Annotated in this window: 40 protein-coding genes and 4 pseudogenes; 18 read left to right on the top strand and 26 right to left on the bottom strand. The window is 29.6% G+C overall.

Annotated elements, in window-relative coordinates:
* Positions 1 to 258 (top strand): annotated as a pseudogene (locus ELQ12_RS08315) (autotransporter outer membrane beta-barrel domain-containing protein); the annotation flags it as partial.
* Between the two features lie 620 nt (positions 259 to 878).
* Here the strand turns inward: ELQ12_RS08315 and ELQ12_RS08310 are convergent.
* The 6 genes from ELQ12_RS08310 to nspC all read right to left on the bottom strand — a co-directional run bounded on the left by ELQ12_RS08310 (position 879) and on the right by nspC (position 7,581).
* Positions 879 to 1,811 (bottom strand): formate dehydrogenase subunit gamma, encoded by a 933-nt coding sequence (locus ELQ12_RS08310; protein ID WP_002862161.1) that lies wholly within the window; start codon positions 1,809 to 1,811, stop codon positions 879 to 881.
* Positions 1,808 to 2,449 carry a formate dehydrogenase FDH3 subunit beta gene (gene fdh3B / locus ELQ12_RS08305; protein WP_002851264.1) on the bottom strand — a complete coding sequence of 214 codons (642 nt, stop codon included), beginning with the start codon at positions 2,447 to 2,449 and terminating at the stop codon, positions 1,808 to 1,810. The genes ELQ12_RS08310 and fdh3B overlap by 4 nt, the downstream gene beginning before the upstream one ends.
* A complete protein-coding gene (locus ELQ12_RS08300) occupies positions 2,446 to 5,250 on the bottom strand; it encodes a formate dehydrogenase subunit alpha (RefSeq protein ID WP_079264263.1) in 2,805 nt (934 codons plus the stop codon). Before ELQ12_RS08300 ends, fdh3B begins: the two co-directional genes overlap by 4 nt.
* Positions 5,250 to 5,441: a twin-arginine translocation signal domain-containing protein gene (locus ELQ12_RS08290; protein ID WP_002851537.1), complete on the bottom strand. Its 192-nt coding sequence runs from the start codon at positions 5,439 to 5,441 to the stop codon at positions 5,250 to 5,252. The genes ELQ12_RS08300 and ELQ12_RS08290 overlap by 1 nt, the downstream gene beginning before the upstream one ends.
* Entirely contained in the window at positions 5,416 to 6,129 is a 714-nt protein-coding gene (locus ELQ12_RS08285; protein ID WP_072223684.1) for a molecular chaperone TorD family protein, read from the bottom strand. The genes ELQ12_RS08290 and ELQ12_RS08285 overlap by 26 nt, the downstream gene beginning before the upstream one ends.
* Before the next feature lie 303 nt (positions 6,130 to 6,432).
* Positions 6,433 to 7,581 carry a carboxynorspermidine decarboxylase gene (gene nspC / locus ELQ12_RS08280; protein ID WP_134264699.1) on the bottom strand — a complete coding sequence of 383 codons (1,149 nt, stop codon included), beginning with the start codon at positions 7,579 to 7,581 and terminating at the stop codon, positions 6,433 to 6,435.
* A 123-nt stretch (positions 7,582 to 7,704) separates the two neighbouring features.
* On the opposite strand from nspC, the gene cueO reads away from it, so the two are divergent.
* Genes cueO through ELQ12_RS08260 form a run of 4 tightly spaced genes read left to right on the top strand, consistent with a single transcriptional unit; the run spans position 7,705 to position 11,110 of the window.
* Positions 7,705 to 9,246 carry a multicopper oxidase CueO gene (cueO, locus tag ELQ12_RS08275; protein ID WP_134264698.1) on the top strand — a complete coding sequence of 514 codons (1,542 nt, stop codon included), beginning with the start codon at positions 7,705 to 7,707 and terminating at the stop codon, positions 9,244 to 9,246.
* A gap of 1 nt (position 9,247) precedes the next feature.
* Entirely contained in the window at positions 9,248 to 9,469 is a 222-nt protein-coding gene (locus ELQ12_RS08270) for a MoaD/ThiS family protein (RefSeq protein WP_002932392.1), read from the top strand.
* A complete protein-coding gene (locus tag ELQ12_RS08265; protein WP_070252610.1) occupies positions 9,470 to 9,916 on the top strand; it encodes a molybdenum cofactor biosynthesis protein MoaE in 447 nt (148 codons plus the stop codon).
* A gap of 3 nt (positions 9,917 to 9,919) precedes the next feature.
* The gene (locus ELQ12_RS08260; RefSeq protein ID WP_126251922.1) at positions 9,920 to 11,110 is read left to right on the top strand and encodes a molybdopterin molybdotransferase MoeA; all 1,191 of its coding nucleotides are present in this window, start codon (positions 9,920 to 9,922) and stop codon (positions 11,108 to 11,110) included.
* Positions 11,111 to 11,404: 294 nt separating this feature from the next.
* On the opposite strand, the gene ELQ12_RS08255 is transcribed toward ELQ12_RS08260, so the two are convergent.
* The 3 genes and pseudogenes from ELQ12_RS08255 to cas9 all read right to left on the bottom strand — a co-directional run bounded on the left by ELQ12_RS08255 (position 11,405) and on the right by cas9 (position 14,713).
* The gene (locus tag ELQ12_RS08255; RefSeq protein ID WP_002871119.1) at positions 11,405 to 11,581 is read right to left on the bottom strand and encodes a hypothetical protein; all 177 of its coding nucleotides are present in this window, start codon (positions 11,579 to 11,581) and stop codon (positions 11,405 to 11,407) included.
* A 7-nt stretch (positions 11,582 to 11,588) separates the two neighbouring features.
* Positions 11,589 to 11,863: pseudogene (locus ELQ12_RS08250) on the bottom strand (type II CRISPR-associated endonuclease Cas1); the annotation flags it as partial.
* A pseudogene (gene cas9, locus ELQ12_RS08245) lies at positions 11,860 to 14,713 on the bottom strand (type II CRISPR RNA-guided endonuclease Cas9). The pseudogenes cas9 and ELQ12_RS08250, both read right to left, overlap by 4 nt.
* 206 nt (positions 14,714 to 14,919) lie before the next feature.
* On the opposite strand from cas9, the gene dcuC reads away from it, so the two are divergent.
* Complete coding sequence (dcuC, locus tag ELQ12_RS08240; protein WP_052950183.1) at positions 14,920 to 16,401, top strand: C4-dicarboxylate transporter DcuC; 1,482 nt, start codon at positions 14,920 to 14,922, stop codon at positions 16,399 to 16,401.
* Positions 16,402 to 17,099: 698 nt separating this feature from the next.
* Here dcuC and ELQ12_RS08235 read toward each other — a convergent pair.
* Both ELQ12_RS08235 and purM read right to left on the bottom strand, forming a co-directional pair.
* Complete coding sequence (locus ELQ12_RS08235) at positions 17,100 to 18,317, bottom strand: hypothetical protein (RefSeq protein ID WP_070261117.1); 1,218 nt, start codon at positions 18,315 to 18,317, stop codon at positions 17,100 to 17,102.
* Between the two features lie 211 nt (positions 18,318 to 18,528).
* Positions 18,529 to 19,518: a phosphoribosylformylglycinamidine cyclo-ligase gene (gene purM, locus ELQ12_RS08225; protein ID WP_002871123.1), complete on the bottom strand. Its 990-nt coding sequence runs from the start codon at positions 19,516 to 19,518 to the stop codon at positions 18,529 to 18,531.
* A gap of 60 nt (positions 19,519 to 19,578) precedes the next feature.
* On the opposite strand from purM, the gene coaE reads away from it, so the two are divergent.
* From coaE to ELQ12_RS08210, 3 genes are read left to right on the top strand one after another with little or no spacing between them, the layout of a single operon-like run.
* Positions 19,579 to 20,184, top strand: coding sequence for a dephospho-CoA kinase (gene coaE, locus ELQ12_RS08220; protein ID WP_070243201.1), 606 nt, complete (start codon positions 19,579 to 19,581; stop codon positions 20,182 to 20,184).
* Positions 20,181 to 20,930, top strand: coding sequence for a diaminopimelate epimerase (gene dapF / locus ELQ12_RS08215; RefSeq protein ID WP_052950181.1), 750 nt, complete (start codon positions 20,181 to 20,183; stop codon positions 20,928 to 20,930). The genes coaE and dapF overlap by 4 nt, the downstream gene beginning before the upstream one ends.
* Positions 20,905 to 21,639, top strand: coding sequence for a glucosaminidase domain-containing protein (locus ELQ12_RS08210; protein ID WP_070243202.1), 735 nt, complete (start codon positions 20,905 to 20,907; stop codon positions 21,637 to 21,639). The genes dapF and ELQ12_RS08210 overlap by 26 nt, the downstream gene beginning before the upstream one ends.
* On the opposite strand, the gene ELQ12_RS08205 is transcribed toward ELQ12_RS08210, so the two are convergent.
* The 7 genes from ELQ12_RS08205 to tupB form a co-directional block, all read right to left on the bottom strand.
* Positions 21,636 to 22,673 carry an ATP-binding protein gene (locus tag ELQ12_RS08205; protein ID WP_070261118.1) on the bottom strand — a complete coding sequence of 346 codons (1,038 nt, stop codon included), beginning with the start codon at positions 22,671 to 22,673 and terminating at the stop codon, positions 21,636 to 21,638. The genes ELQ12_RS08210 and ELQ12_RS08205 overlap by 4 nt on opposite strands.
* Before the next feature lie 65 nt (positions 22,674 to 22,738).
* Positions 22,739 to 23,188 carry a Dps family protein gene (locus ELQ12_RS08200; RefSeq protein WP_002871127.1) on the bottom strand — a complete coding sequence of 150 codons (450 nt, stop codon included), beginning with the start codon at positions 23,186 to 23,188 and terminating at the stop codon, positions 22,739 to 22,741.
* A 127-nt stretch (positions 23,189 to 23,315) separates the two neighbouring features.
* Positions 23,316 to 24,536, bottom strand: a complete 1,221-nt coding sequence (locus ELQ12_RS08195; protein ID WP_070210373.1) for a glucose-6-phosphate isomerase — start codon at positions 24,534 to 24,536, stop codon at positions 23,316 to 23,318.
* On the bottom strand, positions 24,530 to 25,354 hold the full coding sequence (galU, locus tag ELQ12_RS08190) for a UTP--glucose-1-phosphate uridylyltransferase GalU (RefSeq protein ID WP_002871129.1): 825 nt from the start codon (positions 25,352 to 25,354) through the stop codon (positions 24,530 to 24,532). Before galU ends, ELQ12_RS08195 begins: the two co-directional genes overlap by 7 nt.
* A gap of 87 nt (positions 25,355 to 25,441) precedes the next feature.
* Positions 25,442 to 27,415, bottom strand: coding sequence for an acetate--CoA ligase (gene acs / locus ELQ12_RS08185; RefSeq protein ID WP_134264697.1), 1,974 nt, complete (start codon positions 27,413 to 27,415; stop codon positions 25,442 to 25,444).
* Between the two features lie 137 nt (positions 27,416 to 27,552).
* Positions 27,553 to 28,548, bottom strand: a complete 996-nt coding sequence (tupC, locus tag ELQ12_RS08180; RefSeq protein ID WP_002871131.1) for a tungstate ABC transporter ATP-binding protein TupC — start codon at positions 28,546 to 28,548, stop codon at positions 27,553 to 27,555.
* A 1-nt stretch (position 28,549) separates the two neighbouring features.
* Complete coding sequence (gene tupB, locus ELQ12_RS08175; protein ID WP_002871132.1) at positions 28,550 to 29,236, bottom strand: tungstate ABC transporter permease TupB; 687 nt, start codon at positions 29,234 to 29,236, stop codon at positions 28,550 to 28,552.
* Between the two features lie 78 nt (positions 29,237 to 29,314).
* Here tupB and tupA point away from each other — a divergent pair, with 78 nt between their 5' ends.
* From tupA to ELQ12_RS08150, 5 genes and pseudogenes are all read left to right on the top strand, one after another.
* On the top strand, positions 29,315 to 30,124 hold the full coding sequence (gene tupA, locus ELQ12_RS08170) for a tungstate ABC transporter substrate-binding protein TupA (protein ID WP_044778915.1): 810 nt from the start codon (positions 29,315 to 29,317) through the stop codon (positions 30,122 to 30,124).
* Positions 30,125 to 30,263: 139 nt separating this feature from the next.
* Positions 30,264 to 31,031 (top strand): LamB/YcsF family protein, encoded by a 768-nt coding sequence (locus ELQ12_RS08165; RefSeq protein WP_134264696.1) that lies wholly within the window; start codon positions 30,264 to 30,266, stop codon positions 31,029 to 31,031.
* A gap of 9 nt (positions 31,032 to 31,040) precedes the next feature.
* Positions 31,041 to 31,211, top strand: a pseudogene (locus ELQ12_RS08160) (allophanate hydrolase); the annotation flags it as partial.
* 31 nt (positions 31,212 to 31,242) lie between these two features.
* Positions 31,243 to 31,983: a 5-oxoprolinase subunit PxpB gene (gene pxpB / locus ELQ12_RS08155; protein ID WP_126229038.1), complete on the top strand. Its 741-nt coding sequence runs from the start codon at positions 31,243 to 31,245 to the stop codon at positions 31,981 to 31,983.
* A complete protein-coding gene (locus tag ELQ12_RS08150) occupies positions 31,964 to 32,929 on the top strand; it encodes a biotin-dependent carboxyltransferase family protein (RefSeq protein WP_134264695.1) in 966 nt (321 codons plus the stop codon). Before pxpB ends, ELQ12_RS08150 begins: the two co-directional genes overlap by 20 nt.
* On the opposite strand, the gene ELQ12_RS08145 is transcribed toward ELQ12_RS08150, so the two are convergent.
* The gene (locus ELQ12_RS08145; protein ID WP_134264694.1) at positions 32,926 to 33,822 is read right to left on the bottom strand and encodes a DMT family transporter; all 897 of its coding nucleotides are present in this window, start codon (positions 33,820 to 33,822) and stop codon (positions 32,926 to 32,928) included. The genes ELQ12_RS08150 and ELQ12_RS08145 overlap by 4 nt on opposite strands.
* Positions 33,823 to 33,854: 32 nt before the next feature.
* A complete protein-coding gene (locus ELQ12_RS08140) occupies positions 33,855 to 34,433 on the bottom strand; it encodes an NAD(P)H-dependent oxidoreductase (RefSeq protein ID WP_070261122.1) in 579 nt (192 codons plus the stop codon).
* 99 nt (positions 34,434 to 34,532) lie between these two features.
* Between ELQ12_RS08140 and ELQ12_RS08135 the strand changes: the two genes are divergently transcribed.
* Positions 34,533 to 34,874, top strand: a complete 342-nt coding sequence (locus ELQ12_RS08135) for a helix-turn-helix domain-containing protein (protein WP_002867086.1) — start codon at positions 34,533 to 34,535, stop codon at positions 34,872 to 34,874.
* Positions 34,867 to 35,316 carry a lipocalin family protein gene (locus tag ELQ12_RS08130; RefSeq protein WP_002871139.1) on the top strand — a complete coding sequence of 150 codons (450 nt, stop codon included), beginning with the start codon at positions 34,867 to 34,869 and terminating at the stop codon, positions 35,314 to 35,316. The genes ELQ12_RS08135 and ELQ12_RS08130 overlap by 8 nt, the downstream gene beginning before the upstream one ends.
* Position 35,317: 1 nt before the next feature.
* Here ELQ12_RS08130 and ELQ12_RS08125 read toward each other — a convergent pair whose 3' ends face one another.
* Entirely contained in the window at positions 35,318 to 36,394 is a 1,077-nt protein-coding gene (locus ELQ12_RS08125) for an NAD(P)-dependent alcohol dehydrogenase (RefSeq protein WP_002871140.1), read from the bottom strand.
* A gap of 442 nt (positions 36,395 to 36,836) precedes the next feature.
* Between ELQ12_RS08125 and ELQ12_RS08120 the strand changes: the two genes are divergently transcribed.
* Positions 36,837 to 37,715: an aminoglycoside 6-adenylyltransferase gene (locus ELQ12_RS08120; RefSeq protein ID WP_070261124.1), complete on the top strand. Its 879-nt coding sequence runs from the start codon at positions 36,837 to 36,839 to the stop codon at positions 37,713 to 37,715.
* A gap of 533 nt (positions 37,716 to 38,248) precedes the next feature.
* On the opposite strand, the gene ELQ12_RS08115 is transcribed toward ELQ12_RS08120, so the two are convergent.
* From ELQ12_RS08115 to ELQ12_RS08095, 5 genes are all read right to left on the bottom strand, one after another.
* A complete protein-coding gene (locus ELQ12_RS08115) occupies positions 38,249 to 40,945 on the bottom strand; it encodes an AAA family ATPase (protein WP_070261125.1) in 2,697 nt (898 codons plus the stop codon).
* Positions 40,946 to 41,149: 204 nt separating this feature from the next.
* Complete coding sequence (locus ELQ12_RS08110) at positions 41,150 to 41,905, bottom strand: carboxymuconolactone decarboxylase family protein (protein ID WP_070261126.1); 756 nt, start codon at positions 41,903 to 41,905, stop codon at positions 41,150 to 41,152.
* 108 nt (positions 41,906 to 42,013) lie between these two features.
* Positions 42,014 to 42,433: a cupin domain-containing protein gene (locus ELQ12_RS08105; RefSeq protein ID WP_070247970.1), complete on the bottom strand. Its 420-nt coding sequence runs from the start codon at positions 42,431 to 42,433 to the stop codon at positions 42,014 to 42,016.
* 58 nt (positions 42,434 to 42,491) lie between these two features.
* The gene (locus ELQ12_RS08100; protein ID WP_070286120.1) at positions 42,492 to 43,469 is read right to left on the bottom strand and encodes an aldo/keto reductase; all 978 of its coding nucleotides are present in this window, start codon (positions 43,467 to 43,469) and stop codon (positions 42,492 to 42,494) included.
* Between the two features lie 126 nt (positions 43,470 to 43,595).
* On the bottom strand, positions 43,596 to 44,021 hold the full coding sequence (locus tag ELQ12_RS08095) for a MerR family transcriptional regulator (RefSeq protein ID WP_002862207.1): 426 nt from the start codon (positions 44,019 to 44,021) through the stop codon (positions 43,596 to 43,598).
* A 223-nt stretch (positions 44,022 to 44,244) separates the two neighbouring features.
* On the opposite strand from ELQ12_RS08095, the gene ELQ12_RS08090 reads away from it, so the two are divergent.
* A partial coding sequence (locus ELQ12_RS08090) for a cache domain-containing protein (RefSeq protein WP_208379390.1) occupies positions 44,245 to 45,209 on the top strand: 965 nt, incomplete at its 3' end.

Below are 45,209 nucleotides of genomic sequence, written 5' to 3'. Positions count from 1 at the left end.
AAAATAGAACAATTTGTTATCAATAGGGGTGATGATTACACAGCTAATTTAGCTATAAATAATGCTTTCTTTACTAGCGTAGAAGCCAACAACAAGAAAAAAACATATGGACAAATTATCGTAGGGGGTAATGTAGATTTTACAAATCAACTCAGTATGAATCTTGGCTTTGGTGCTAAACAAATACTAGCAGGTAAAGTAGATAATAAAAATGAAACTTACTTAAGTGGTCAAGTAGGACTTAAGTATAAATTTTAATCTTAAACTTTTTGAGAATTCTTTACAACGAAATTCTTGTTAAAACACAAGAATTTCAAAGTTTTAACCTATATAGTACGGCAATCTCTGCCGTGCATAGGATTAAAAGAGATATAACAAACACGCTTTTTTACTACGCAGTGTAGATTAAAATGTAAATGTTTTTAAGAAATTAAATTAGAAATAAATTTATTTTAAAATATTTTTAATCACTTTTACTTTGACTAAATTTAAAAACATCTTAAAAATTAATAATATTCCTTAATAAAAAAAGATAAAAAATGCTAAAGTTTAAAAAACCTAGTGTTTATGGAGATTAGAATGATTAAAGAACAATATTTATAATTGCTTTAATTGTTCTTATTCTTATAGCTAATTTAATCAAACAATAAAATATGTTAAAACCTTACTTAGTCAATCTTTAAACACAAATTCTTACTAGGCTTTGGAGAGAGTTTAGCCTAGATCAAATCTCACCCCAAAATAAAAATCTAATTTAATTAAACTTATTTTATTAATGAAAAAAAGCTCTTAATATAAAATATCGAATTTAAGTATAAGAATTTTATAAATATTTAAATTTAAAAATCTCTCTTAAACTAAGAGAGATTAATAAAAAATTAAATTTTTACATTAGGATCATAAGAAAAACTAGGTTCAATTTGTTTTTTATTGCTTAATTCTTTATACCAATAAGAATGTAAAATATAAACCTCTTCTTCCTCTTTATAACCACTAATCATAGAATGGATACTGCCTTTGATTGCAAATACTGCCATATAAATATGCACACCAAAAAATACTGCACACACTATACCCAAGAAATTATGCACTATAGCTGAAATTCTTAAAAGTTCAATTTGAGTTAAACCAAAAAGACCTTGAATTGCCGTGGAATTAAAATCAAGAAAATACATAAATCCGCCTGTAATTATCATCAAAAATCCACCAAAAACAGCAATATAATACCAAGATTTTTGACCAAAATTAAACTTACCTGCAGGTACAGGACGTTTTACTTTGCTTAAATAACCACCTACTATCATCATCCATCTGATATCATAACTTGCAGGAAGCATTCTTTTAATCCACCATAAAAACATAGGGATTATAGAGATGATAAATAAAACCGTTGCAAAAGCATGTAAATTTTTACAAACCCTTACAAAAAGTCCGCCTCCAAAAGTCGCCCCAAACATCATCACAAAACCAGTTGGCACTAAAATCACCCAAGAAATTGCCGCGATAAAATGAAAAAGTCTTTCAAATAATGTAAAAGCATAAATTTTCTTTCCATCGTGTGAAAATTGCTTAGGTCCTATAACCATATAATGCAAAGCAAATGCAGATAATACCGCAATAACAGCGATTAAAGCTATAGTAGCTATATATTCACCTTGCAAAGTTGTCCAAAGTTTGCCAAAAGTATCATAATTTGGGATATTTGTAATACGATGAAAATCCCAAATTTGAGTATCTTGTCCCATTCTCTCGCTACCATAAGCAAATAAATTCACTACGCTTAATAAAAGCGTTACAAATACTTTTCTCATAAGCGTTCCTTTCCTGTGTAAGCAATCTTCCATTCCAAACTTTCCGAAGGATTTGGAATGCCATAATTTCTATTCATCAATCTATTGTGATAAATCTCTTCTATTTTAGAACTTTCACCTACTAAAAGTGCTTTTGTCGAACACATCGCAGCACATACAGGAACTTTTCCTTCTGCGATACGATTTTGACCATAGAGTTCTCTTTCTTTTTCTGAATTCGTTGCTTCAGGGCCACCTGCACACATAGTACATTTATCCATAATGCCTTTATTTCCAAAAACACTATCTTTTGGAAATTGTGGTGCACCAAAAGGACAAGCATAAAGACAATATCCACAACCTATGCAAATTTCTTTATCATGCAAAACGATACCATCAGCACGGATGTAAAAACAATCCACAGGACAAACGATAGAACAAGGAGCATCATCACAATGCATACAAGAAATAGAAGTTGAAACTTCTTTTCCTTGAATTCCTTCATTTAAAGTAATCACACGGCGGCGGCGAATATGAATAGGAAGCTCATGTGCTTCATCACAAGCTACCGCACAACCATTACAATCAATACAACGCTCATTATCACAAAAGAATTTCAAGCGTTCTTTTTCTAAATTTGCAAAATTTACCTTACTCATTTTCCATCCTTACTGATTCTACAAAGCCCACCTTTAGTCTCTGGAATCTGACACATAATATCATAACCATAATTTGTTACCGTATTAGCACTTTCTCCGCTTGCATAAGGCTTAGTTCCTTCTGGGAAATTGTGCGTTAAATCCACGCCTTGCATAACTCCTGTAAAATGGAAAGGCAAGAAAATCATATCTTTTGCTACACCTGGATTAACCTTCACTCTTACATGAATTTTAGTGCCTTCTGGAGAATGCACCCAAATCATATCTCCTGCTTTAATGTCTTGCTCTTTTGCTAATTCAGGATTGATCTCACAAAACATTTCAGGTGTTAAACGCGTTAGATACATAGATGCTCTATTTTCCATACCTGCACCATTTAAATTCACAAGTCTTGCGGTAACAAGATTAAGCGGGAATTCTTTAGAATAATCCTTAGCTTGTTGCACAGACACAAATTTAGTATCCACGCGGTAAAGCGCTTTTTGATCTTCAAAACTTGGATATTTTTGCACCAAATCATTTCTTGGAGAATGTAAAGGCTCACGGTGGAGTGGAATTTTATCTTTAAAAGTCCAAACTACAGCTCTAGCTTTAGCATTTCCATAAGGAACTATGCCTTTTTCTATACATTTAGTTGCTATGATATTGCTATCATCATAAGACCAAGTTGATCCCATTTTTTCTTTTTCTTGGGCACTTAAAGTAATGCCTAAAACTTTTTCTATATTATCTTTAGTAATTTGTGGATAACCTGTATCAATAGGTGAATTTAAAGGTGCATTTTTAGCAAGTAAACTCTCTCCTTCATACTCGAGTCCAAAATTATTTCTAAAGCCCATACCACCTTTTGCTACTTCAATGTCGGTATTATAAAGTACAGGAGAACCTGGGTGCTTATCACTCCAACAAGGCCAAGGAAGCCCGTAATACTCGCCAGCAACTTCGTCTTTTCCTTCTAAAGTTACCTCATCAAATTTATCCCAGTATAAAGTATGCTTTTTAAGCCTTTCAGGACTCCAACCATTAAGTCCTATACTTCTAACTGCTTTTGCAATTTCTCTTGTTGCATTTTCAGGCCAAACAATCTCACCTTTTTCATCGCGTAAAGTCTTAGTAAAGTCTTCATAAAAGCCTAATTTTTTAGCAAGCTCAAATAAAATTTCTTGATCTTCCATGCTTTCATAAAGTGGATCTACAACTTTAAATCTCCATTGTCCGCTACGATTTGTAGCTGTTACACTTCCGCTTGTTTCAAACTGTGTTGCTGCAGGTAAAAGATAAATTCCATCTTTTCTTTCTGCGATAATCCCTGCTTCATTTACAAAAGGATCGGCTAAAACTAAAAGCTCTAAAGCTTCCAAACCTTCTTTAACCTTAGCTTGTTGTGCAGTCGAAGTGATACCATTTCCCATAACTACTAAAGCTTTTAAAGGCGTTCCTGCGTTATCGATAGCATCATTTCCATCTTTTCCATTTAAAGCCGCTGCCCACCATCTAGCAAGTGAAAGTCCAGTTTTATGCATCCAATCTTTACTTACAAAATTTCCTAAAAGCCACTCATAATCCACACCCCAAATTTTGGCATAGTATCTCCAAGTCGCTTCATTTAAAGGATAATAACCTGGTAAATTTTCGCTCAAACAAGCCATATCTGAAGCACCTTGAACATTATCGTGTCCGCGTAAGATATTAACTCCACCACCAAATTTACCTATATTTCCAAGTACCATTTGCACAATAGGTGCTAAACGTGTATTTGAAGTTCCTACAGTGTGTTGAGTTAAACCCATAGCCCAAATAAGCGTAGTTGGTTTGTTTTTAGCTACTTCGTGAGTGATTTGCACCAAAAGTTCTTTAGAGATCCCTGTAACATTTTCCACCTCTTCAGCTGTCCATTTTGCTGCTTCTTCACGAATTTTATCAATTCCAAAAACTCTTTCATCAAGATATTTTGTATCTTCTAAGCCTTCATCAAAGATGATTTTTAACATTCCATACATGAAAGCAATGTCAGTTCCTGGACGAATTCTTGCGTAAATATCCGCTTTTGCCGCACTTTTTGTAAATCTAGGATCTACAACGATAAGCTTTGCACCTTTTTCTTTTGCTTTTAAGAAATGTCTAAAACCCACAGGATGATTTACCGCTGGATTTGCCCCAATGATAATGATACATTTACTTCTTTGAATGTCTCCAAGATGGTTTGTCATAGCGCCATAACCAAATGTATTCGCCACACCGGCGACTGTTGCGCTGTGTCAAATTCTAGCTTGATGATCTACATTGTTCGTTCCAAAAAACGCTGCAAATTTTCTTATATAATAAGCTTGTTCATTATTAAGTTTTGCAGAACCTAAAAACATAACACTTTCAGGATTTTCTTTACGATAAGCAGCTAGTTTTTCTCCGATCTCACTTAAAGCTTGCTCATAACTTATGCGTTTCCATTCTCCATTTTCTTTTTTCATAGGATATTTTAAACGCACATGTGAACGCACCATATCGATCATATCAGATCCCTTGCAGCAATGTCCACCTGAACTCACAGGATGATCTTGAGCAATTTCTTGACGCACCCAAACACCATTTTGCACTTCTGCAATAATCCCACAGCCTACAGAACAGGCTGTACAAACTGTTTTTACTTTTTTACTACCTTCATAAGCTTCTTTAAGCTCATCAGCACTCGCTTCTCTTAAAGTTTCACTTCTAGCAAGCAACGGTGTTGCTAGGCTTGAAAGTGCTGCCATTTTAAGAAAAGAACGACGCGTAAGCTTGATATTTTCACCTACACTTGACATTACTCAGCCTTTATATAATAATTTTCCCAATTAGCACTTCTTTGAAAAAGCACTTCTTTTTTCTTACTTTTACCTTTAACCAAATCTTTTCTTTCTTCATCTTTAGCTAGAGCTAAAGTTGTGCTACCAAGCACTCCAGCAGCCCCTAAGGCAAAAGCAGATTTTTTAAGAAATTCCCTGCGATTTTTCACGAGTCCTCCTTTGTTTATTTGCTTCTCTTCTTAAAAATTCTGAACGCGATAGATCGTTTTGCACTTTTTTAGAATTTATTTTTGCAGGTTTTTCCACTTCAAAGCAAAGTCTTTCAAATTCCGTAAAAACCGATGCAATACTTGCAATTTCCTTATATAAATTCGCATTTTTATTCATGAAAACATCGCCTAAAAACTCATCAATGCTTTTATTGATCACTTTTTCAAAAAGCTCTTTGGCTAAATCATCTTCATTTTGCCTTAAAAATTCACTCATCAACAATAAACAAAATCCAACACTATCTTCACTTTCTTTAAAAAATTTTTCATTGCGTCTTATTTTACTTTTGACTAAAATTTGACGCACACAAAGTAAAGGATTTGAATTTTCAAAACCTTCTTCTATGTAAGAAAAAGTCGTTGGAATGCTGTTTTTAAGACTTAAAAAAAGCAAATCGTATTCTTTAAAAAATGCTTGTATAGAATTTTCATCATCTAAATGCTTAAGCAAGATATCAAAATTTGATTTTAAATTTTCATCAAATAAACATTCTTGCATTGTCTTTAAATACTCTTGTAATTTTGACAATCTTTCTTCAGAAAATGAAAAAACAAAAAGCTCTCCTAGACATTGATAATAAAGACTTCTAGCTAATCTTAATTTTTCCAAATCCATTAAAGCCCCCATGCATTCAAAATTTTCAAAAATAGCTTTAAATTTTGCTTGAATGAATATTATGCAAAATATACCTAATATTCATTTTAAAGCCGATTTTTAAATCGATTTATCTTAATACTATTTAATTTAAAAATCACTGAATTTCAATAAAATTCCACAAGGATTTAAAATATTAAAAAATCATACCAAAGTATTGAAAATTAGATATTTAAGTTGATTTTATATTTGAAAAAATAAAATACTTTGCATAAAATTTATATCTTTGATTCTCTTCCGAGTAAAATTAACATTTTATGCAAATTATAAATAATACTAATTTCTTAAAGAATAATCCTTATAAGAAAATTCTCTTATCATTTGAAGTTCATTTTTTGCATTTAAAAGCATGAGATTTGGAAGTCTTATACCATTAAAAGTTGTGTTTTTCACAATGGTGTAATGAATTTGATCTAAAAAAACAATTTTATCGCCGATTTTAAGCTTTTTATCAAAGGCGTATTCTCCCATTACATCACCCGCTAAACAAGTATTTCCAGTAAGCAAATAGGCAAATTCGTTTTCTTTTAAGTCTGAAATTTTTTCATTTTCTCTTGTGGCTAAAATTCTAGCATTTAAAACTTCACTTGTATAAGGCATGATGATAGTATCTGGCATATGTGCTTCGCTTGAAGTATCTAAAATAGCAATTTGCTTTTCATTTTCTATGATATCTACTACACTAGCCACCAAATTTCCTGTTTGCCAACCCACCGCTTCACCTGGTTCAAGATAAACTTGTACACCATATTTATCACTGAAATTTTTACACAAAGCAATAAGTTTTTCAACATCATAGCCTTTTTTAGTGATGTGATGTCCTCCTCCAAAATTCACCCATTTCATTTGCCCTATCCATTTACCAAATTTCTCTTCAAAGACCTTTAAAACAGCTTCTAAAGCGTCAGCACTTTCTTCACAAAGTGCGTGAAAATGAAGTCCTTCTATAGCATTTAAATCCACATTTTCAAAATCTTTAGCACGAATTCCAAGTCTTGAGTATCTTCCACAAGGATTGTAAAGTTCTTTTGGGGCTAGAGAAAATTCAACATTACAACGAAGGCCTAAGGAAATTTTTTGTGTTTGAGCTTGAAATTTATGAAATTGGGCTAAAGAGTTAAACACTATATGATGAGATAAACTGGCTATTTCACCTATTTCATCTTCTTTAAAAGCAGGTGAATAAGTATGAATTTCTTTATCCATGTATTCTTTAGCAAATTTTGCTTCCCAAAGTCCGCTACAAGTACAACCTTTTAGGTATTCTCCAACAATTTTCATCGCTCCTGAAAAAGCAAAACCTTTTAAAGCTAAAAGCACTTTAGCACCACTTTTTTCACCAACACTTGCTAAAAGCTCACAATTTTTTCTTAATTTATCTTCTTCTAAAATATAAGCTGGAGTTTGAATTTTTTCATAAAACATTATTTTTCCTTGATTAAATTGCTAAAATCATAACAAAATTAAACCAAATTTTCAAAATAAATATTTACTAAAGTTAAAAAAATAATGACTATAATACAAAAAATCAAGCAAAAGGAAAAACTAATGAATAGAAGAAATTTTTTAAAATTTAATGCACTTACTCTAGCAAGTATGGGTGTAGCCTATGCAAATCCTATGCACGATATGCACTCCATGCATAAAAATCATTCTATAAATCATGACTTAGATACTTCTTTTATAAACTTTGCTCCAAAAAATTTAAAGCTTTTAGATCCAAAACAATTCCCCCAAGGAGAAATTTTAAAAGCCTTGCCTTTACTCAAAAATGAAAGTAAAGAAAAAAATATTTTTCGTGCTACCCTAGAAATCAAAGAAAATCATATGGAGCTTATCAAAGGTAAAAAAACCTTATTTTATACTTACAATGGCCTCGTGCCTGCTCCAAAAATAGAAGTTTTTGAAGGAGATAAACTTGAAATTTTAGTCAAAAACAAACTCAAAGAAGCTACAACTATACATTGGCATGGCGTTCCTGTGCCACCTGATCAAGATGGAAGCCCACATGATCCTATCTTAGCAGGAGAAGAAAGAATATATCGTTTTGAAATTCCTCAAGATAGCGCAGGAACTTACTGGTATCATCCACACCCTCATTATACCACTTCTAAACAAGTTTTTATGGGTTTAGCAGGGGCTTTTGTGATCAAAGCAAAAAAAGATGCTTTAAGTCATTTAAAAGAAAAAGATTTGATGATTAGCGATTTGCGTCTTGATGAAAACGCTCAAATTCCAAACAATAACCTAAATGATTGGCTAAATGGTAGAGAAGGAGAATTTGTACTCATCAATGGACAATTTAAACCTAAAATCAAACTCGCCACAAACGAACGCATACGCATTTATAATGCTACTGCAGCAAGATATTTAAATTTACGCATACAAGGAGCTAAGTTTATACTTGTTGGTACTGATGGTGGACTTATAGAAAAAGCTATTTATAAAGAAGAACTTTTCTTAAGTCCTGCTTCTCGCATAGAAGTTTTAATCGACGCTCCAAAAGATGGGAATTTTAAGCTAGAAAGTGCTTATTATGATAGGGATAAAATGATGGTAAAAGAAGAACCTAATACCCTATTTCTAGCCAATATTAACCTAAAAAAAGAAAATGTAGAACTTCCAAAAAATTTAAAAATTTTCAAACCTTCAGAAGAACCTAAGGAATTTAAAGAAATAATCATGAGTGAAGATCATATGCAAATGCATGGTATGATGGGAAAAAGTGAAAGCGAATTAAAAATCGCTCTTGCGTCTATGTTTTTAATCAATGGCAAAAGCTATGATTTAAAACGCATTGATTTAAGCTCCAAGCTTGGAGTAGTTGAAGACTGGATAGTGATAAACAAATCTCACATGGATCATCCTTTCCACATACACGGCACGCAATTTGAACTCATCTCATCAAAACTCAATGGAAAAGTTCAAAAAGCCGAATTTAGAGCCTTAAGAGATACTATAAATGTGCGTCCTAATGAAGAGTTAAGACTTAGAATGAAACAAGATTTTAAAGGACTTAGAATGTATCATTGCCATATTTTAGAACATGAAGATTTAGGAATGATGGGAAATTTAGAAGTAAAGGAATAAAATGGTAAAAGTGGAATTTTTAGGCCCCATAAATAAAGACAATTTAGAGTTTGAGGTAAAAAATTTAAAAGAATTAAAAGAAATTTTGCAAAAAGATGAGAGTTTAAAAGAATGGCTAGAACTTTGTGCCGTATCTTTAAACGATGAAATCATTTTTGATGAAAACACTAAGTTAAAAGATGGTGATAAAATAGCACTTTTACCGCCAGTTTGTGGGGGTTAAATGGAACATTTTACACTTTATCGAGGTTCTTTAGATATTCCTAAAATTTATAGCCAATGGTATGAATTTGCCAAGGATAAAAACTGCGGTGCTTTGCTGACTTTTTGTGGTATTGTGCGTGAAGAAGGAGGCATTGAGGCACTTAGTTTTGATATTTATGAACCGCTTTTAAAAAAATGGTTTAATGAGTGGCAAAAAAGAGTAGATTTTGATGGTATTAGCTTGCTTTTTGCTCACTCTATAGGCGATGTGGCGGTTCATGAAAGCTCTTATTTTGCAGGAATTTTAAGCAAACAAAGAAAATTAGGACTTAAACTTCTTAATGAATTTGTTGAAGATTTTAAAGCAAGTGCACCCATTTGGAAGTATGATGTGATAAACAAAGAAAGAATTTATGCCAAAGAAAGATCAACCAAACTTTGCGGTGCAGGACTTTTAAAAGGATAAAAAATGCTAATGTCTTATGAAGAAAGTTTAAAAATTTTACACTCTCATATTAAAACTTATGAAAAGATTGAAAAAATAGCTCTTACAGAGTGTTTAGGACGCATTTTAGCTCAAGACATAAAAGCCCTTAAAAATCAGCCTGAATTTCCAACTTCGGCTATGGATGGTTATGCGATCAAATTTGAAGATCAAGATAAGCCTTTAAAAATTTTAGGCCTCACACCTGCGGGCACTATGCCACAATTTAGCGTGCAAAATGTCACTTGTGTAAAAACCTTTACAGGCTCACTCATGAGCGAAGGAAGCGATACTTTAGTCCCTGTTGAAAATGTACGCGTAGAAAATGATACTCTTTTTATAGAAAAAAAAGTTCCTCAAGCTTTTGCCGTGCGTGCGGTAGGAGAAAACTATAAAAAAGATGAAATTTTACTCAAAAAAGGCACAAGGTTAAATTATAGCGAGATAGCTCTTTTGGCTGAACTTGGATTTTTTCACATTAGTGTGTTTATAAAGCCTATTGTAGGGGTTTTAAGTAGTGGAAGTGAGATCAAAGATCTAGGAGAAGCCTTAGAAAATCCCGCTCAAATCCGCTCTTCAAATCATATCGCCATAGCTAATTTAGCTAAAAATTTAAATTGCGATACAAGGGTTTTTCCTCTTTTAAAAGATGATGAAAAGGCTACTTTTTCGACCCTTGAAAGCGCTTTGCAAAGTTGTGATATTTTGATTACAACAGGCGGGGTTTCTATGGGGGATTTTGACTTTTTAAAAAAAGCTGTAAAAGAATATGAAATCATCATCGATAAAGCCGACATAAAACCAGGCAGACATATCAAAATAGCTAAGGCTAATGAAAAATTCATTATCGCATTACCAGGTTTTCCTTACTCGGCTATGGTAATGTTTAATCTTTACGCAAGAGAGATTTTAAACTCTTGGTTACTTCAGCCTAAAGACTATATTTGCAAGGCCTTTTTACAAGGAAGCTACAAGAAAAAAACACCTTATTTGGAATTTGTCGCTTGCAATATAGAGTTTAAAAATGGACGCATTTTAGCCAATCTTGAAGGCAAGAAAGAAGGCTCTAGCGCGATTATAAACAATCTTAACAATAAAGCCGCCCTTATGGTGGTACCAAAAGAATGTGAAATTTTAGAAAATGAAAGTTTAGTGGATATTATCTTTATACCTTAAAATTATTTAAATAATTTTATTTCGATTTTAATCAACCCTAAATTTCAATAAGTTTCAAATTTGCAACCTCCTTTTAGTAGAGTAATTAGCCCTAGCGGAGTTTCAATCCACTAGGATTTTTTAGCCCCTTTTTAAATTTCTTTATGGTAAAATACACATTTACCAGATAATGAAAATTTCAAGGTTTTTTGATAAAAATAGCAAATATTATGCTATAATCTCATAAGAAATTTAAAAAGGGACTAAAATAAAGAGCTTGCAGGATTCTGCGAGGTTATAATCCTCTAAAACTGCTTAAAATTCAAATAAATTTTGCTGATGGTATTTTTCTTGTTTTTTATTTAGTTGTATTTCTTCATTATTTGAATTTTTGTATTTAAATTCTCCATGACTATCTATATCAAAAAGCGTTAAATTAGTTTCGTTATTAACTTTTTCGTTAAAAACTATGCCACCAAGCAAAAGCTCCATTTTATCAAATTGCTCTAATAATACAAGCCCTAATGATTACATAGCCATAATTTAAAGCAGAATTTTCAAAGCAAAGCTCATCTCTTGAAAAAGAAGCACCAAATAAAGTTTTAAAATACAACGCCGCCGCAACAGCTTCAATATTTTACCATCATTTAAGCTTGCTTTTTTAGCCAAATTTATAAGCTCATTCATTTGCTCTTTTGTGATTTTTGCACTTTGAGAATGCCCTAAAAAAGGAGTAAAAACACCATTTATACTATGAGTTTCATCGTAACTCATTTTTTAGAATCTTCTCTTTGTCTAAACTCAGTCTTTGTCACTTCTCCAAGCACTGAAACTATATATTTTCAAATACTTTTAGATTTCAATTCTTATGCTTTTTGCAATGACTTCTTTTTCATTTGCATTTTTAAACAATATTTTTTCATTTTTGCTTAGCGTTTCAAATTTATTATCGTGTTTTGAAACAGTTAGGCTAGCATTTGAGTTATCTAGCCTTTCATAATAAACAAGTTCTGGCTCTTGCATATCTTTAATTTAAATTAAAATCAAACTATCTTTGTACAAAGAAAAGCAAAATCCATGGTATAAATTGACACAGCATAAAATTTATTTGTCTTTTTGTGTTTAAAAATATCCACTCTAAACATATCGCCATTTTTAACTATTTTACCATTTACTTTACGGATTTTACCAAGTTCTAGGGCTTTTAAAACTCCTTCTTTTCGCCGTATGATTGATAGAATTTTTCTTCTTTTCTAAATGTTTCTTCATGTAAAGCTCCACTTGGCTTTTTTCTCTCAGGTTTTGAGATAAAAATTTTATCAATTTTATCTAAAAGCTTTTGCCTAAAACCACTAAAAGGCTCAAAAAATTCCTTTTATTTTTGCAATCTAATTCACTAATTTTTTGCATAAAGTTCTGCACTGTTGCTTTCTTGCTCTTTTTTAAAATCTGAAAAATCCTTTACGATAGAATTTATTTACATAAGCAATAATTGCTGTATTGATGGCGTGATGAAAATGATTGTTTCTATTCTTAGTGCTAAAGCCCCAAGTGTGCCTTAAAGCGGATGTTAGCATATCGCTTTTTTCTTCTACATGTACTTTTAAGCCTTTTTGTGTGTCGTTTAGCTTTGTATTTTCATCATCGCTTAAAGGTAAAAAATCTAAATAATCTTTAGTGTAGTTTAAAACAAGCCTTGCAATGTAGCGAGTATCGTTTAGATTTCTATCTTTAAAGTCTTTTTGTTCTTTGTCTTTGTAATTTTTATCTAAAATTCTTTTTTGCTTTTTAGTAGGTAGGTTTTTTGCTAAAACTTTAATTTTTGCCATTTTACTCTATCATTGCCAAAGGCTTCAAATGGGGTTTTATTAAGTTTTTCTTGATTTTACTTGGTAAAAACTAAAACTTTATTCATATAAGAATCATCAAAACTTCTAGAATAAGGGTAAATATGGTCAATTTCAAGCATTTTTTCATCTTGCAAATCACTAATTTTAATCTTTTCCCCACTATAAACACAAAATTCTTTTTGTTCTTTAAATAATCTTAATTTTAAAATATTTTTACTATTTATTTTTAAGCCTAGTTTTTCACATTCAAGTTCGGCGTCTTTTTTGGCCTTATAGTTTTCGTTTTGCTCTTTTTCTATTTTAGCTCTTTGGCTGTAATTTTTACCTACTTCTCTTGCTAATTCAATGTTTATTTTATGCACTTTACCGTATTTTTTAAGTAAGGTATTTAAACCTTTCTATATTCTTTAATCGCCCTTAAAACCACAGGATTAGTTACTTCATCTTTGTAATAAGTTTCATTAAATGCGGGCAAAAAGTCTTTTTTATCTTCATTAATTGCTATTTTTAAATTAAGCTCACTGCAAGCTTCATCGTATTTTTTACCTTCAAGTATTAAAAGAGTGATAAGTTTTAAGGCTTTAAAACTTATATTTAAATGGTTTTTAAATTCCAATTTGCTTAAGCTATCAATTTGATTTTGATTTAAATCATATTTTGCTAAAGCCTTTTTAAGCTTAATCTCATCTTTTATAAGGGTAATACTTTTGCTATTTCATTTAAATCATCTTGGCTTAAACTATGCTCACCTAGGGCTTTTACAAATTCTTTATATTTTTTAAACTCAATAAAATAAGTTCCTTTTTCTCCTTTAAATTCATAATCATCACTTAAAACTAAAAGCTTTTTTTGTTTGTTTATAAATTAGAGTGCCATTTTTTAAAACTTCATTTAAAAGCGCGTTTAAATCATCTTTTGTATATAAAATTCCTTCAGTATTTTTAAGATTGTTTAAAAGATTGATAATTCTTGTAAGTACTACAAACATAAAGGCTAAGGGCGAATTTTTTGGCGCTCTTTTTTCATCAGTAAAAAACTACAATTTTCCACCAAATGAGAAAAATCCTTTAAAGCCCTTTTATAAAATACTACACTAAGCACTTCTTCTTCAAATTTTTTTGAAAAAGAAAAGCCAAATTCTCTTTGTTTTTTAAAAATAAGTTTTAATTCATCTTTTAAAAAACTTTGCGCTATGCAGCGTTCATAACTTTCTTTTTTATTTCTAACATTTATAAATTCTTTGGAATTTTCTTTGAATTTTTGAAAATACTCTTTATAAAGATACTCACCCACACTTTGATAATTTACTAGTTTTTCTTCATTTTGCTTGATAGCTTTTAAAATCTCGCTCTTTTCTTCATCACCATTATTTTTAATATCATCATAGCCACGCCTTTTTGCAATATGTAAAATCACTCTTGCAAAATCTTGCTTACTTAAAAGCTCGTTTAAAGCTCTAAATCTTAACTCATAAGGGCTAATTAAAGAGCCTTTATAAGCCTTAGCTAAACTTTCATCAAAGCTTTGATAATCTTCGTAATTTAACTTAAATTCATTTGCGATTAAATGTTTTAAGTGATTTAGCCTTGCTTTGCATCTAGCAAGGCGTTTTCTAGCACTTCTTGCAAGGCGTCTTGAAGGCTAAGGATTCTCCTGTTTTAGGATTTTCAGCTTTTGTAAAAATCCTAGCTCCACAATCTTTTAATTCATCATTTTCACTAAATACCCAGCCAATAGAGCTTATTCCTATATCAAATGCCAAAATTCTTGCCACACTAGATCCTTTTTGATATTTATGATTTGTTTATAATTATAATATAAAAATCATTTTTTATGCAAACATAAAATTTTCAGTAACCAAACTATACATATTATTAATTTTATAATGCAAAAAATAAGTAAAATTTCAAATGAAAAATATTTATTAGTTAAATTTTAGCTAAAATAAAATAAAAGCTAATAATAACTTTAGGAGAAATCATGCCAATTTTTATGATATGTTCTACACTTTTAGCGGTAATTGTCGTTGCTTATTATATACTTAAAAAATACAATCCCATTTTTGTATTTTTCCTTTCAGGTATTATATTGCTTATTTTTGCTTTTTACATCACAGGAACACCTATACCAAAAGCCCCGAGCAGAGAACATGCAAGCTTTTTGAATGTTTTACTTGATAGCTATGCTTTTATCACAGCGACTTTTAAAAGCCAGCTTTCTGGAGTAGGGCTTATTATCATGAGTGTGGCAGGTTTTGCTGCTTATATGAAACATATCAATGCTTCGGCAAAACTTGCTTTTTTAGCAAATAAACCCTTAGGAAAAATCAAAAATAAATACTTGATTTTAAGTGGAACTTTTGTTGTTGGGATGGCTTTAAAAATTGTCATTTCTAGCTATGCTGGATTGCTTTTGCTTTTGTTAGCATGTATTTATCCTGTTTTAATCTCACTTAAAATCCGTCCTATTACAGCTGTATGCGTGCTTTCTTTAATTGCACTTGATTATGGTCCAAAAGATGGAAATTCAATCAATATGGCAGATATGGTAGGACAAAGTGATAATGTCGTAGGGCTTTTTTTAAATTACCAAATTTATAGTGTGATTGCCTATGTTGTAGTTATTGCCATCTTGATTCCTTTTTATTTTGCTTGGATTGATAAAAGAGATAAAGAAAAAGGTGTTTTAAATGATGAAGTTGAAATTCCGCAAATCATTGATCCTAAATGCCCTACTTTTTACATACTCTTTCCTTGGTTACCTGTTGTATTTTTATTTACAGCATATTTTTTTACTATCAAGCTCGATGTTGTGACAGCAAATTTTGTAAGCATTTCTTTAGTTTTTCTTGTTGAATTTGCAAGACACAGAAATGCTAGAAAATTAGGCGAAGATATGATGGTGATTTTAAAAGCTATGGCTGAAATTTTTATCTCAGTCGTAAGCATAATCATCGCCGCTGGAGTATTTGCTGAAGGCATTAAAGCACTTGGTGGAGTTAATATCCTTGCTAACGCGGTTTCAAATCTTGGAACAGGAAATTTTGCATGGTTTGGAATTCTTTTGAGTATAGCTATTTTAAGCTTTTTAGTTTATTTTGCCACAGTGATTATGGGAAGTGGAATTGCTGCTTTTAATGCTTTTGGAAAACTAGCTCCTGATATAGCTACAAAATTAGGCATTGCACCTATTACTCTAGTTTTACCTATAGAAATTGCATCTTGTTTAGGTCGTGCAGCTTCACCAATAGCAGGCGGAATCATAGCTTTAGCTGGATTTGCAAAAGTAGCTCCAATGGATATTATAAAACGAACCACTCCTCTTTTACTTATCGCTATGCTTGTAAATGTGCTTGTAGCCTTTTATCTAGCACAAACCAATCCTGTGCCAAAAGAACAAAACACTACAAAAATAGCAATATTTCTAGAAAATAAATCTATTAAATTCTTTTCTATTTTTTAAGTAAAAATTTTATAAATTTTTCTATATTCTTTTTGCTAAGCCGGCTTCACTATTAAATTATCAAATTTACTCCATAGCTTCCGCTAATAAATCCATAAACTACAAAATATCATAAAGATGCAAATTTCTTGTATCAATAACAACTAAATCCAACTTTTATAAATACTCACTAAAGAAGCAATGCTTTGTTATTATTTGAACTTTGCTCAATGCTATATTGAATAGGATTTGCATCAAAAATTTAAAAGTATAAATATTGAAGAAAGTTTTTTGCAAGTTCTATCCAAATCTTTTGTGAAAAAATCAAACCCTCTATATTCACTATTATTTGAAAAAGTATTAATATTTATAATTTTTTCATATTTAATATCAATTTAACTAAAAATTCATCACTTAATTTTATATCACGAGGCAAAAAGTCTTTAATTTAAGTAAAATCAATCTATTTAATTTCTTATCAAAATATTTAGTATCAACTGCTCTAACTAACTTTAAAGCAATTTCACTCATATGTTTTCTAGCTCTAAAAAATGAAAAAAGAGATGATCAAATTTTTAGAAGTTAAACTATAAAATGTGGATAAACTATATATTTTTTAATTTTTAAATATTATAATTACTTAACACCCCATAAAGAGCTTTAAGACATACGAATATATCCTAATAAACATCTACGTAAAATAGTATTTTTTCATCATTCTAACATATTTTTACATTTTTTTGTCCTTTAAGCATAAGCCAAACAATTAAAAATGAAACGAAATAAACAACTTGAAAAAGTAATTTATAATTATCTATGAGCATCTTTATAGGACTTTTTGTAAATATATAATAGTTATCAACCATCATAAAAATAAAGAAAATTAATATTATCAAAATTTTTATGCAAACATAAAATGCAAAAATAAGATAAAAAAGTTTTTCCTTTGTAATTTGAATCAAAATTTTAAAAAATAAAAAAGCAAAAATAATATGGCATAGACTTAATATTATGTTTAAACTTCCATATACAATTTCTGGTTGTTGATCTACCATAAAATCAGGAACAAAAAGAAGATAACTACCAAAAACACTTAAACCTTGCCATATGAAAAAATAAATAAAAAGTTTGTAATTTTTTATCTTTTTACAAAACAAAAACACACTAAGCAAAGCTAGGATTATGGCTGTGTAAAGTAAAGTTTTTTTTGTGTAGTAAAACCTAAGATCTTCAAAGCTAATAATTTCTAATATAAACGAAAATGTTAAAACGAGCAAGTTTAAAATTATAAATGAAGCCATTGTGATTTTAATCCATTTTAAATCAAAATCAAAAACCTTTTTTTGTGCTTTTGCTAATCTTTCTCCTAAATTTGAAAGTTCTTGCTCATCAAATTCTTTAAATTTGACCCACGCTAAAATCCAAAAAACCAAACTTGCTAGCAAAAACACCAAGCCTATGCCGATAATCAAAGTAATAAGCCCTAAAAAACAAGTATTAAAAGCATAAATAAAATACTTTTGCTTTGTTACTCTAGTGATTTCATAAGAAAAAGCTTTAAAAAAAGGAAAAATCAAAGCCAAAGTAATAACAAAAAGCACGCAAAAAATGCCTATGACCACATAATCTTGATTAAAATAAAAGTTAGCAAAAAAGCCATTTCTAGATTCCAAAATCACAAATAAAGAACTTATATTAATAAGAATACCAAAAAATCCAATCCCTACACTAATAAGGAAATTCTTAAACAAATTTTTAGCACCGCCATAGATTTTTAAATCATAAAGCACAATAAAAAATAAAATCCAACTCGCAAGAGCAAATAAAACTCCAAGATAAGGAATGATACCTAAAAACCCACAAATAATACTCGCTATTGCTTTTAAGCGAATTTCTTTTATCTTTTTTTGAAACAAAGCTTCATTTAAATTGTGCATTTTTACCCTTTATTTAATACATTCGAACAAAAATATTTCGTTTTATCATCTTTGGCAATTTTTATCAAAACCGCCCATTTCCACACATTAACTCTAAAAATTTTATCTTTCTTATTTACATAAGAAAGATAAAATTTTAGTTTGTCTTTATGGGCTTTTATGGGCAAAATTACATACATTTTAGCACATAAATAATCATAATAATTTGTTTTCACTCTAAAACAATACCTTCATTAATGCAAATTTCGCCGATAATAAAGGCATCTGAATTTTCTAAAACCCTACTTACATTAGAAGGATCTACAACCATTACTAAACCCACTCCCATATTAAAGCTTCTATACATTTCGCTTTCTTCTACAGCCTGTCCTATAATATAAAAAATTTCAGGAGTTTTAAGATGATGTTTGCGTATAGTTGCACCCATACCACGAGGTAAAACGCGTGGTAAATTTTCTACTAAACCACCCCCTGTAATATGAGCTAGAGCACTGATATAAGGCTTTAATGTAAGAAAATCACGCACATAAATCCTTGTAGGTTCTAACAAAATATCAATTAAATTTTTACCCTCTATCTTGTCATCAAATTTTAATTTTAAACTTTCAAAAAGTACTTTTCTAGCTAAAGAATAACCATTTGAATGAAGTCCTGAACTAGGAAGTGCCAATAAAATATCACCATTTTTAACAAATTTACTTCTATCGATCTCATCTTCTTCAGCCATACCCACAGCAAAACCCGCAAGATCAAAATCATCTTTTGCATACATTCCAGGCATTTCAGCAGTTTCTCCGCCAATTAATGCACAATTTGCCATCTTACATCCCTTGGCAATGCCTGATACAACAGCCTTTGCTACTTCTACTTCAAGCTTGGCTGTAGCATAATAATCTAGGAAAAACAAAGGCGTAGCAAAATTACAAATCAAATCATTCACACACATTGCTACTAAATCTTGCCCTATAGTATCATATTTTTTAGCATCAATTGCCAAGCGAAGCTTGGTACCAACCCCATCTGTTGCACCTAAAATCACAGGCTTTTTAAAACCACTTGGCATTCTAAAAGCACCAGCAAAAGAACCAATTCCACCTACAACATTATCATTAAAAGTTTCTTTAACCAAAGGTTTTATAGCCTCTACAAAGGCATTTCCATTATCTATACTTACGCCCGCATCTTCATATGAAATTTTCATTTATTTTCCTTTAAGAACTAAAAAGGTATTTTAACGAAAAAAGTTTTAATAAGGCATAAGATGAAAAATGCTTTTTTTGTAACCGCTTCAATTGCTTGTGGTAAAAGCACTTTTATAGAAATAGCGAATTCTTTAGGCTTTAAAAGCATTAGCGCAGACAAAATCGCTCATAAAATTTTAGATGAAAATGCTTTAGAACTTGAAAAGATTTTTTCTCCCTTTAGCTTAAAAAATTTGCTCACAAAAGAAAAGAAAATCGATAGAAAAATCCTTGGAGAAATTGTTTTTAACAATAAAGAAGCTAAAAAAATCTTAGAAAATTTCACTCATCCTAAAATTCGAGCTAAAATTTTAGAACAAATGCAAATTCTAGATAAGGAAAATAAAGCTTTTTTTGTAGAAATTCCTCTTTTTTTTGAAAGCGGTGCTTATGAAAATTTAGGCAAAGTCATTGTAATTTACACACCTAAAGAATTAAGCCTTAAAAGAATTATGCAAAGAGATAAGCTCAGCTTAGAAGCTGCAAAAGCAAGACTTGATTCTCAAATAGATATTAAAGAAAAACTTAAAAAAGCAGATTTTATCATTAAAAATACTAATTCTTATGCCGATTTTAGGCAAGAATGTGTTAAAGTAATACAAGAAATTTCTAAAGGAAAAATGTGAAATTCTATAAATATTGTGCAAGTGGGAATGATTTTGTCATAACAAATGCTGATAGAAAAGAAGATAGAAGTGCTTTAGCTAAAGAACTTTGTAATCGTTATGAAGGCATAGGTGCGGATGGCTTTATCGTGATATTACCTCATGAAAAATACGACTTTGAATGGGAATTTTATAATAATGATGGCTCAAGGGCTACTATGTGTGGCAATGGCTCAAGGGCTGCGGCACATTTTGCACATCATATCAACAAAATAAATCCTAACATGAGTTTTTTAACCGGTGCAGGAGTAATAAAAGCAAAGGTAAATCAAGATAAAGTTGAAGTATCTTTAGGCAAAATAAAAAGCGTGCAAAATACTTTTGAAGAATTAGGAAAAACTTGGCAACTTTGCGACACTGGAGTTCCACATCTAGTACATTTTTGTCAAAATTTAGATGAATTTGATACAATGCTTTGTCAAAAAATGAGACAAAAATATAATGCCAATGTTAATTTTGTAAAAATTTTAGATGAAAATCATTTAAAAGTTCGCACCTATGAACGCGGAGTTGAAGATGAAACCTTAGCTTGTGGCACAGGAATGGGGGCTTGTTTTTATCTGGCATTTTTAAATAAAAAAGTACAAAATAAAGTTAAAATAACTCCTAAAAGTGGTGAAGAGGTAGGGTTTGCATATAAAAATGAAGAATTGTTTTTTAAAGGAAAGGTAAAGTATTGTTTTGAAGCCAATTATAATTTTTCTTAGTCTTTTTCTAATCCCACTTTTTGCTGCTGATGATCTAAAGAATAGATTTGGAGAGGAATATTACAAACTTGATATAGATCAAAAAAGACAAATTTTTTTTATAAAAATGAATGAAATGTTTGATCAAAGCTTTAAAAAAATTGAACAAGAAAGGTCCTTTATCGAAGCCTTTTTTAAAGATGCTTACAAAACAGGCTTTAGGACTTCAAACCAAACAAATCTTGAAAAACTTATCATGATAAAAAACAAATATCGTATTGAAAATCTTTATGATTTTGCAGAATATAAAAAACGTATTCAAAAAATTCCAAAATCCATGGGTATAGCCCAAGCTTTAGTTGAAAGTGCTACAGGTACCAGTCGCTTCGCAAGAGAAGCAAACAATCTTTTTGGAGAATGGACTTGGGGTGAGAAAGGTTTAATTCCTGATTTAAGACATCCAGATAAAAAACACAAAATTAAAATTTTTGATAGTCTGCAAGATAGTGTTGACTCTTATGTTTTAAATTTAAATCGTCATTTTGCTTATGAAAAGTTTCGCGATGTAAGAGCTAAATTTGAAAGCGAAGGCAAAGAGATAACAGGGCTAGAGGCTATTAAAACTTTAGATTCTTATTCTGAACACAAGGGATATTATATCAATCTTATTACAAAAATCATCAAAAGATACAACCTTGAAAAATACGATACAAAATCAAACAACGCCTAAAATCCAAGTGAAAATTTATCAAAAGATATGATTTCAAATTTAACCCCTTGCTCAAAAAAACTATTCTCACTTGAAAGAGTGATAAAAATCACATGAAAAATTCCAAGTTCTAAAGCCTTTGGTAAAATTTTCTTAGCACGTAATTTAATCAAATCAATATCTAAAGTTGGACTTGAAATATAAGCAATTTTAGATATTTGACTATAAAAGTTAAAGTATTTGTTATAAAAAAATTCTTCTTTAAATTTAAACAACTCGCTTAAAACTAAATTTTCAAATAAATGTGAAAAATCCTTTGAAATACAAAGATTATTTCTTAGGCCAAAATCTTTAAAATAAATCTTTTGAAGTTTTTTTTCATCATGTTTTAAAGTATAAATCACATAAGTATTTTCTAATTTTTTTATAGCTTGATAAACACTATCTTTTGAAGTTTTTAATCTTTTTTTGAGTTCTATAAATATCTTAGAAATACTGATTTGCTGACCCAAATTTAAAGCTAAATACTTTAAAATTTCTAATTCTAAAAGAGTAAAGCTTTGTCTTAAAAGTATGTTTTTTTCTCCAAATTTACTCCGTCCACTTTGCAAAAAAAGACCTACTAAATTATTTATAGGTAAATTTTTCTTACTTACACTAATAAATTCTTCAAAATCAAAATAATCAAGTTCAAGTTCTTCAAACCCATTTACATTTAAATCTTTTATATTTGTACTTAAGATGATGGGAATTTTAATTTTTTCTAAATTAGGAATAAAATCCAAATTATAAAGGCAAAGAATTTTAATTTGTAAATTTTCATTCAGAAAATCAGAAAGTCTTTCTAAACTTTGTTTTTCAAAACGTGTATCATATAAATCTAAAAACAAAATTTCACTTGCTTTAAATTGAGATAAAAAATTAAAAATAAGCGTTTTTTTACCACAAAATCGTGGGCCTTTTATGATAATATTTAGTTTTGAAATTTGAATTTTTCTTTCATAACTTACTTCAAATTTAGGATGGTTTTCATAAAAAAAATTAAGTACTTTCAATTTTATCCTTTAAAAAAAGGATATTATAACCTAGTTAGTATAATTGGGGCATAAAGCCCCTTAAATTACATTTTGCAAGCACCTTGTAAAGTAGCGCCTATCATCCAAAGACTTTTTTCATATTTTGCGATATTTTCTTGCGCAAAAGCAGCTGTTGTGGTATCACTTTCTTTTTCTGCTGCTTCATTGAGTTTTTTAAATTCTGCTAAAAGATATTCATAATCTTGTTTGATCAGCTCTATGACTTCAAGCGGAGTAAAGCAATCTTTTGTAACTTTTGGACTTTTTGCATTTTCCATTAAAACTTTTTGGCAAGTGATAGCTTTTTCGCCAAGTTGTAAAACTCTTTCAGCACAACTATCAAAAAGTTCTGCCATTTCTTCATAAGCTTTTTCTGTGTACTCGTGTATAGAAAAAAATTGCAAACCTTTTACATTCCAATGATAATTATGAAATTTAACCCATAGATGATGGGCATCTGCTTGCATTTGTAATAATTGTTTTGTAACTGACATGATTGACTCCTTTTTTTGATTTTTAAAATTATAACATAAAATTCTTAAATAATAATTATTATTAATTAAAAATTTTTATTATAATTTTAACTTAAAATCATTATACTCTTTTTTTAATGAATTTTGATTAAGAAATTAATATATTTTTTAAGATCAACTTTCCAACTTCCACACCAGGTTGATCATAAGTGTTAATCCCTAGCATAACACCGCAAGTTGAAGTAAAAAGTTCATAATAATACATCAAATATCCCGCATGCCAAGCGTCAAGTTTTTCAAGTTCTATCACATCAACACTCAAATTTTCGGCGATTAAAGCATGCATAGTTGCATCACATTGGGCGTTTAAAAGTTCGTGAAGATTGACTTTATTACTTAAAGAATCTAAAAATTTAAAATGAATATCAGGGATAATAGGTGCTTTTTGAGCGTCTTTGATTTTTAAAAAAGTTACAGTTTTATTTTTAGGTCCATCCATGATGAGTTGTAAAAAACTATGCTGATCTCTTGCTCCAATGAGTGCAACAGGAGTTAAACCTATGCGTTTATAGCCTTGCTTTTTACCTAAACTTTCAGCAATAAGCTGGATATACCATTCGTTAAAGCCTTTAAAAGCATCACTATATGAAAAAAGCACATTGATATTGGCATTTTTGTGTGTGCAATAATGATAAGCCTTTTGTAAAATTTCATCTTTTTTGCGAGTAAAAAAATCTTCAAAACAAGCTTTAGCTCCTTCTAAAAGAGCTTTGGCATTATAGCCACAAAAACAAAGTGGAACTATACCCACGGCTGAAAGTATGCTAAAACGACCTCCTACATTTGCAGGGATAAAAAAGCATTTAATACCTAAATTTTCACCTTCTTTATGAAGTTTTGAATCCTTATCAGTAATAAAAACAAAGTATTTTTTTAATTCTTGCATATCAAGTTTAAAATGTTCAATAAGAAGTTTAAAAAGTGATACGACTTCTATAGTGCTACCTGTTTTACTGATGATTAAAAACAAACTTTCTTCAAGCTTGATTTTTTCTAAAGTCTTATTAAAAGAATGTGAGCTTGTGTTATCGAGTATAAAAAGCTCTCTTTGGTTACTTTTTTCATTAAAAAGCATATCGCGCAAGGCTTTTACACCGCAACTTGAACCTCCCATTCCAACTAAAACGACATTTTTTACATATTCTTTATCTTGAATAAATTTCAAGCTCTTATCGATTAAATTCAAACTTGTGTCAATAAGATGATAATACCCTATATCTCCACTTTTTACCTCATCATTAATACGATTTGCATAAGAACTTATAGTGTGAATTTCACTTTGCTTAAAAAAAAGTGTATTGTTTAACATTTACTTTTCTCGTAAAAATAATTTGTCGCCTCTACAAAGCCTTCTACGCTTCCACAATCAAAGCGTTTCCCTTGAAATTTATAAGCTAAAACCATACCATTGGTTGCTTGAGTTAAAAGCGCGTCGGTAAGTTGAATTTCGCCATTTTTTCCTGCTTTAGTATTTTCTAAAATTCCAAAAATATCAGGAGTTAAAATATATCTTCCTATGATAGCAAGATTACTTGGAGCTTCATCAGGACTTGGTTTTTCTATCATAGAATTAACCATGATAAGATTTTCTTCTACAAAATTTCCAGAAATTACTCCATAATTTGAAACTTGTTCTTTTGGTACTTCCATCACAGCTATGATGGTGCAGCGATATTTTTCATAAATTTTTACCATTTGAGCCATAACATTTAAGCCTTCTTCATTGACACACAAATCATCAGCCAAAATTACACCAAAAGCTTCATCGCCAACCAAAGGTTTACCTTTTAAAACCGCATCACCTAAACCTTTCATTTGATTTTGTCTTGTAAAAGTAAAGGTACAACGATTGATTAAAGAACGAATTTCATCAAGTAAGTATTCTTTTTTTGTACCTGAAATTTGATGCTCAAGTTCATAAGAAATATCAAAATAATCTTCTAAAGCTCTTTTTCCACGCCCTGTGACAAAGCCCATATTTTCCATTCCTGCTTCCAAAGCTTCATCAACCCCATAATGAATCAAAGGTTTAGTTAAGATAGGCAACATCTCTTTAGGTAAAGTTTTTGTTGCAGGTAAAAATCTCGTCCCATAACCTGCCGCAGGGAAAATACAAGTTTGAAGCATAAAAATTTCCTTTTATTTTTTTATCATTATAGCTTATTTTTATGAATTTTTATGCAACAAAACAAGGCAAAGTTCTTTTTACCTTGGTTATTCAAACTCGGCCTTAGCCAATTTAACAATGGTTTCTACTACTCCAGAATCTTCAAGTGTTGAAATATCTTGTTTGATTTCTTCACCTCTTGCTATAGTTCTTAAAATTCTTCTCATTATTTTACCACTTCTAGTTTTTGGCAAACCTGGAGTATAAAGAATTTTTTCTATTTTAGCTATAGGTCCTATCTCTACTCTTAAAATGTCATTAAGTTCTTTTAAAGTTTCTATAGCTCCGCCAAGATCGCAACTGGATGCAGGACTTAAAACCACAAAAGCAAACAGTGACTCGCCCTTAATCGCATCCAAAATACTCACTACAGCTGATTCTGCTACACTTGGATGTTTAGCAATAGCGCTTTCAATTTCAGCCGTTCCTATACGATGTCCTGCAACATTAACCACATCATCTGTTCTTCCTGTGATGGTAATATAACCATTTTTATCGTAAAAAGCACCATCGCCACTAAAATATACAGCTTTTCCATCTTTTTTAGCTTGAGAAAAATAACTTTCTATATAACGTTCATCATTACCCCAAATTCCACGAATCATCGAAGGCCAAGGTTTGGTTATACAAAGCAATCCATCTTCACCTTCATCTTTTTTATTGCCTTCTTCATCAATAACTTCTGCAAAAATTCCTGGTAAAGGCAAGGTGGCACAACCTGGTTTTAAAGGAGTAGCGCCTGGTAAAGGCGTGATCATATGCCCACCTGTTTCTGTTTGCCACCAAGTATCGACTATAGGACTTTTAGCTCCCCCTATTTCATCATAAAACCACTTCCAAGCGCTAGGATTGATAGGCTCTCCAACCGTTCCAAGCACTTCAAGCGTGCTTAAATCATATTTTCTTGGCTCATTAGGTGCATCAGCATAAAGCATTCTTATGGCAGTTGGCGAAGTGTAGAATTTGCTTATTTGATACTCTTCTATCATTCTCCACCAACGCCCAGAATTTGGATAAGTAGGAGTTCCTTCATGCATTATAGTCGTTGCTCCACATGCTAAAGGCCCATAAACTACATAAGTATGTCCTGTAATCCAACCCACATCAGCACTACACCAATAATTATCATAATCTTTAATATCAAAAACCCATTCCATAGTTATTTGTGCCCAAAGTATATATCCTGCACTTGCGTGCATAACTCCTTTTGGCTTGCCTGTTGATCCTGAAGTGTAAAGCAAAAACAACAAATCTTCACTATCCATGATTTCGGGTTCACACTTATAAGATTCATTTTTCACAAGTTCATTATAAACATAGTCCCTTCCTTTAATATATTCTATAGGTTCATTATTGCGTATAACTATAAGTACTTTTTCTACACTTTCACACCCTTCACTTAAAGCCTTATCTACTGCAGGTTTTAACATATAAGGTTTGCCACGACGAAAAGCACCATCAGCCGTTACTACAAGTTTAGCTCCTGCATCTATAATTCTATCTCTTAAGGCTTCAGGAGAAAACCCTCCAAATACCACACTATGAATAGCCCCAATCCTTGCACAAGCTAACATTACTATAGCTGTTTCTGGAATCATAGGCATATAAATTACAACCCTATCGCCTTTTTTTACTCCGAATTTTTTAAGCAAATTGGCTGCCTTGCAAGTTTCATGCAATAATCTTCTATAAGTATAAACTTCATAATCCCCCATTTCACCTTCAAAAATCAAAGCAGCTTTATTGCGTCTTGTTTTCATATGACGATCAAGACATTGATAGCTTACATTTAAAGTTCCACCTTCAAACCATTTATAAAATGGAGCTTTATCCTCATTTAGCACTCTTGAAAAAGGCGAAAACCACTCGATCTTCTCAAGTGCTTGTCTTTTCCAAAAACCTTCAAAATCTTCTTTGGCTTCATCGCATAAATCATAGTATTCACATAAATTTTTTATACGAGCATTACGAGAAAATTCTTTACTTGGCTTAAAAAGCTCTTGATTATTTTGATTAAGCATAAAAACTCCTTTATGGTTATTTTTAAACATTATATAAGAGTTTATTTATATTAAATACAAATTTAAAAAATAATTAAGATAAATTTTATAAAAAATGGGAATATTTGTAATATTTTATTTAAATTTTATAATGTATGTTAATTTAAGAAACATATTGCATCTTCACAAAAATAAAGACTGAGTTCTTCGTATAATTTTAAATCGAATTTTAAAAATTCTTGTTTTTCTAAAGCAAATTCTAAAATTTTATCCATACAACTTACCCTTATAAAAACATCACTTTTCCTACTTCTAAGTGCTATAATATAACATTTTTCTAAAATAAACTCATAATTATTTTTTGGGATATTTTTAGAATTAAAAAAAGAAATTTTATAAGGATCAATAGCAATTTTACTTGGAGGTTTTTTAAAATCTTTATATTTTTTACAATTACTAAAATCTATAAAATTACAAAATTTCACACCTTGATTTTCTAGCTCAAAAACATTAGTATTTTCAAATTCTAAAATTTCTCCACTGTGTAAATAAAGTTTTTTTTGAGCCAAAGAATCTAAAAAATGTTTATCATGACTTGCGATTAAAAAACCTGTATTGAAATTTTCGTGCATTTTAAGAATAGCTTTTTTAAATAAAAGCGTAGTATTTTTATCCAAAAAAGCACTCGGTTCATCAAGTAAATAATACTTCGCTCTTACGCTTAAAGCTATAGCAAAAGCTATTTTTTGACTTTGTCCTGATGAAAGTTCATTAGGATATTTACTTAAAAGACTTTCATCTAAATTTAAAAACATCAAACTTTCTTTTATACGTTCTTCGATATCTTCTTTAATCCCATAAGTTTTTAAAGTAAATAAAAAATTTGCCCTTACGCTACGATTTAACAAAATAGGCTCTGGAAAAAGCAAATAAATTTCACGCTTTTGTTTATTATTAAGTTTAAAATTTCCAAAATAAGAAATATTTTTTGAAAAATCTCCTTCTAAAAATTTTAATATTCTTAAAAATGTAGATTTTCCACTTCCATTCGATCCCATTAAGATGCTAATTTTACTAGTATCAAGTTTTAAATTTTTAATTTTTAAAACTTCTTTGTTTTGATAGTTGAAAAAAAGATTAGAAATTTCTATCATTTTATGTTCTTTTGAGTTTGTGTGTAATGAAATTTAAACAAAAGGCAATGAGAATTAAAACCAAAGCCAAAGCTATACCACTAGCAAATTCGCCTTTGTTGGTTTCAAGAGAAATAGCCGTGGTTATGGTTCTAGTGTCGTATTTAATATTTCCACCCACTATCATCGCTACTCCTACTTCTGCTACAATGCGTCCATAAGCTAGCGCAACGACGCTAATTAAGGCAAAACGTAATTCATAAATCATCATTAAAACAAGTTTTAAAGGACTTAGGTGAAAAGATTTTATAAGTAAAAAATGTTTTTTATTCATATTTTCTATCAAATTTGAAAAAAGTGCGATCACTATAGGAAGTGCTAAAATAAACTGCCCTAAAATTAAAGCCTTTATAGTAAAAAGTAGTCCAAATTCTCCCAAAGGTCCTCGACTTGAAATCAGTGCATAAAGTATAAGTCCTACCGCAACTGTTGGAAAAGAAAGGCTAGTATCTATGATAAGTTTTATAAAGCGTTTGAATTTAAAATCAAAAAAGCCCAAGATAAATCCCAAAGGAAAACCTATGAGCAAAGCTAAAACTATAGAAATACTTGAGCTTAAAAGTGTAGTTTTTATAGCTGAAATTACACTTTCATCAGCATTAAAAAGTAAAAATAAAGCTTGTTTAAAACCATCAAAAATATAATCCAAAAATATCCTTTTTAAAATAAGTAATTTTAGCATAATTATGCTAAAATATTTTTTTATGTAAATTTATAAGGAGAAAAAATGAAAAAAATCATTTCTTTAGCCCTTGCTTTAGCTTTAAGTGCAAGTGCAGCAGAACTTAAAATGGCAACCACAACAAGCACTGACAATACAGGACTTTTAGATGCTCTAAAGCCTCTTTATGAACAAGAAAGCGGCAATACCTTAAAATGGGTTGCAGTAGGAACAGGTGCGGCTTTAAAAATGGGTGAAGATTGCAATGCTGATGTACTTTTTGTGCACTCTCCAAAAGCAGAAAAAGAATTTATAAAAAAAGGTTTTGGCGTGGATAGAACCCCTGTGATGTATAATGATTTTATCATCATTGCAGATAAATCAATAGCTTCTAAATTTAAAGGCAAAAATTTAAAAGAAAGTTTAGAGCTTATCAAAAATGAAAAACTCACTTTCATCTCAAGAGGCGATAAATCAGGTACTGATAATAAAGAAAAAAGTCTTTGGAAAGATCTTGGTGGTGTGCCTGAAAAAGAAAACTGGTATCAACAAAGTGGACAAGGTATGCTAGCAAGCATTAAAATCGCTGAAGAAAAAAAAGGTGTGATTTTAACTGATCGTGGCACTTATATCAAATATGAAGCCAGTGAAAAAGGAAATCCAAGTTTAGTCATTGTAAATGAAGGTGATGATAGCCTTAAAAATTTTTATTCTGTTATAGCAACAAATCCTAAGCATTGCAAAAATGTCAATTATACTGAAGCTAAAAAATTTATCAATTGGCTTACAAGTGACGATACTTTAAGTTTTATTAGCGGATTTAAATTGCTCTATAAACCTTTATTCGTAGTTGATGCAAAAACAAGGAAGGATTAAAATTAAGCAGGTTTTAGCCTGCTTAAAATATTATTTTTACTTATTGTAACTTTTTTATTTATTTTTCAATACTTTTAGCTTATTTAAATTTCTTCTTTAGATATAATAAAATCAATAATTAAATATACAAGGTCAAATAATGTTCAAAGTGGATTTAAATAGTGATTTAGGGGAAAGTTTTGGCGCCTATAAAATGGGAATGGATGAAGAAATTTTAAAATTTGTAAGTTCAGTAAATGTCGCTTGTGGCTTTCATGCGGGTGATCCTTGTGTGATGGATAAAACCTTAAATTTAGCCAAGCAAAATGGTGTTTGCATAGGAGCACACCCATCTTATCCTGATCTTTTGGGTTTTGGAAGACGCAATATGCAAATAAGCTTTGAAGAGGCTAAAAACTATGCCTTGTATCAACTAGGAGCTTTATTTGGCTTTGCCAAGGCAAAAGGTATGAAAATACAGCATTTTAAAGCCCATGGTGCACTTTATAATATGGCAGCTATTGATGAAAATTTAGCCTTAGCACTTTGTGAGGCAGTGGCGAGTTTTGATGAAAATATTATTTTTCTAGGGCTTAGTAATTCTGCTATGAATGAAGCGGTTAAGAAAAAAGGTTTAAGATATGCTAATGAAGTTTTTGCAGATCGTGCTTATAATGATGATGGCACTTTAGTTTCAAGAAAATTAGAAGGGGCATTAATACACGATGAAAATTTAGCTATCAAACGCGTGATAAAAATGATAAAAGAAAGCAAAGTTACAAGCATAAATGGCAAAGAAATTGATTTAAAAGCGGATAGCATTTGTGTTCATGGGGATAATGTAAAAGCTTTAGAATTTGTTAAAAAAATCAAAGAAAATTTAGAAAAAGAACAAATTCAAATTTGTGCTTTGGAAAATTTTATATAGGTTTTAGCAATGTTTAGTGTGCATTTTAGCGGAAGCAAGGCTTTGCTTTTACGTTTTGAGCAAGAAATTTCACCTCAAATCAATGCTTATGTTTTAAGCACGGAACAAAGGATACAAAAAGCCCTAAAAGAAGGTGAAATTTATGGTATTGATGAGTTAGTAAGTGCTTATTCAAATTTGTGCTTTGGAAAATTTTATATAGGTTTTAGCAATGTTTAGTGTGCATTTTAGCGGAAGCAAGGCTTTGCTTTTACGTTTTGAGCAAGAAATTTCACCTCAAATCAATGCTTATGTTTTAAGCACGGAACAAAGGATACAAAAAGCCCTAAAAGAAGGTGAAATTTATGGTATTGATGAGTTAGTAAGTGCTTATGCAAGCTTGCTTATATATTTTAATCCTTGCGTGCTTTCTTTAAATTCTTTGCTTGATTTTTTAGAAAAAATTAAAAAGGATATTAAACTTACGGAGCAAAACTCAAGTCTTTGTATAGAAGTTCCACTTTGTTATGATGAAGAATTTGGACTGGATTTAGAATTTGTGTGCAAACACAATCAAATTTCAAAAGAAGAGCTTGTATCTCTTCACACTAAGCCTTATTATCTTGTTTTTATGCTAGGTTTTATGGCAGGTTTTCCTTATCTTGGAGGTTTGAACGAAAGGCTTTTTACCCCACGCCTTTCAAGCCCTAGAACAAAAATAGAAGCTGGAAGTGTAGGCATAGCTGATAAGCAAACAGGAGTTTATCCTATATCAAGCCCAGGGGGTTGGCAAATTATTGCTAGAACACCTTTGGAATTTTTTGATAAAGAAGATGAAAAAAATCCTACTCTTTTAAAAGCGGGTATGTTTTTAAAATTTAAAGCTATTTCAAAAGATGAATTTTTTGAGATCCAAGAGCAAGTTGCTAAAAAAGTCTATCAAAAGGAAATTTATGAGTATAAAAATCATTGAAGCATCTATAAATTCAAGTTTGCAAGACTTTGGTAGAAAAAAATTTGCTAAATTTGGCATAGCAAGAAGTGGAGCTATGGATGAAGATGCTTTAAGAATGGCAAATATCTTACTTGGAAACAAACAAAATGAAGCAGGAATTGAGCTTTGTTTAAAAGGTGGAAAATACGAATTTTTAGATGAGAATTATTTTGTTTTAAGTGGAGCTGAATTTGAGGCAAAGCTTAATAAGGAAAAAATCAAAACTTACAAGGTATATAAAGCAAATAAAGGCGATATTTTAGAACTCGGTTTAGCAAAAATAGGTTTTCGTGGATATTTATGTATAGCAGGTGGTTTTGAAGTAAAAAGTTTTTTAAACTCTAAATCCAGCGATGCTAAAATGGGAGTTGGAATTTTTAAAGGAAGGGTTTTACAAAAAGATGATATTTTAAAAACTAATGATACTTTTATACCTTTTAATTTAGAAGCTAGAGAATGTGAAAATCCTCTTTTTAAAAGCTCTAAAGAGCCTATCATACACGTTATTTTAGGAACAAATGAAGATGCTTTTACTCAAAAAGGCATAGATACTTTTTTAAATACTAGCTATAAAGTAGGTTTAAAAAGCGATAGAATGGCAATTTATGCAGAATCTAGCGAAAGTATAGAGCATAAAAACTCAGCAGATATCATCTCAGATCCTGCGGTTTTTGGAAGCATACAAGTGCCAAAAAGTGGTATTCCTATCATTTTAATGGCAGGAAGACAAAGCACAGGAGGTTATACAAAAATAGCCACGGTTATAGAAAATGATCTAAGCTTACTCGCACAAGCTAAGTTAGGCTCTAGCTTTAAATTTCAAAACATTAGTATGCAAGAAGCTTTAGAGCTTTATAAACAAAGAGAAATGAAATTTAAAGCTATGGATCAAAAAATCAATCTTGATTTTGAAAATTTGATTTAAGCTTTTTTACCATAAATATTGATAAAATATATAGCACCTATAGCCAAGGCACAACCTAACAAGGTAAGTGCATTTGGCACCTCATCTAGTATAAAATAACTACAAATTAAAGCACTAGCAGGAGTGATTAAAACAAAAGAATTTGCCTTAACACTCCCTAAAATGTGAATCCCATAATAATAAATACTAGTACCTACCACAGTTGATAAAAAGGCTACAACAAACATATTGATCCAAAATTTAAATTCAAAATGAAAAATTTCATAACTTTTTACATCAAACAATACCCAAGAAAACATTAAAACAGAAATGAGATTAATATAAAAGTTAATCGCCAAAGGGTGAGCTCCTTTGGCTTTATGATTAAACACTGCTATCAAAGCCCAAATAAAAGAACAAGTTAAAAACAAAATATTAAATTTACCAAATAAATCTTCTAAACTCCCTAAATTTAACAAACAAAATCCAGATAATAAACCTAAAAATAAGCCTAGAATTTCACTCTTTGTGATCTTGTGAGTTGATTTTTTATCTTTTTGAAATAACATTGCTATCATAAATATCAAATAAGAAAAAATAGGAATCATAGTTGTAACCAAAACACCGCCTTTTCCAGCTAAACCATGCTTAATGGCAATAAAAAATACAAAAGTATAAAGCCCATTTAAAATTCCTGCTATCAGCACACATTTTAAAATAGATTTTTCAAGCCTTAAAGGAATTCTTAAAAAGCCTAATACCATCAAAGAACCTAGCAAAACAAAGAAAAAACGCCAAAAAGTAATCACAGAAGTATCAGCATAAGCTGATAAAATCTTAGAAGTAGGCCAAGATGAGCCCCATAAAAACATAGCTAAAACAAGCAAGATATACAAATACTTTGTTCGAGTCAATGTTACACCTTGAAATTTTTAAGTCAAATTTTTTAAAAAATTTTTTTCAAGTGTAGTTCATACTCGTTTAGATATTTTTCCACTTGAGGATTTTTTACCACATCATTACACATAAAAGTTGATAAAGCTTTCATACCTATAAATTCATGAGCCTTATGCAAATGCCAATACACCATATCTACACCCTTTCCTTCAAAAAATTCATTTTTATCATTAAAGGCTTCAAGAGGTGCATTCCAAGTGAGAGAAAACATGTATTTTTTACCATGATCTAAACCACCTTTTCCGTAGTTTTTACTAGGATTTTCATGAGTTCTTCCATCATTTTTAAAAAGCACTCCAGCACCCAAACCAAACACTTCATCGATATATTTTTTAACTATCCAAGGCTCGCCCATCCACCAAGCTGGCATTTGATAGATCACAGCATCAGCTTTTATAAATTTTTGTATCTCTTCTTTAGGATCATATCCTTGATCTATGTGAGTTTGATCTACTTCGTATCCTAATGTTTTTAAAATTTCTAAAGCATGATTATGCAATGTTAAATTAAGCTGTCCTTTTGAACTTCCAAATTCTTTAGCACCATTAAGCAAGAGTATATTTTTCATTTTTATCCTTTTTTAAATTTTATGATACAATTATAACTTAGCATAATATCATTTTCAATACAGAAAATAAAGTAAGATACTATACTAAAGGAATGTTAAATGACTAAAGAGAATTCTCAGTGCAATTTCGAAGAATGTGGATTTAACTATACTCTAGCATTAATTAATGGAAAATATAAAATGAGTATTTTATACTGCTTATTTCGCTATGAAATCGTGCGTTATAATGAACTCAAACGCTTTTTAAGCTCCATATCTTTTAAAACTTTAACCAATACCTTAAGAGAACTAGAAAACGATGGTTTAATTATCAGAAAAGAATACGCTCAAATTCCACCCAAGGTAGAATATAGCTTATCCAAACGCGGACAAAGTTTAATTCCTATCTTACAAGCTATGTGCAAATGGGGCGAGAAAGACAAAAAGGAAAAAAATGCTTGAATTAATTGGCGAACTTTCTTTACAAAATTATATGGGAGAATGGCTTGAAATGGCTAGAAAACCTGCTTTTTTTCAAAAATCTTGCCTAAATTCAAAGGCAAAATACGAACTTAAATATAAAAATGGCATTCCTTATGTAGAAATTGAAAATTTTTGCAGTAAAGAAAATGAAATTTCAAGCATAAAAGGTAAGGCAAAAATCGTTTCAAATAGACAATTAGCAGTGAGATTTAATATCTTTATGAACCTTTTTAATAGAGTAAATTATGAAATCATTTTTATTGATAGCGAGTATAAAGTTGCCATTGTGGGTAGTCCTGATAAAAAATATCTTTGGATTTTAGCAAGAAATATAATAGATGAAAAAAGTATAAAAGAGCTTTTAAACATCGCTAAGCAAAGGGGATTTGACATTAGCGATGTGATTTTTAATAAGTATTAAATTATTCTTTTGTCATATCAATAACATAGCGAAATTTAGCCTTACCTGAGGTTAGATTTTCATAAGCCTTATCGATTTCTTGCGGTGTGATAAGCTCGGTTTCTGGATAAATTTCGTGTTTTAAAGAAAAATCAAGCATTTCTTGAGTTTCAGCAATACCGCCAATTAACGAACCATAAACCTTCTTACCTGCCTTATGCACAAGCTCGTTTATGCCTATATTTACCTTATCTTCCACAGGAGGTAAGCCAACTATAGCCATTTCGCCACCAAATTTAAGCAAATCTAAATAAATTGCAGGATTATAAGGCGTTGGAATAGTTGAGATGATTAAATCAAAGCGTTCTTTTACGGCGTTTTTATCAGTGCTTGTGTAAAATGAGCTTACACCCATAGCCAAAGCATCGGCTTTTTTGTTTTCATTTCTAGCAAAAACGCTAACCTTTGCACCCATTTTAACAGCGTATTTTACAGCCATCATACCAAGTCCGCCAAATCCTGCTATAGCAACGCTTGAACCTTCTTTTATCTTAGAAAATCTTAAAGGCGAGTAAGTGGTAATGCCCGCACAAAGCAAAGGTGCAACCTTATCCATCGGTGCATTTTTTGGCACACAAATGGCAAATTTTTCACTTACAACTATGTTGTTTGAGTAGCCCCCATAAGTGTTTTCATTGCCGTGAAATACATCACAACTATTGTAAGTAAAGATGGTTTTGCCATTTTCGCAAAACTGCTCTTGTGAGCGTTTGCAAGCATCGCATTCACCGCATGAATTTACCATGCAACCAACCCCTGCGTAATCTCCTACTTTAAATTTACTCACATTTTTACCCACAGCGATAACTTCTCCTGCTATCTCATGCCCAGGCACGCAAGGATAAGTAGCTTCTCCCCACTCGCTTCTTGCGGTGTGAATATCGCTATGACAAATGCCTGCATATAGGATTTTAATCAAAATATCATTATCGCCAATAGCGTGGCGGCTAAATTCAAAGGGTGTGAATTTCGCATCTTTACTAAGCATTGCATAGCCTTTACTTGCGATGCGATTGTTTTCTAAAATTTTGTATTGCATTTTTGCTCCTTTTTTGATTTTTTATAATTATAAAACATTAGAGTAGCTATAAGTCAAGAGAGAAAATAATTTTTTAAAAATTAGAAAAATACTTGATGTGTTAAAATTTTTTGATTTTTTAACGTATTTTTTTTATAATGTTAAAAATCTTTAGAAATTTTAAAATATAAAAGAATTTATACAACCAAAGCTACTTCTAAATATAAAGAAATTGTGTGATAAAGGGGCGATTTTAAATGAATGGAATATATAAAATAAAACAAATTTTTATAGCGAAGATTTCTTAGAGATTTTATTTTTTTATCCTTAAACAAGGATAGAATTTTTAATAAAATATTAAAAATTTATAAAAATTTAATATTTTTAAAGTATATCAAAATGGATAAAAATCATTATTATATAAATATAAAACTTTTAAAATTTTTTTAAAAGGAATTTTTAGATGCAAAGCAAAAAAAGAATTTTAGAAAAAATTAAAAATATTGCTTTTATTTATAAACAAATTCGTCTTATAACACTTGAAGGTTCAAGAGTAAATAAGAAAGCTAAAAAGGATAAATATCAAGATTATGATGTTTCATTTTTTCTAAAATCTAAAAATTTGAGAAAATTATTAAACCTAAACAAAAGCAAAGATATCAAAAAAGCAAAATTACCTAAATTTATTAAAAATTTTGGAAAAATTTTATTTTATCAAGCGCCTGAAAGCTTTGAATTCTATAAAGCTGATTTGCCTAAAAATTGGGTGAGTTTTTTGGTAATTTTTAAAAATGGAGTGAGAATAGACTTTAAATTTATCCCCCTAAAATCATTGAAACATTATTATAAATTTGAACCTTTAAGCAAAGCGCTTATAGATAAAGATCAAAGATTTAAGAAAACTCAAAATGAGAATGTTTTTTGCATTAAGAAACCAACAGAAAAAGATTTTGATGAAATATGCAATGAGTTTTATTTTACTTTTACAAAATTAGAAAAAGCTCTTTTAAGAAAACAATTTATAATGTCAAATTATTTGTTAAATTCTATGCGTGAAACACTTTTTGATATGCTTAGTTTTAAAGTCGGACTTAAATTTGGTTTTGAAATTTGGCTAGGTAAACAAAATACTGATATTCTAAATTTTTTAAAGCAAAAAGAAATAAAAATTATCTTAAATTCTTTTAATACTACTTCACTTGAACAAATTGAAAAAACAAGAAAAAAGCTTGAAAATTTATTTCACAAAAACACCAAATTTGTAGCAAAAAAGAATGACTTTAAGCTTTTTTCTTATCGAAAAAATGTAAAAAAATATTGCAAAATTTTAAGAAAATTGTAAAGTTATTTTCCTATTCTTACGGCTATTTTGCCTAATCTCTTTTAATTTATATATTTTAGTGTTTTTGATAATACTTTCAATTCATTACACTTCAAACCAATGTTTTCTAATAGGTAAAATAATCTTTTTACACTAAAAACTCATTTACCTCGCTATCATAAAGAATACTCCTTGTGTTGCAACAAATGGAAAAATTAAATTGTAAGGATTTTTATATCTACTTCACTTATGCACCATGTTTAATTTTGCTCTCTGTAACACTTTTTATAATAATTTTTGATAAACTATCCAAATTTAACTATTACGTTCTATTATAATGAGCCGAATTTAGTCACGATAATTACTCTATTTCTGAAAAGCTTTTATTGTCTTGCATAATCAAAACTCATTCCCATACGGTAAAGCTGTAAAGAGCACCTTTGTTTTAATTTTATTTTTTGCATTGTTTTTTATTGAATTTTTTAAATTATAAAGACTAATGACTAGTATAAATCAATACTAAATTTAAAAATTTGAGAATTTTTTAAGCACCTTTACATTTGAATGTTATTTTTAAACAAATAAAAATCTTTATTTATATCTTTTATTTTTAAAGATTTTAATATTTTATTTTCAGTTTCTGCAGACCAATATATTTTCAATTCTTTTTTAGCTCTAGTAATTGCTGTATAAAAAATATTATGTGTAATTTGTTCTTCAATTTCATTAGCGATAATAATTAAAACCTTATTATACTCTAAACCTTGAGCTTTATGTATAGAAACAGCATATGCCACTTGAAAAGGAACAATATTGCTATTATCATCTTCTTCATCTGAATTTAATCTAGCAACATTAAATTTAATTTCAGTACCTTTATCATCTTTATTTATTATTTCAAAATTATTATTTGTATTTTGTATTATTTTGTTAATCCTGACAGTAAATTTTATATTTTTCTCATCTTCTTCAATATTAGTGATAATTCCTTTAAGATTATTATGAATTTCTTCACCAAGCTTTGATGAATTTTCATTAAATAAAATTGGATCATCCACCTTATAGAATAATCCATTAAAATAAAATGATTTATGAGGATTTTTTTCTTGTAAAAATTTATTTATATTATTAACTCCATATATACCTCCATAATTTAAACATAAGATAATCTCATCATTGACACCTCGAGAAAAATTAAAATTTTGAATATTTTCAGAACTATTATTTTTTTCAATAGCTTCAAGCATACTTTCATCAAGCAATCTAACTTTTTCCCATAGTAATTGCAATTTCTTACTTTGTGTTCTGTAAATATGTTGTAATTCTAATTTAATATTTGAAAAAAATTTTTGAGCAAACAAAAACCAGTTTCCAAATCCAATAGATTCGATTTGATAAATATCGCCCACACAAATTAAAATTTCACATTCTGTCTGTTGCAAAACACTAATAATGTCTTTATTACTAATAGTACTACATTCATCAATAAATATAATATCAAATTTTTTTGAAATAACATTTTTATATGAAGCAATGGTGTAAAATGATGATTTTTGAATATTAATTCTCTGTCTTAAATTATTAACTGCTGTATTTGTATTTGCTAAATACAACTTAGTTTTATCCTGAAAAAAACTAGATATATGTTCTATTAATGTTGTTTTTCCAGTTCCAGCTGCTCCATATATTAATGCTAATTTTGAATTGCAAAATAAATTACTTAAATAACCCTTTTTTTCTTCACAATCCAACCGAATGCATTTTTTTAACCATTCATTTATATTTTCTTTGTAATTATCAAGACCACTTTTTGTAAAATTGTTCAACAATTGGATTATATTTATTAGCGTGTCTTGATATTCATTTATAAATAAAAATTTATCATGAAGTATTTTTATTGATCTATTTTTTTTATGCTTATTATATAATGCAGCATTATATTTTTCTATTAACATTCCAATATCATCTTCTTTAAAATCTTCTAAGCTGGTATATAAAGAACAATTTATTTCTGAATTATTTTTAATTTTCCTAGCTAATAATTCATGCTTTCTATCGATTGAATTAATACATTCAAATAAAACATTTAATTTTGGAATATGTCCGACTGGATTAGAACAAAATGGCATTTTATCAAATGGAATGCTTTCATTTTTCAAAAATAAATTTGATAATCTTGGATTAGGTTGATAGTTGTTTTCCTTTTTGGAAATTTGTTTTTTGATAATTTGATTATTCATTGTATATAATATATATCTAAGAATATTTACTCCAGGTTTATTTTTTAAAATTATCTCTCTAGCCATATCTAAACAATTAAACAAATGTTTTAGCTTATCTTCGCTAAAATTATTTTTTATTTTATTATATTCTTTGTTTTTTAAGTTTACAATATCAAGTAAATTAAGTTCTTCTTCTGTTAGAAATTGCATAAAATCTTCATATTTTACAGTTCTTGTAAAAGATATTCTTGTTGAAGAAAATATTAAACAGAAGTTAGTCAACTCACAAGGACGAATATCTATATTCCATTCAGAAATTAAAATAATAGGTATTTGCAGATTTAGTAATTTTATATTTGTATAATACAAAGTTAATTTTACGGAATAATTACTAGGAATATAATATTTTGAAAAGGCGATTAGTTTATCAAATTTGCTTACATTGTCTTTTGCAATAGTAAAAGTTATTTCATAATATATTTCCTTGTTAATTATAAATGGCTTGACTTTTTGAATATAAAACTTATCTGTTTTAGTATCATTAAATACACTTATTTGTTTAATTTTATCAACAACACACTCATAGTATTGAAAACTTAATGTATCAAGATTTGTTGGAAAGTCTTGTAAACTATTTAATATTTCAATGCCTAAATTTTTTTTACAAAAACTCCTAATTTGAAATAAATAGAATAAATATTTCAACATTAATCTTTCAGCAATTTCTTCGCTAGGTGTATAATGAGACACTGAAATTTTAAGCAAATGATGAAAATTTTTTATATCTTTATATTTTCTTTTATCTCCAATGTATTTTAAGCTTGATTGCAAGTTTTCATAAACATTATCTAGCTGTTGATTTTTATCAACATTATAAACATATAATGCTATATGTTCTAATAAATTTCTTAACTCATTTAAAATATTTTGAGATAAAAAACCTCTATCTTCCTTATTTATATCAATATTTTTGTTGATATTACGATCAATATCCAAAATTTGTGTTAGTGTATTATTTTTCCAAATCATTTTTTCTTAAATTATAAATTTTATTTATCAATTGAAATTATATCAAATCTTTACTCGTTTTTTACATTTGCTATGAATTTAATTCATCTTCATTTTATTTTATCATTTTTTATAACAAATCTCAATCTTATCTAAGATGTTTTACAATTTTTAGATATATTTCTCTTAAATTTACAAGTAATTTTATTTTCACTGCAAATCAAGTTATAAAGTCAAGCTATCTAACACAGCAATTGCATTTAAAGCCCTTGGATAGCCAATATATGGAATAAGAGCTGCAATGATATTTAGCAAATCTTTTCTACTTTGTCCCATGTTAAGATTACCTTGTATATGGGCTTTTACTTGATTATCTAGCCCACCAAGTGAGATAAGATACACAAGGGTTAAAAGCTCCCTAGTTTTTAGATCAAGTCCTGTGCGTGTATAGTAGTCTCCAAAACAATTCGCACTCAAAAAATCATTTATAAAAGCTTTATCTTCTGGGGTAGATTCTATCATTTTAGTGATATTGGCTTCACCAAAAATAGCATTTTGTATTTCCCTGCCTTTTATTTTGCGATTTTCTTGCGTAGTGGTGTCTTGTGAAGTCAAAGATAAGGCAATATTTAGTTTTTTAAATGCTTTATTACAAAGACTTAAAAAATCACATACTCTAGCAAAACCCACATAAGGCGTAGCTTGATAAATCACTTCTTTGATGACAATAGGACTTATATCATTCTTGATTGCACCTTGAAGTAAAGCTTTAAACTCTATTTTTCCACCTACTGCTAAAGTAGAAGCAAGGGTGATTAAAAAATATTTTTGTGTATCCAAATTTGCTTTTACAAAACTCTCGTCAAAAGTAAAATTTATGTGATTGATAAAATACTCTTTATCACTTGCAAAAAGTTGATCCTTTTTTGCTCCTCCTAAGAGTTTTTCAAAAATTTCTCTTGCTTTTTGTCTTAATTGCATGGTTTTATCCTTTGTGGTTTTTAAAATTTGCGAAAAAAGAGCATTTAAAATACTCCAAAAAAACATAAAAGTTTTTATAAAATTTTTGCGTTTTATTTACAAATTTCTTTACTCTCTTGCTTCTTTTAAGGCATTTTCATATTCTTCATCACTTACAAGCTCAAGCCATTCTACATTTTTACCTTCTTTCTCGCCTGTAAGTGCTATGTGTGCTCCACTACTTGTATTAGTCGCACCATGAAAATGCTTTACTCCTATAGGACAGCTTATCACATCGCCTTTTTTGGCTATAAAGGCTTTTTGACCTGGAACTTTTGTGATGATTTCACCCTCTGTTACGATTAAGGTTTGTCCTTGAGGATGAGTATGCCATGCACTTCTAGCACTGGCTTCAAATTCAACCAAAGCCCCGCTAAAATTTCTCCACTCATTTGATTTAAACATCATAGAAACTTTTACATTTTTGCTAAAAAATTTACTATCGCCTTTAAAACTTCCATGAATTCCTTTACTTTCAAGTTCTTGCATTTACACTCCTTTAACAAAACTACATAAAACCATTACAATAAGAAATAAACCAAACTTTTTATTTCCCAACTCTAAGAGCTGCTTCACCGGCATACCGATCCCCTTTGATTATTATTTTTTCTAAAATACTCTTTAAATGATTTAATTCTTCTTGAGTAAAATCAATATTAACAGCATTAATATTTTCTTCTAACCTTCGTAAATTTGTTGTTCCAAAAATAGGCACAATAAATGTTTTTTGCACCAAAACCCAAGCAAGAGCAATTTGTGCCAAAGTAGCATTTTTAGCTTTTGCTATATCTTCTAATGCATAAACTAAATCTAAATTAGCTTTTAAATTCTCGCTTTTAAAACGTGGAACTTGCGATCTAAAGTCATTATTTTCAAAAGTAGAATTTGCATCAAATTTACCTGCTAAAAATCCTTTTCCTAAAGGAGAAAAAGGAACAAAACCTATATTTAATTCTTCCAAAACTTTTAAAAGTTCTTTTTCAGGCTCTCTCCACCATAAAGAATACTCACTTTGAACCGCACTAAGCGGAAATACTGCGTGAGCTTTTTTAATACTTTGCACCCCTGCTTCACTCATACCCCAAGCTTTAATTTTTCCTTCCTTATAAAACTCGCTCATTAAGTTAGCAACTTCTTCAACTGGAACATTTGTATCGACTCTATGTTGATAATAAAGATCTATACAATCTGTTTGCAAACGCTTCAAACTACCTTCTAGACTTTGTCTGATTTTACTAAGTGTACTATCGACAATTTGCTTAGCACCCTCAATCCTGACACCAAATTTTGTTGCTAATACCACTTCATTTCTAAAAGGTTTTATTGCTTTACCTACTAATTCTTCATTAATAAAAGGACCATAAACTTCGGCTGTATCAAAAAAATCAATACCAAGATCCTTTGCCCTATGAATGAGTGTTATCATCTCTTTTTCATCTTTAGCTTCTCCATAACTAAAGCTCATTCCCATACAACCAAGTCCTAAGACACTTACTTCCAAATTTCTTAATTTTCTTTTTTGCATTTTTATCCTTTTTTATTTTTTATTAAAAACTGATAGTTCTTAATTATTAAAAACATTTTTCTATCATGTTAATTAAAAGTATAAAACCTAACATCTAGTGTAAGTCAAGAATAAAATTAAATATTTTTAAATTTTTACTCGTTTTTTCCGTTTAATATAATCTTTACTTAAAGGATTTAGCTCATCTTTATTTTCCATAACCATGTTTTCATAATAATCTATTTTAAAATCAAGTTTTTTTATAATACTCTCCAATTTTTTCATATCTTTTAGTGTTTTTTCTTTTAATTTTAAAATAATCTCTAATCTCTCTTTTGCAGTACTCTTTCCTTTAGCACATAAAAAAATATATCTTTTAAGATCCTCGATACTCATGCCAATTTGTCTATAACAATCCACCCAAATCACCCATTCTAAATCTTTTTCACTAAAATAACGCACTCCATTTTTATCTTTTTCCACAAAGGGAAATAAACCTTTATCTAGCCAAAACCTAAGTGTTCTACTAGAAACTCCTGTTTTTCTTTCTACCTCTATGATCGTATAAGCCATTCTAATCCTTTATAAATATAAATTTCATACAATTCAATTTTTAACTAAATATTTTATTATTTTATATTAATGCTACTTTTTAGAAAAATACATATAATTTTCAATTAATATAATTAAATTTTTAAATTTTCAAGATAAAAGTCAAAAAATATTTTATATTTTTTGATAAAATAATACTAGATTTAATTTTAAATTTAAAAATAAATACAAAAAAAGGAAAAAAATGAATAGTATAAAAATCAAACTTTCTCTCATTGCAAATTTAATTGCAATTTTTGCCTTAATTGTTCTAGGTATTGTAAGTTTTTATTTCACAAAAACCTCATTACATGAAACCACTCTTAAAAATCAAATGGACTTGCTTCAAGCCACGCAATCTGTAGTTGAAAATTTCCGTTCTACAAACCAATTTTTTACTAAAAACTTAGAAAAAGATATCACAAGTTTACCTTATCAATCTTTAAATACTGAAGAAAATATTATTAACAATGTCGGTCCTATATTAAAACACTATCGTCATAGCATAAACGCATTAAATATTTATTTAGGTTTAACAAATGGAAAAGTTCTACTCAGTCAAAGATCCAATGACATAAAAATGCCTGAGTTGCGTGATGATTTAGATATAAAGACAAAAGATTGGTATAAAGAAGCTTTAAAAACAAATGATATTTTTGTTACGCCAGCATATTTAGATACAAATTTAAAACAATATGTAATAACATATTCTAAAGCTATTTATAAAGATGGTAAAATCATAGGAGTGCTAGGTGTTGATATACCATCAGAGAATTTACAAAATTTAGTTGCAAAAACTCCTGGAAATACTTTTTTATTTGATCAAAAAAATAAAATATTTGCTGCAACCAATAAAGAATTATTAAATCCATCTATTGATCATTCTCCTGTTTTAAATGCATATAAGGCTAATGGAGATAATAATTTTTTTACTTATAAACTTGATGGAAAAGAAAGACTTGGAACTTGTACTAAAGTTCTTGCTTATACAGCTTGTATTACTGAAAGTGCTGATATTATAAACGGACCTATTCATAAAGCTGCATTTATTCAAGCTATTGTTGTCATTATTGTGGTAGTATTTAGCGTCATTCTCCTTTATTTCATCGTATCAAAATATCTCTCTCCGCTTGCAGCTATCCAAACAGGTTTAACTTCATTCTTTGACTT

Origin of the sequence: Campylobacter sp. US25a, from assembly GCF_004379075.1 — a bacterium.
Lineage (GTDB): Bacteria > Campylobacterota > Campylobacteria > Campylobacterales > Campylobacteraceae > Campylobacter_D > Campylobacter_D jejuni.
This window is presented reverse-complemented; position numbering and strand designations above follow the sequence as displayed.

Bases quoted from the DNA above. Each gene is read 5' to 3' on its own strand.
- ELQ12_RS08130 (WP_002871139.1), top strand. From the start codon at position 34,867: ATGCTTGAATTAATTGGCGAACTTTCTTTACAAAATTATATGGGAGAA.
- ELQ12_RS08105 (WP_070247970.1), bottom strand. From the start codon at position 42,433: ATGCAAGAACTTGAAAGTAAAGGAATTCATGGAAGTTTTAAAGGCGAT.
- ELQ12_RS08310 (WP_002862161.1), bottom strand. From the start codon at position 1,811: ATGAGAAAAGTATTTGTAACGCTTTTATTAAGCGTAGTGAATTTATTT.
- ELQ12_RS08125 (WP_002871140.1), bottom strand. From the start codon at position 36,394: ATGCAATACAAAATTTTAGAAAACAATCGCATCGCAAGTAAAGGCTAT.
- tupA (WP_044778915.1), top strand. From the start codon at position 29,315: ATGAAAAAAATCATTTCTTTAGCCCTTGCTTTAGCTTTAAGTGCAAGT.
- ELQ12_RS08285 (WP_072223684.1), bottom strand. From the start codon at position 6,129: ATGGGGGCTTTAATGGATTTGGAAAAATTAAGATTAGCTAGAAGTCTT.
- ELQ12_RS08260 (WP_126251922.1), top strand. From the start codon at position 9,920: ATGCTAATGTCTTATGAAGAAAGTTTAAAAATTTTACACTCTCATATT.
- coaE (WP_070243201.1), top strand. From the start codon at position 19,579: ATGAAAAATGCTTTTTTTGTAACCGCTTCAATTGCTTGTGGTAAAAGC.
- ELQ12_RS08195 (WP_070210373.1), bottom strand. From the start codon at position 24,536: ATGTTAAACAATACACTTTTTTTTAAGCAAAGTGAAATTCACACTATA.
- ELQ12_RS08115 (WP_070261125.1), bottom strand. From the start codon at position 40,945: ATGATTTGGAAAAATAATACACTAACACAAATTTTGGATATTGATCGT.
- ELQ12_RS08095 (WP_002862207.1), bottom strand. From the start codon at position 44,021: ATGGCTTATACGATCATAGAGGTAGAAAGAAAAACAGGAGTTTCTAGT.
- purM (WP_002871123.1), bottom strand. From the start codon at position 19,518: ATGAAAATTTCATATGAAGATGCGGGCGTAAGTATAGATAATGGAAAT.
- tupC (WP_002871131.1), bottom strand. From the start codon at position 28,548: ATGATAGAAATTTCTAATCTTTTTTTCAACTATCAAAACAAAGAAGTT.
- ELQ12_RS08135 (WP_002867086.1), top strand. From the start codon at position 34,533: ATGACTAAAGAGAATTCTCAGTGCAATTTCGAAGAATGTGGATTTAAC.
- ELQ12_RS08235 (WP_070261117.1), bottom strand. From the start codon at position 18,317: ATGCACAATTTAAATGAAGCTTTGTTTCAAAAAAAGATAAAAGAAATT.
- galU (WP_002871129.1), bottom strand. From the start codon at position 25,354: ATGCTTCAAACTTGTATTTTCCCTGCGGCAGGTTATGGGACGAGATTT.
- fdh3B (WP_002851264.1), bottom strand. From the start codon at position 2,449: ATGAGTAAGGTAAATTTTGCAAATTTAGAAAAAGAACGCTTGAAATTC.
- cueO (WP_134264698.1), top strand. From the start codon at position 7,705: ATGAATAGAAGAAATTTTTTAAAATTTAATGCACTTACTCTAGCAAGT.
- ELQ12_RS08120 (WP_070261124.1), top strand. From the start codon at position 36,837: ATGCAAAGCAAAAAAAGAATTTTAGAAAAAATTAAAAATATTGCTTTT.
- ELQ12_RS08140 (WP_070261122.1), bottom strand. From the start codon at position 34,433: ATGAAAAATATACTCTTGCTTAATGGTGCTAAAGAATTTGGAAGTTCA.
- ELQ12_RS08165 (WP_134264696.1), top strand. From the start codon at position 30,264: ATGTTCAAAGTGGATTTAAATAGTGATTTAGGGGAAAGTTTTGGCGCC.
- dcuC (WP_052950183.1), top strand. From the start codon at position 14,920: ATGCCAATTTTTATGATATGTTCTACACTTTTAGCGGTAATTGTCGTT.
- ELQ12_RS08200 (WP_002871127.1), bottom strand. From the start codon at position 23,188: ATGTCAGTTACAAAACAATTATTACAAATGCAAGCAGATGCCCATCAT.
- acs (WP_134264697.1), bottom strand. From the start codon at position 27,415: ATGCTTAATCAAAATAATCAAGAGCTTTTTAAGCCAAGTAAAGAATTT.
- ELQ12_RS08110 (WP_070261126.1), bottom strand. From the start codon at position 41,905: ATGCAATTAAGACAAAAAGCAAGAGAAATTTTTGAAAAACTCTTAGGA.
- ELQ12_RS08255 (WP_002871119.1), bottom strand. From the start codon at position 11,581: ATGGAGCTTTTGCTTGGTGGCATAGTTTTTAACGAAAAAGTTAATAAC.
- ELQ12_RS08265 (WP_070252610.1), top strand. From the start codon at position 9,470: ATGGAACATTTTACACTTTATCGAGGTTCTTTAGATATTCCTAAAATT.
- ELQ12_RS08150 (WP_134264695.1), top strand. From the start codon at position 31,964: ATGAGTATAAAAATCATTGAAGCATCTATAAATTCAAGTTTGCAAGAC.
- ELQ12_RS08100 (WP_070286120.1), bottom strand. From the start codon at position 43,469: ATGCAAAAAAGAAAATTAAGAAATTTGGAAGTAAGTGTCTTAGGACTT.
- nspC (WP_134264699.1), bottom strand. From the start codon at position 7,581: ATGTTTTATGAAAAAATTCAAACTCCAGCTTATATTTTAGAAGAAGAT.
- ELQ12_RS08270 (WP_002932392.1), top strand. From the start codon at position 9,248: ATGGTAAAAGTGGAATTTTTAGGCCCCATAAATAAAGACAATTTAGAG.
- pxpB (WP_126229038.1), top strand. From the start codon at position 31,243: ATGTTTAGTGTGCATTTTAGCGGAAGCAAGGCTTTGCTTTTACGTTTT.